Here is a 57,671-nt window from a genome sequence, read left to right on the forward strand (position 1 = left end):
GAAAAAGAATTATTTACTTTTAGGAATTCTGGCTGTAGGTACAGCTACACTCCTATCGGCTACTCTTTCAAAGCCAGGCGATAAAAAACGACAGAAAACAATTGCTGCCAAAGAAAAAGCTGCAACAAAACCCAATGTAATTGTGATTTTGGCAGATGACCTGGGCTACCATGATCTTTCTTCGTTTGGAAATGATGTTTTGAAAACCCCTAATATTGACAGCTTAGGTATTGAAGGTACACGATTTACACAGGCCTATAGTTCTGCTCCAATCTGCTCACCATCGCGTGCCGGTTTGGTTACCGGACGTTACCAGCAACGTTTCGGCTTTGAGTTTTTGGTACCTCAAAACGAAGGGGTTAAGCCTACACCAGAGCAAGTTCAACAATTTGTAGCATCCGCGGCGAAAACAGGTGGTTCAGTTGAGAAACTACCTATTTCTCAGGATGAATTCCTTCAAATTAAAAAAGGTTTGCCTGAATCAGAGATCTCCATTGGACAACTGTTTAAACAAAATGGTTATCAAACGGCTATTATAGGCAAATGGCACCTTGGAGAAACAGATGGTTTTCAGCCGCAGAAAAGAGGTTTTGATTATCACTATGGATTTTACAGCGGCTTAAGCTTGTATGCCTATCCGAATACTCCGGGAATTGTTGACTACCACTTACCTTGGGCTTTAAGCGAACGTGTTGCCTGGACCCGTGACGGTTCGAATCGTATTGTTCGCAATGATAAACCGGTGGTTGATGACAAAGAGTTTTTGACCGATAAAATTGCCGACGAGGCTATTTCTTATATCGAAAGCAATAAAAACAAACCATTCCTTTTGTATTTGCCTTTCAATGCGCCACATGATCCTTTCCAAGCTAAAAAAAGCGACTTCGACAAATATGCTTCTGTTAAAGACTCAACTGTTAGAGTTTACTACGGTATGATCACCGGTTTGGATAATGCTATTGGCCGCATCCACCGTAAACTAAAAGCCTTAGGACTTGACAAAAACACCATCATCGTATTTACAAGTGATAATGGAGGCGCTACTTATACCCGTGCAACCGATAATTATCCTTTACGCGGTGGCAAACTTTCACACTTTGAAGGTGGTGTAAACATTCCATTCTTCATTAAATATCCTGGTAAAGTACCGGCTGGTCAGGTTTATCAATTACCGGTAAGCAACCTCGATATTTTCAGCACCGTTGCTGCTGCGGCTAATATTCCGTTGCCTAAAGATGTTGAATATGATGGAACCAATTTGCTGCCTTACGTTAATGGAAGCAACAAAGCTCGTCCACACGATGTGCTATTCTGGCGCAATGGCTATTCAAAGGCTGTTCGTAAAGGCGATTGGAAACTCTACATCAACACCCGTAACAATAAACAATTATTGTTCGATTTGTCGAAAGACCGTTCAGAAACTACTGACCTTTCGGCGCAACATCCAGAGCTAGTAAAAGAACTTAATGCGGCCTTACAAGTATGGGAAAGCAAAGTAAAAACCCCGACCTGGCCAAATACTTTCAATAGTTCAATTACCATTAATGGCGAAAAATATTTCTTCCCTATTTAATAAGAGCTTCATTTTATAATAAGTTGGTTGATCCTTGCCTGCCGGAGTTCCCCGCTCCGGCAATGGGCAAGGAATTAACTGAAGTGTAAAGTACAAGCATGGTGTCATTAAAATCCTCTTGAATATGAAAACAACTATTCTTTTAGCCAAAAAACTGGGCGTAAGTATTTTATTATTCATTCTGCCTTTACTGGCCATTATTTTAAGTCTTGAGATTGTAAAACAGTTTTCAGACAACAGTGAACAGACCGAACAATCGACATCAACAGAAGTGTTTGTTGATAAATAGAACGATCAAAAACCATCAACTTAATTATACATGGAAACATTAAAACTCATATTTGATCATTTAAATGGTTGGGGACTAACCGTTATATTACTCGCAACCGGAGTTGCTGAGTTTTCGTTAGGGTTATACCGAAACTGGAAGCTGAATGAAAAACTCACCGACTTAAGCAGTTTGCTTTTCGGTCGCTTAGTAATTCCTGTTTTTCTATCTTACTTTGCGCTAAAGTTTTTACCCTCAGTAATTCCTCAATATAAAAATGTATTGGCATGGGTACCGTTTTGGTGGGGCTTTTTCATTTTATGCATTGCCGATGATTTGACGCAGTATTGGTATCACCGTCTGCATCACGAAGTGGAATGGTTATGGAGATTTCACCGTACTCACCATTCTGCACCTTACATGGGAATGGCTATGGCCAGTCGCCAGAATTTTATTTACACCTTACTGTTCCCGCAATTATATGTAACTATTACGCTTACTTTCCTAGGGTTAGGTTTACCCGCTTTATTTGTGCTCGGAATCAAAGGATTAATCACTACCATGGCTCATTCGAGTATTAAATGGGACAAACCTTTGTATTCAATCAAATGGTTACATCCGGTAGCCTGGGTATTGGAACGAACCATTTCATTGCCTGCCACGCATCATGCTCACCATGCAGCGCATGAACGCGATGGCATTGGAAACTATCATGGCAATTATGGTAACATGTTTTTCCTGTGGGATGTAATCTTTAGAACCGCTAAAATTACCCGAAAATACCCTGAAGAATATGGAATAGAGGATTATCCGGAAGACCCATGGTATGCCCAGGTACTGTACCCTATTTTCAAATCGAACAAAGAAGGAAGCGATTTAGCAAAGTAAGCTCTTTCGTTTCCAAGGACATTTTTCGTTCTATTAAATGCTTATCTGATACCAAATAGGGCAAACAATTCCATATATAGATCACAAAAACAGCTCTCTCTAAACCAGATCGAGAGCTGTTTTGCTGTGTAAAGAGCTTATTAAATTCCAGCAGATTTATTCTTACCTTATATTTTATTGTACTTTATGAGCCGACACAAGATCATATTGCTTATCCTGTTTATATTTTTAACAGGTGTTGCGTTTTATTTATTGTTTCCAATAAAAGGCATTCAAGTTCCACCTAGTACAACGGCGAAAGCTGAAAAGTTTAAAAGAGACTTTCTTGCATCTCAAACTCCTGCCGATACTTCTGCTCCAAATATAATTGTGATTCTTGCTGATGATTTAGGTAAATATGACTTAACGTTATACGGCCAGGGACAAGTGAACGCTCCCAATATTAATCAATTGGCATCCGAAGGGGTAAAATTTAATAACGCTTATGTTTCAGCTCCCGTTTGTAGTCCTTCGAGAGCCGGGTTGATGACCGGCAGGTATCAGGAACGCTTTGGTTATGAATTTCAGATTCAGGGGCAGTACGTTAGTAATCGCTTGCAATATTTAGCTTTTGCGCATTTTTTAAACCTTGGTCAAATGAAGGCTAATGATATTCCGGAGGATGAATTACCCGGAAAATCAAGTATGGCAAATATTGGCTTACCTGCTTCTGAAATTATGCTTTCTGAATTATTAAAAGCCAAAGGCTATTCTACTGCACTTATTGGCAAATGGCATTTAGGTTATGAAAAGCCTTTATTACCCTTGCAACGTGGATTCGGTCATCATTATGGATTTTACGAGGCTTACTCTTTGTACGGTCATCCTGATGATTCATCGTTGGTAAATTATCATCATGATGAGTTTTCGGACAAGCACATTTGGAAAACCGGTCGACAAGGACCAGCACAAATCCGGAATGATGAAGTGATTGTAGATGATAAAGAATATTTAACGGATAAATTAACAGCTGAAGCCATCGGCTTTATTGATAAGAACAAGAATAAACCATTCTTCCTTTATCTTGCCTACAACGCTCCACATTCACCATTTCAAGCTAAAAAAAGTGATTATGATTATTATAAGGATGTAAAAGACCCAAATAAGCGTACTTATTATGCGATGATCAAGGCTTTGGATGATGGTATTGGCCGATTAAATCAAGCACTGAAGGACCAAAAACTCGATAAGAACACGATTATTTTCTTTTTAAGTGATAATGGTGGTGCTACCTATACCAATGCTACAGATAATGCCCCTTTAAAGGCTGGCAAATTTGCACATTTTGAAGGTGGTATTAATGTTCCAATGTTGTTAAAATGGCCAAAAAAAATACACTCTAACACTACTTTTGATAATCGCGTTTCATCGCTCGATATTTTCAGTACAGTTAGTGCGGCTACCAAAGCACAATTACCCACCGACAGGGTTTACGACGGAGTTGACCTTATTCCTTATTTGAACAATACTATTAAGACGATTCCTCACAAAAACCTATTTTGGCGGGTGGGCCGAAACTCAGCGGTTATCAGTGAAAACTGGAAACTGATTATCAGTAAAATGGATAACAAAGAATATTTATACAATTTGAAGGACGACCCTTACGAGCAGAAAAACCTTGTTCAGAAAGACCCAAAAAAGGTAACAGAATTAAAAACTGAGCTTTCGAATTGGGAAAAGCAATTATCAGCACCCCGTTGGAAAGGCTTGATTCATTTCCAGTATAATTTCAAAGACGGCTTATACAATGTTGATATTTAACTTTTTATAGGCGGCTGTACAAAGCAGCCTATACTCGATTATTGGCTTTACAAAATTTAACCTCGATGCTTTAGAAACAAAAGGGTCCCTGAATTAAATTCAGAGACCCTTCTTATTATTATTCTAACCTTAAAAAACTTACAATTTTGTTGATGGCCCTGGGTTTACAGTTGCAACACCAATTGAATACGTATTTCCAGTAATGGTATTATTGGTTGCGTATAAGTTCAGTGCAGCCGATTGAGAAGTGTGTACAAACTTGTTGTTTTTAATAGTTGTACCATTCTTAGGAGTACCACGTACAGTGATCGCTTTATAAGCTTTCATATAGAATGTATTATCGTGAACATTTACATAATCACCTGCTCTGTACTTAGCTCCATCGCCACCATCACCGTGCATATCAAATGAGTGCTCAGTAGCATTTGGCATTACCACGTTATAAGCCGCTTCGTAACCAGAACCTGCGATACCTGATCCTGCAATAGCATGACGGTTATAATCAAAATAATTATTGGTTATTACCGCGTAAGCTTGAGCAATACTGATTCCGTAACCTAAACCGCTTTTTTGATTGTGGTGGAAGTAGTTATCATGTATTTTAACTCCAGTGGCTCCGCCTGATAAATAAACACCAGCATGATTCCATCCGAATACTTCACAATTAGCTACTTCAAGATTGCTGAATGTTGAATAGATACCACGGCAATAAGTTGAGCTACCGCTAGTACCTGTTGATGCTCCACGAACACGTAAACCAGTTACTTTAACTCCTGCACCAGCAGCTTGTAACATAATACCATGAGAAATATTGGTAGTATAAACCATACCTCCAAGGATACCATTTTTTCCACGACCACTCGCTAAGGTAACACCTGCAGGGATTTTAATGGTTCCTTGACCCGTCAAATTGATCTCTGAATTATCGTCAACATAAATTACCTCGCCGCTTTTTGCTTTAGATATAGCAGTTTTTAATTCTGCAGCGGTTTTAACCAAGTAATTATAAGCAGTTACAGGTGGAGTAGTTGGCGTTGTTGGTGTTGTAGGGGTAGTAGGTGGCGTTTCTACTGTTTGAGCTGTTTCCTTAACCATTAAGGTATTTAACCAGAAATTAGGTGAGGTGGTATTTTTAGGGCCTTTAGCAACTTCAATTCTAATTTTACCCGAAGCATTAGGTTTTACGGCGTTGATACTTGCAATTTTAGTAGTATTATTTGCTGGCTCAATCAAAACCGTTTGGGTTGTTGCACCAATAATTTTATAACGAGTTTCCAGCGAACCGTTAAAATTCATTCTTGAAGCAAAAAATGAAAGATTATAGGTGCTGGTAGCGCTTAGTCCTGAAAGTTCTATGGCAGCAGTTGTACCTGATCCATAAACTAAATCGGAAGCTGCAGCTTGTGGAATACCCAATGAACCTGGATAAGTTGTTGATGAGTTGGTATAAACTCCTTTAAAAGCTGCAACAGTTGCAAGCTTTACAGCAGTTGCTGTTCCTTTGTTAAAATCTTTTAAGGCAACTGGCGAAGAAACCGCCATTGATCCTAAATTATAATTAGTTGGGGCTGTTTTCCCACCAAAATCTACACGAAGATCAAGACCGGTGGCTGTAGCCTCGGTCGACATATCTGACCCCTCATTTATTGGAGTCTCAGTTGAGAGTCCATCTACCTCGTCTTTATTACACGATGTTAAAATACTTGATCCAGCAATTAATGCGGCTAATGCGAATGATAATGCTTTCTTGCTACGTTTCGGATTTAATCTTTTTATACTTTGCTTACTTTCTAATAGAGATGACATAATCATTTAGTTAAACTTGTTACACATTTGTTAATTTTCTTTACTTTTTGATCAAAAAAGACAATGAGTTTCCTTTCAAGCCTTTTTCAAGACCTGTCATTTTGAAATCATCGATTTCGAAATCATCAATTTTGGAAGTGTACCCCGTTTGGCGAATTTTTGGTTTGGTATCGGGGTACCTGGTGTATAAGAAGAATTATTTATTATTCTCCACTCTCACTCTACTCTCCTAATGAATTTCTAAGTAATTTTTTATCCAAATGGTTGTTTAATTAATATTCCTAATTCACTTTAGTCAGACCTTATTACGAGCTGAGTTTCAGAAGGTTGCAAAAAATTTTACTTTTCCATTTTTTATACTAATAAGCATAAGTTGTATTTTGTAGTTAAGCAAAAATTCGTTTCGCTTAAATAAAAAAGATTCCAATAGCCTTACAAAGCAGTGACAATCATCTGATAATGTAACACGTACACTAACTATTGAGCTATTATTTCACCTAGAAATAGCTTATCCTATCCTAATTTTCCTTTAAATAATCGCACTACTAATCTCAATGTCAATCAAAGGAGGCCAATGACTTAGCCTATCCGAAGCCATTGATATTGAACTAAAAGAAGGAGTGACTCCCGAATAATAATGGCATTTTTGGCAGTTTAGCTGGACCGGATAATATGAAGAGCCTATATTATTTTTGTGTTTATTGGCGTTAATCTGCTCTTCCTATCCTTAAACAGGCTATATATTAGTATTAAAAAAGGGTTCCTGATTTGCATCAGGACCCCCTTTTAATACGATAATCTTAATAAGAACCTACAAAGAAGTTGAAGGTCCTGGGTTTATAGTTGCCATACCAATAGAATAGGTATTGCCTGAAATTGTATTATTGGTTGCATACAAGTTCAATGCAGCCGACTGTGAAGTGTGAATAAACTTGTTGTTTTGAATAGTTGTACCATTTTTAGGAGTACCACGAACTGTGATCGCTTTATAAGCTTTCATATAGAAGGTATTATCGTGTACGTTTACATAATCACCAGCTGTATATTGAGCTCCATCGCCACCATCACCATGCATATCAAATGAGTGCTCAGTAGCATTTGGCATTACCACATTATAAGCTGCCTCGTAACCTGAGCCTGCAATACCTGAACCTGCAATAGCATGACGGTTATAATCAAAATAATTATTGTTGATTACTGCAAAGGCTTGAGCAATGCTGATTCCGTAACCTAAACCACTTTGTTGATTATGGTGGAAATAGCTATCGTGTATTTTAACATTGGTGGCTCCGCCCGACAAGTAAACACCGGCATGATTCCATCCGAATACCTCACAATTAGCCACTTCAAGATTGCTGAATGTTGAGTAAATACCACGGCAATAAGTTGATGAGCTACGGTCAGTACTGGTTGATGCTCCACGAACACGTAAACCAATTACCTTAACACCTGCACCTCCAGCTTGTAACATAATACCATGAGAAACATTGGTGGTATAGATCATACCTCCAAGGATCGCATTGTTACCACGACCACTCATTAAGGTAACACCTGCAGGAATTTTAACGGTGCCTTGACCAGTCAAATCAATCTGAGCATTATCATCAACATAAATAACCTCGCCGCTTTTTGCTTTAGATATAGCAGTTTTTAATTCTGAGGCGGTTTTAACAAGGTAATTATAAGAAATACTAGGCGTGGTTGGTGTAGTAGGAGTTGAAGGTGGCGTTGTAGGCGTAGTAGGTGGCGTCACTATTGTTTCGATTGTTTCCTGAACGATCAAGGTATTTAACCAGAAATTAGGTGAAGTTGTATTTTTTGCGCCTTTTGAAACTTCAATTCTAATTTTACCTGAAGCATTCGGTTTTACTGCATTGATACTTGCAATTTTAGTAGTATTATTTGCTGGCTCAATCAAAACCGTTTGGGTGGTTGCTCCAATAATTTTATACTGAGTTTCCAATGAGCCGCTAAAATTCATTCTTGAAGCAAAGAATGACAGATTATAATTGCTGGTGGCCGTTAATCCTGAAAGTTCAATTGCTGCAGTTGTAACCGATCCATAGAATAAATCGGCTGCTGCAGTTTGTGGAATACCTAATGTACTTGGATAAGTGTTTGAGTTGGTATAAACTCCTTTAAAAGCTGCAACAGTTGCAAGTTTTACAGCTGTTACTGTTCCCTTGTTAAAATCTTTTAAGGCAACAGGCGTAGACACTCCCATTGATCCTAAATTATAATTGGTTGGAGCTGTTGATCCACCAAAGTCTACACGCACATCAACGCCGGTACTTGTAGCATCTATAGCCAAATTACCTGTTGATAACTCTTCGTTTAATGAAGATTCAGGTAAAACGCTCTCTGCTTCTTCTTTACCACAGGATGTTAAAATACTAGATCCGGCAATAATCGCTGCTAATGCCAATGACAATGCTTTTTTACTGCGCTTTAAGTTCAATTTTTCTACGGGTTTAATCTCTGATACCAATGGCATGATCAGCTGGTTTAATTGTTATACATTTGGTTAATTATCTTTACTTTTTGTTCAAAAAAGACAAAGCACTTCCTTTCAAGCCTTTTTCAAGACCTGTCATTTTGAAATCATTAATTTTGGAAGAGTACCCCCTTTTACGAATTGTTTGGTTTGGGTTTGGTATGGGGTACTTAAGTGTACGAGAGATATGATCTAATAATCTCTACTCTCATTTTCATCTCCTAATGGATATATAGAAGTAAATTTTTGTTAAGATTTTTGCATTTACCTATCTCCTCATTTTATGTTTAATCCACCCTTAGTACGAACTGAGTTTCAGAATGTTACAAAAACATTTACTTTTCAATTTATTTTACTATTAATTAAAAAACATCTTTTATAATTAAGATAAATTTCATTTTATTTTATAAAAATACCTTTCATGAATACTTTACAAAAACCCTCGATGCAGTTAAAACACTAACTATGAATGTGTTATCAGATTCACAAACCGATTATATTATTCTACATTTTGTATTTAAATATCCCCAGCTTTTTTATCCACTTTATATACTATTTTGTGGATGTATGTTTATATAAAACCTTGGACCTGCTGGCGAAAGAAGCTGGTGAAAACAATTCTGATTCCTTTCAATGAACCTTAAATGGTTTGAATCACAGAAGTTCCAGAAGCAAAAAAGGGGCACTGATTTAAATCAGTGCCCCTTTTTAATATTATAAGAGATAATCTAATCTTAAAATAAGCTTACAATGCTGTTGCTGGTCCTGGGTTTACAGTAACAAGAGCTGTAGAATAAGTATTTCCGGTAATTGTATTGTTGGTTGCATATAAATTTAATGCAGCTGCTTGTGAAGTATGCACAAATTTATTACTGCTAATAGTTGTACCATTCTTTGGAGTACCACGTACAGTGATTGCTTTATAGGCCCCCATATAGAACGTGTTATCGTGAATATTTACATAATCACCAGCTGTATACTGAGCTCCATCACCTCCGTTTCCATGCATATCAAATGAATGCTCAGTAGCGTTTGGCATTACTGTATTAAATGCCGCCTCGTAACCCGAACCTGCAATACCTGAACCTGCTATACCGTGACGATTATAATCAAAGTAATTATTGGTTATTACTGCATAAGCTTTATCAATACTGATTCCGTAACCTAAACCACTTTGCTGATTGTGATGAATGTAATTATCATGTATTTGAACATTAGAGGCTCCTCCTGTTAAATAAATCCCAGCATGATTCCATCCAAAAATCTCGCAATTAGCCACTTCAAGATCGCTGAATATCGAATAGATACCACGGCAATAAGATGAGCTACTACGAGCTGTGGTAGTTGATGCTCCTCTTACTCGTAGGCCAATTATTTTAACACCTGCACCATTTGCTTGTAGTAAATTACCATGAGAAACATTAGTAGTATAAATCATACCGCCAAGGATGCCTTTTTTTCCACGACCGCTCATTAACGTAACGCCTGCTGGGATTTTAATAAAACCTTGACCAGTCATATCAATCTCAGCATTATCGTCAACATAAATAATCTCTCCACTTTTTGCTTTAGATGCAGCTGTTTTTAATTCTGCAACTGTTTTAACAACATAGCTATAATTAAAAGGAGTTTCCTTGATAATTAATGTATTTAACCAAAAATTACTTGATGCCGTATTCTTGGCTCCTTTAGTAACCTCAATTCTAATTTTACCAGCATCATCAGGTGCGATTGCTTGGAGACTTGCAATTTGGGTGGTATTATTGGTTGGTTCGATCAAAACCGTTTGTGTTGTAGCCCCAATAACTTTATATTGAGTTTCTAATGAACCACTAAAATTCATTCTTGAAGCAAAAAATGAAAGATCATAAGTACTATTGGAAGTTAATCCTGAAATTTCCAATACTGATGCAGTGTTCGATCCATAAAATAGATCTGCAGCCGCGGTTTGTGGAATACCCAATTCAACAGGATAGGTTGTTGAATTTGTATAACTACCTTTAAAAGCTGCAACGGTGGCAAGCTTTACCTCCGTATCTATTCCTGTATTAAAATCTTTTAAAGCAACTGGAGAAGAAACGGCCAGTGATGCTGCATTATAATTGGATGGAGGAGTTCCTCCAAAATCAATTCGCAAGTCAACGCCATCGGTTAATGTTGCTTCTGTGGATAAAACTTTTGATGATAGTTTTTCAGGTGAAATTCCCTCTACTTCCCCTTTACTACACGAAGTTAAAATACCTGTTCCGGCAATTATCGCTGCTAATGCCAATGACAATACTCTCTTACTACGTTTTGCATTCAAATTCTCTACATCTGGGTTAATTTCTGATACCGATGACATGATGATTTGGTTTAATTGTTACACATTTAGTTAATAATATTTACTTTCGGGAACAAAGAAGACAAAGCGTTTCCATTCAAGCCTTTTGAAGACCTGTCATTTTGAAATCATTAATTTTGGAAGAGAACCCGTTTGAGGAATTGTTTGGCTTAGTTAGTGTACCTTTGTGTACATGAGGAATAATCTAAAATCTCTGCACTCACCATCATCTCCTAATGAATTCTGAAGTAACTTTTTCTCTAAAATTTTCTCTCTACCTATCTCCTTAATTCACATCTATTTAAATCTTATTACGAACTGATTTTCAGAAGGTTACAAAAAATTTACTTTTTAATTTAATTTACTATTAACGAAAAAATCTTGCTTTACAGTTAACCAAAGATTCTTATAACTCAAAAAAGAGCGTTAAAATCTCTTCTTTTGAATCGATAAAAGCAATCCCTCCTCTCGATAGAAAGGCTTGGATCGATAGACATCCATTTGCACTTAAGAAAAAGTTCATTTTATTAATCATTAGAAGGCGCAAAACAGCCTATAAGTTGCAGAAGCAAAAAGGGTCGCTGATTTCAATCAGCGACCCTTTTTTGAATACTATAATAATGGATAATCTATTCTTAATTGGTTACATATAAGTTTAATGCTGCTTGCATAGTTGCATAACCTAATTATTTAATACCTTATGGATTATAAGGTGTGTCCGTAGGCGGTATACGACTGAACAAAAAAAGGCTTCTTTTTTACCGGACTTATAAGATTATAGGCTTTCTTATTGACTGTTATTGAAATGGCTTGCTTCTCTTTATAAATGCCAACCAGTACCTCGTGTTCTTCCTTGCTCAACAATTTGCTTGAAAATGCAAGCAATAAAATTAAAAGTAGCTGAACCCATGCAATAAGGGATGACCTTCTTACAAATGACACCTGAAACTTTTTAGACAATTCCTCTGATTTTTCCATTGACGAAACATCTAAATGGGAATTGTCCCATTTAGGATCATCCAACTGGCTGTTACGATTCTCTAAAATAGAAGAATAGGAATAATTTGCACCTCTTTGCATATACTCTCAATTAGAATTGATTCTGAAATAAGATTCTTCTGCAAATGGATATCGAATATCTTTTTTACGGAGTGTAAAATCGATACCAGATTGATTCTGAACAAATTAAAAAATTTTCTTATTTACCCAATTTGCAGAGGTTTTTACCCGACAAAAATAGCCATATAAAAAACTATCTACAATACCTAGTTCTAGTGATTTTTAAGATTCATAATTATTAAGCATTAAGTTTTAATAAATAGTTAAACAACTGTTTGTCAAATAAGTATTATAAAAAATAGATTAAAATTAGAAAAGGTCAATTGACTAGAAAATCCGGAAGTTTTCGAAGATTAAAGAGGTAAAAGATGAGACAATTACGCCTTCTCAATTGATGAAATTTTACTTTTCAAACACCAAGGCATCGGGTTTGGCACCTAGATTTTCAAGCATCTTGCATATATCTTTAATAAACTTATCAGGGCCACATACATAAAAATGCTGATCGAAGTTTTTGATCGTTTCCTTTAAGTAGCGCTCATCAATATAACGTTCTTTAAAGCTCATTACCGCTTCGCGGGTAAATACTTTATGAAAATCATTGCCTAACAATTCAGTGAATTCTTTATCAAGTATTACGTCGGATGTGGTTTTATTTGAAAAGATCAGTGAGTGGCCGGGAAGATCCCCTTTTACTTTTAAATCACGGATTATAGCAATAAAGGGGGTTATGCCTGCTCCTCCGGCAATAAAAGCTCCTGGACCTTTATAGTTTATTGTTCCCCAAACATCATGAATAATCAGTTCTCCTCCAGCATTCAGCTTACCCAGTTCGTAAGTAACACCATCATGATCATTGTAAATTTTAATGGTAAATTCTAAATAATCCCACTGATTTAAACTGGTAAAAGTAAATGGTCGGCGCTCATCTTTCCATTTCTCATTATTGATGGCTACCTCAGTTGCTTGGCCGGGTTCAAAAGCGTAACCAACAGGCTTTTCCACCCTAAATCGTTTTACATCATGTGTTACATACTCGGTGTGCAAGATTTTAACGAAATGCTCTTCCATATCATTTTTACAGGTTATTCATTATAAAAATTACAGTTAATAAAATGAATTTCCTAGTGCTATTTTAAGAACTGAATCGTTAGTGGGTATTTAAAAAACTCGCCATTAGCAGCTTTTACCGCACCTATGACCGGCACAATAACCGTTATCAAACCAATGATCAATAGAAAGCCGAGACCGATGAGTAATATGATTAGAATTCCTGCAACAATAGCGTAAATACTGAAGCTAATTTGAAAATTGATAATTTCTTTGGCATGCGATTCAAGGTTAAGTATCTCATCCTTTTTAATCTGCCATAATACAATCGGCACCAAGAGCCCTCCAAATGGGAAAACAAAATGAGCGAGTTGGCTTAGGTGGGTAAACATTAAAAACTGATTATCTTCTCGTTGCATTTGACTTTCAAGTATTTAAATGAAAATACACATGAATACTGACAATCCCAAAAACAGTATTAATGCACTAAAACTATTGGCATTTCAGTAATAGTAATTTTCAATTACTCTCAACAACTCTTATAGACTATTCAAAACCATTTTTAAGTACAATAGTACCACCTGCATTAAACTGTATTTCGATCAAACCATTATTAAGCTGATGAAGTGTTGCGCCATTCTCACCCTCCTTTATTAGTGTTTTAAACGGAGCTTTAAGAATCAGCTTACCTCCTTTTCGGCTTTTATTTTAACCTGTTGCGTAATCCAATTCTCTTTACTAGCACTAAGGAGAAAGGCTCCTTCAGTTCTTAGAATAAAAATAAACACTGCTTTGGTAAATTATCCCCTATAGTCTTCTGATTCCTTTTCGGTAAAACATAAAAATCATAAAGGTCCTGATCATTTGCCACCTCAAACAAGAAAAGGCCTTTCGGCCTTCTTAATATTCGATCTAACGAAAAGATTATTTTAAAGAGAGATACTCCATGATCAACTTGGCTGTACGTTCCGAAGCTCCCGGCTCTCCCATTTGCTGATCAAGCTCATCATAATTTTGGAGCATCGTATTTCTGTATTGCTCATCATTTAAAATACTGTCCAGCTCAGCCTTAAGGTTTTTCTCATTGCAATCATCCTGAATCAGCTCTTTCACCACAAGCTTATCGACAATCAAATTTACCAATGAAATAAACCTGATTTTCACCAATACTTTTGCTATGCCAATACTCAAAGGATTCCCCTTGTAAACCACCACTTGTGGTACATCTAACAAGGCTGTTTCGAGCGTGGCCGTACCTGATGCAACAATGGCCGCCTCAGCATTTTTTAACAAGTCATAGGTTTTACCAAACACTACTGGAATTTGGGTTCCTTGTTTAAATTGTTCATAATACTCCGCAGTAAAGGTTGGCGCTCCGGCAATCACAAATTGCTTTTCAGGAAAATGAGCCTGCATCTTTACCATTTCAGGTAACAAACGTTCAATTTCTTGTTTACGGCTACCCGGTAAAAATGCCACAATCGGTTTACTGTCGAGCTGATTATCGTTTCTAAAATTCGAATTAAACGGATAAGCAGCTATTGCATCCAATAAAGGATTTCCCACATAGTCGACCTTCATTCCCCATTTATCATAAAAATCTACTTCAAATGGAAGAATACAGAACATATGATCGACCACCTTTTTGATCTTTAGAACCCGTTTTTGGTTCCAGGCCCAAACTTTAGGCGAGATATAATAGAAAACTTTGATGTCGTTTCTTTTAGCAAACTCAGCAATCTTTAAATTAAACCCTGGAAAATCTATTAGGATCAAGGCATCCGGACGATTGGCTAAGAGATCATTTTTACAGTCGGAAAGGTTTTTAAAGATCTTGCGCAGATTTACCACCACCTCAACAAACCCCATAAAAGCCATATCCTTATAATGCTTACGAATATTCTCGCTTTCCGCAAGCATGAGATCACCACCCCAGAAACGAAACTCGGCCGCTGAATCCACTTTTTTTAAAGCACGCATCAGGTTAGAACCATGTAAATCTCCGGACGCCTCTCCGGTAATTATGTAGTATTTCATAAATAGCAAAAATCCATGGTCCATAGTCCATGGTCCATTGCCGATACTATCGACTATAGACCATGGACTATGGACTGTATATTTATTAACTTTTAAAGAAAAAGACTGCTAAAACCACCAAAAAAGAAATCAGAAAAACTCCTTTTCCGGCATTACTTATTCCGTTCTTAAAATAATAGCGAACCAAAAACAGGTTAATGATCAGTCCAAGCAGGTAAATCGAGGAATCTCTGACACCAATTCTGTCGCCTAAATGGATAAATTCTACCAGAATAAAAGAAATTACCGGCACTATAATTCCTAATACAAATCCTAACAGAAAACTATCTTTTTTAAACAATCCGTTTGATTGGTCCTGACCTGATGGTAGTTGAATATTCTCACTCATAAATTCAATCTAAGGGTTAAACGCTAAAATTCCAATTCTTTAACGTTGGAATTGCATTGTATGATGTAAAATCAAAATGAACTGGCACTATTGAAGCATAACCTTCATTTAAAGCATATTCATCTGTATCTTCTCCTTTATCATTCAAAACGAATTTACCGGTAAGCCAAAAGTAACGGCGTCCATTCGGATCCAATCGTTCATCAAACTCTTCTTCCCATTTGGCAATGGCCTGACGGCATACCTTCAGCCCCTTTATTTCCTGCCCGGGAGGGAAATTAACATTTAACAACGTTCCGCTTGGCAATCCGTTATCCAAAATTTGCTTTGCTACTTCGGTAACAAAAGGACGTGTAGCTTCAAAATTGGCATCTTGTTTAAAATCACCCAATGAAAAACCTACCGAAGGAATCCCTTCAATAGCACCTTCCATAGCCGCCGACATAGTTCCAGAGTAAATAACATTGATCGAAGAATTAAAGCCATGGTTTATACCTGAAACCAATAGATCAGGTTTCTTGTGTAAAACTTTATTAACAGCCAGCTTCACACAATCCACAGGAGTACCCGAGCATTGATACATTTCAACCCCTTCGTAAATATCCACTTTATCTAACCGCAAAGGTTTCGCTATGGTAACAGCATGACCCATCCCCGACTGTGGACTATCAGGAGCGACAACTACTATATTTCCCAACTCTTGCATCAATTCAATTAAAACTTTAATTCCCGGCGCAGTTATACCGTCATCGTTCGTAATTAATATAGTAGGGCGTTGTTTAGTCATAATTTATGGTTTTTTATGATGCGAAAATAAGGAATACAAAAAACTTGATTGCTAAATAAAATGTTTGATGCAGGTAAAAATAATCTGCGCAATAAAAAAGGGCCCTGGGGGCCCAATATAAAACCAAGAGTAAATTTAATTTAGATAAATGATACAGAAAGCTGCGACATCTTAAATGCTCCTGCCTCTGATAAAGTTTACCAAAACAGCAATAATGGCCAGTACAAGCAAAATATGAATAAGACCACCTGCAGAGTAAACAAAAAAGCCTAAAATCCAGCCTATCACTAAAATTACGGCGATTAAATACAATAAACTGTTCATAGTATTATGTTTTTAGTTAAAACCACTTTTACTATGTATGTCTTGAAATAATAATGCCAAGAGGATTGAACAATTCGCTATAGTTGAATTAAGGCCTAATTTCTAATCTTCAGTCATTATATTATTGATTTAACACCCCTTTTAGGTTAGATTTACCGTAGAAAAAATTCCACAACTCTTGAAAAAATAAAAAGGAGCCAAGTGGCTCCTTCATTTTAAGCGATAACGCCCGCCTTAATCTCATCTACTATTGCCGGGTCTAATAATGTTGAGGTATCTCCAACGTTTGCCAGGTCACCTTCAGCTACCTTGCGTAAGATACGACGCATAATTTTACCTGAACGGGTTTTAGGCAATCCGCTTACAAACTGAATTTTATCTGGTTTTGCAATCGGTCCTATAATCCTTGAAACGGTCATCAAAATATCTTGCTTCATTAAATTAGCGTCCGACGGTGTTTTTTCGGTGATTACATACGCATAGATACCCTGACCTTTAATATCATGAGGATACCCCACAACTGCCGACTCTACTACACCTGTATGCATATTAATAGCATTCTCCACTTCGGCGGTACCAATACGATGCCCCGAAACATTTATTACATCATCTACCCTTCCGGTAATTCTGTAATATCCGTCCTCATCGCGTAAGCAACCATCACCTGTAAAATACATATTCTCATAGGTAGAGAAATAAGTTTTACGGCAACGTTCGTGATCGCCATAAGTGGTACGAATCATTCCTGGCCAAGGGAACTTTATACAAAGGTTTCCTGATACGCCATTTCCTTCAATCTCCTGCCCTTTGTCGTCAATTAAACATGGTTGAATGCCTGGCAATGGCAAAGTTGCATAACCTGGTTTTGTTGGTGTAATACCTGCAATTGGTGAAATCATAATACCTCCCGTTTCGGTTTGCCACCAGGTATCAACAATCGGACAATTACCTTTACCGATATGATCATGGAACCAGTGCCATGCTTCTTCATTAATGGGCTCTCCAACCGAACCTAATTTGGTCAATGAAGAAAGGTCTTTTTTCTCAACATGTTTTAATCCTGATGCCATTAATGAACGAATTGCTGTTGGTGCAGTATATAAGGTGGTTACCCTATGCTTTTGCACGATATCCCAGAAACGCCCCGGATCAGGCCAAGTTGGAATACCCTCGAACATTACTGAGGTTGCTCCTGATAATAATGGACCATAGACGATATATGAGTGACCGGTGATCCAGCCGATGTCAGCTGTACAGAAGAATATTTCAGGTTGTGAATATTGAAACACATTTTCAAAAGTGTATTGGGCAAAAACCATGTATCCGCCACATGTATGCAATACACCTTTAGGCTTGCCGGTTGAACCAGAAGTATATAATACGAATAAAGTATCTTCGGAGTCCATTGGTTCAGCCGGACAATCGGCCCCAACAGTTGCTAATTCTTCATCCCACCAGTAATCACGACCACGCTGCATGTAGGCAGGTGTTTTAATTTTAGTATAAACTATTACCTTTTTTACTGAAGGACATAGTTCAAGAGCATCATCCATCACCGATTTAAGTGGAATTTCTTTATTTCCACGAACTCCTCCATCGGCTGTAATTACTAAGGAAGCTTGCGCATCCTGAATACGATCAGCAATAGAATGAGCAGAAAATCCACCAAAAACAACCGAATGAATAGCACCGATACGGGCACAAGCTAATACAGCGATGGCCAGTTCAGGTATCATTGGCATATAAATACAAATGCGATCACCTTTTTTAGCGCCATGCTTTTTCAACACATTGGCGAAACGACAAACTTTCTCATAAAGTTCGCGGTAAGTATATTTTACGGTCTGATCATTCGGATTATTAGGTTCCCAAATATAGGCTACGGTATTGCCGTTTTTCTCTAAATGTCTGTCGAGACAGTTTTCAGTAATATTAAGTTTACCACCTGTAAACCATTTAACATTAGGCTCGGTGAAGTTCCAATCTAACACCTGATCCCATTTTTTTTGCCAACGAAAAGTGTCGGCAATGTCCGCCCAGAATCCTTCAGGATCTTCTACACTTTTTTTGTAAACCTGTTGATACTCCTCGAACGAACTAATTTTAAAGCTACTCATATTCCGTAAATCTGGTTGAAAATTTATCAATAATCGCAATGAGGTATTGCAATTACAAAAAACTATACAATATTATGTTATCAAATTATAAAAATGAAACCTATCTTAATTTTTACGCCTATAGCTTAGTTATCTATATGATTTCATATTTACTAAGTACATTTAAAAATATTTTAAAAACAAATCTATTTTTTAACCTCTTACATTACCCAACTATTATTATCCTGAAAACTCTTATTTCTGTGAAGTTCATCAATCATAATATTCATCAATTATTGAAATTTCAAACCTAAATTTACTCAAACCCGAATATTAATACCTGATTTTTAAAACGAATAAATTAGTCAAATAATGGTGCTCTTTGCGAAAACTCACTCGCTTGTCACTCATTAGGCATTCCCAATTATTGACTATTAAGCAGAAGATCACTATCTTTGCGCCTTTAATTCAAGGGACTCAGATTTTTATGAATCAACGAATGAATAATTGAAATTCATTTTGTTGTTCTCGTAAATTATTCTGATATTTGCGTCCCATTTAATAAAAGACTAATAATTAGCATATTAATACTTTAGAGCAATGTCGAGAGTTTGTGATTTAACCGGAAAAGGCGCCATGAAAGGTCACAACGTTTCTAATTCGAACGTTAAAACCAAGCGCAAATTCTTCCCTAACCTACAATTAAAGAAGTTTTATATTCCTGAAGAAGATCGTTGGATCACTTTAAAGGTATCAACTTCAGCATTGAAAACCATCAACAAAAATGGTATTTCATCATGCATTCAGAAATTTCTGAAAAAAGGTTACATATAAGATTTAAAATAATTTAGGCGATGGCTAAAAAAGGAAACAGAGTACAGGTAATTCTTGAGTGCACTGAGCACAAAGAAAGTGGTATGCCTGGTACATCAAGATATATTACCACCAAGAACAAGAAAAATACAACTGAGCGTTTAGAGTTGAAAAAATTCAACAATGTATTACGCCGTGTAACTGTTCACAAAGAGATTAAGTAATTTCAGTTTAATGTTTTAAGGTTTTTGTTGAGACAACAATCCACCTGACAACAAATTACTACTAAAAATTTAAGAAAATGGCTAAGAAAGTAGTTGCAACACTTAAAACCGGTACCGGTAAAGAATACTCTAAAGTAATTACAACCGTACGTTCACCAAAAACTGGTGCATACAGTTTTAAAGAAGTGGTTGTTCACAACGATCACGTTAAAGACATAATCGCTAACGCTAAATAATATAGCTTAAAGTATTATATGGAGCTTCTTTCTGTAGAAAGAAGCTTTTTTAGTTTCTATACAAGAATATCGTCTCATTAGTTGAAATATAATCTGGAGGCTTTATTCTATCTTTGCGATAATTTTGAGGTCAGCATCAAATTTTGACCTCAGACCTCAAAAACATATAAAAAATGGGATTATTCGATTTTTTTAAACGCTCAAAACCTGAAGAAATCAAAGCCGAGCAAGAGGCCTTAGATAAAGGACTTGAAAAAACAAAACAAAATGTTTTTTCAAGGCTTACCAAAATGGTTGCCGGTAAATCAACTGTAGATGACGATGTGCTTGACGAGCTTGAAGAGATCTTAGTTACCTCTGACGTTGGTGTTTCTACCACTCTCAAAATCATTGAGCGTATTGAAGAACGTGTTTCAAGAGATAAATACCTTGGCACATCGGAACTTAATTCAATCTTAAGAGAAGAAATCACCGAACTACTCGAGGAGAATAACTCTTCTGATTTCGACAAATTAAATGTCGACGAGAAAGTTCGTCCTTATGTTATTATGGTTGTAGGTGTTAATGGCGTAGGTAAAACTACCACCATCGGAAAGCTTGCTCATAAGTTTAAACAGGCGGGCAAAAAAGTGGTATTAGGTGCTGGTGATACATTCCGCGCAGCGGCAGTTGACCAGCTTCATATTTGGGGAGAGCGTGTTGGGGTGCGCGTTGTATCGCAACAAATGGGTTCAGATCCAGCTTCAGTAGCATATGACACCCTTCAATCGGCCATTGCTCATGGAGAAGAAGTGGCTATTATTGACACAGCAGGTCGTTTACACAACAAAGTGGGCCTGATGAATGAGCTCACCAAGATTAAGAACGTGATGAAGAAGGTTGTGCCTGATGCTCCTCATGAAATTTTATTGGTACTAGATGCTTCAACCGGACAAAACGCCATTGAACAATGCAAGCAATTTACCCAGGCAACTGATGTAAATGCATTGGCATTAACTAAACTCGATGGAACTGCAAAAGGCGGAGTTGTAATTGGTATTTCAGATCAGTTTAAAATTCCGGTAAAATATATTGGTGTAGGCGAAGGAATCAACGACTTACAACTATTTAATAAAGTAGAGTTTGTGAACTCGCTATTTAAAAATTAATAATTACGAGTTACGAGTTACGAGTTGGTCAGATGTAGATTGGTTAACCCGTAACCCGCAACTCGGGACCCGTAATTATTCTAATGAGAACTAAAGGATTAAAACCAGCAGAGGCAAAAGTTCAACCTAAAGTAAATGTAATTACCCTGGGTTGTTCAAAGAATATTGTAGACTCAGAAGTATTGATGGGCCAGCTAAAAGGCAATAGCTTTAACGTGGTTCATGAATCAGAGAAAGTAGGAAAAGATGATATTGTGATCATTAACACCTGTGGGTTTATAGATAACGCCAAACAGGAGTCTATTGACACCATTCTTCAATACAGCGAACTGAAGGATAAAGGAAAAGTGGGAAAAGTAATTGTTACAGGTTGCCTTTCTGAACGTTATAAACCTGAATTGGAAGCGGAGATTACAAACGTTGATGCATTTTATGGAACCAACGATTTGAAACAAATGCTTACTAATTTGGGAGCTGATTACAAGCATGAACTCATTGGTGAACGTTTGCTAACTACACCTAAACATTTTGCATTTTTCAAAATTGCCGAAGGTTGTAACCGTCCTTGTTCATTTTGCGCCATTCCGTTAATGCGTGGAATGCACGTATCAAAACCTATTGACGAGCTGGTGAAAGAAGCTAAAGTGCTAGCTAAAAATGGCACTAAAGAACTTGTGTTAATTGCTCAGGACCTTACTTATTATGGTTTAGACCTATATAACGAACGTAAACTGGCCGATTTACTTCGTAACCTTTCTGATGTAAATGGCATTGAATGGATTCGTTTGCAATATGCATATCCTTCGCAGTTTCCAATGGATATATTAGATGTGATGAACGAGCGCGAGAATATTTGTAATTACCTCGACATGCCACTTCAACATATTACCGACAATATGCTAAAATCAATGCGTCGTGGAATTTCAAAACGTCGTACTGTTGAGCTAGTTGACCAGATCCGTCAACGTGTACCTGATATTGCTTTACGTACCACGCTTATTTCCGGATACCCTGGAGAAACCCAAGAAGACCATGATGAATTGCTAGCTTTTGTTGAACAAACCCGTTTTGATCGTTTAGGTGTTTTCACTTACTCTCATGAGGAAAAAACACATGCCTATTCATTAGAAGATGATGTTGCGGATGAAGTAAAGCAAGAACGCCTTGAGGAGATCATGGACCTTCAACAAGGAATTTCTTTTGAGAAAAATCAAGAAAAATTAGGCAAAACCTATAAAGTTTTAATCGATAAGAAAGATGGGGATTACTTTGTTGGACGAACTGAATACGATTCGCCTGAAGTTGACAATGAAGTATTAATTGATGCCCGTGAACACTACGTCACAGTAGGCGATTTTTGCAAAGTAAAAATTGATCGCGCTGAAGATTTCGACCTTTACGGAACCCCTGTAAAATAAAACATTAATTATGCGATGTGAGAAATTCAACAAATAACGCTCACATCGCATATCTAATATCACGCTTCTTTTTACAAAACATTATTGCCTGTATCTTGTTCCACCATTAAATTTGACATACCAACTTACAATTTAATGCAAGCATCCTGTATCAACTACCATCACACCGGTTTCTTCTCTAAAAACCTTACCGATTACCTTTGTAACGACAGCCAACTCTCCAACTTTTACAACTATCAACCCGAAATCAATTCATTTAAACAAATAATTGCCGATAAATCTAATGCAAGCATTAATCGGAGTGTTTTGGTTGAAGTGTTAAAAAGCCAATATGCCTCATTAGGGAGCGGCCCCTGGAATGAAAATATAGAAGCATTAGCCAAGCCCAATGCATTTACGGTTACCACTGGCCATCAACTATGCTTGGGAACCGGTCCCTTATACTTCATCTATAAAATCATAACAACCATCAATCTGGCTAAAAAGGTTGAGCAGGCCAATCCGGAGAATAAAATTGTTCCTGTTTATTGGATGGCTACCGAAGACCATGATTTTGAAGAGATCAACCATTTTAACTTATTCGGAAAAAAAGTAACCTGGGATCTGGAAGCAAAAGGTGCTACAGGACGTTTGGCTACACAAACTTTACATCCTCTAATCACTGAACTTAAAAGCATATTAGGAACATCCAGAGAGGCTGATGAGTTGCTAAATCTTTTTGAGACGGCCTATATTAAGGAGCAGAATTTGGCAAACGCCACCCGCGTTTTTGTAAACGAGCTGTTCGGCAAATATGGACTGATTATTATTGATGCCGATGACCCTAAACTAAAAAAACTGTTTGCTCCGATTATTAAGGAAGATATCCTTGATCAGAAAAGCTATCAACTCGTTTCAAAAACAGTAGCCGAACTGGAGAAAATAGATAATCACATTCAGGTAAAACCTCGGGAGATCAATTTCTTCTATTTAGATGATCAATTGCGTGAACGGATTGTATTTGAAAACAATTGCTACAAAGTTCTGAATACAAACATTGGCTTCTCAAAAGAAGAACTTGAAAAAGAAATCGACAAACATCCGGAAAAATTTAGTCCGAATGTAATTATGCGGCCATTGTACCAGGAATGCATCTTACCTAACCTTGCTTATATTGGTGGAGGGGCGGAGATAAGTTATTGGATGGAGCTCAAGTCAACCTTCGATCATTACAAACTCAACTTTCCAATGTTGGTGCTTCGTAATTCTGCATTGATTGTTGATGAAGGATCGAAAAAGAAACTAAAGCAATTAAACCTGGAAACAAAAAACCTGTTTACCGAAACAAATAAGCTAATAGATATTTTCGTAAAACAGCAAAGTGCTAATGAACTGAATTTAGATGCCGAATTGCAAAAAATTGAAAAAGCATTTATTCAGATTTCATTAAAAGCACAAAATATCGATCCAACGTTAGCCGGAAGTGTGGAAGCCGAGAAAGCCAAGTTTTTCAACTCATTAAAAGGTTTGGAAAGCAAATTGGCAAAAGCCGAAAAGAAAAAATTCGAACAACAAACCTCACAGATTGTTAAAGTAAAGGAAAAGCTTTTCCCGAACGGATCACTGCAAGAACGCGTTGAAAACTTTATGCCTCATTACCTGAAATACGGTAACGGATTCATTGAAATGTTAGCCAATAACTTTGACCCGCTTGATTTCAGATTCACCATTATTGAATAGTAGACTAAATACTGATATGGAAGGTTTTGAATGACGATAAGTCGGTATAACCTGATACTAACAACTAATTTCTAATAACTAAAAGCTAATAAATAACATGGCCAACGAAGTAAGTTACAGCACTTTTGACGTTGAGAGATTACGACAATTTACGATTGATATATTTTTGAAGATGGGAGTGCCTGCAAACGAGGCAGCACTAGCAGCAGATGTATTGATTAAAGCCGACCTTCGCGGAATTGATTCGCATGGTGTGGCGCGCTTAAGCGGCTATGTACGTTTATGGCAAAAAGGGCGAATTAACCCTACTCCTAATGTGCGGGTAGTTTACGAAACCCCAAGTACTGCTTCTGTAGATGGTGATGCCGGATTAGGATTAGTGGTAGCACCAAAAGCAATGGAAATTGCCTTGGAAAAGGCTGAAAAAGTAGGCTCTGGATGGATCTCGGTAAAAAACTCTAATCACTTTGGTATTGCCGCTTATCATGCCTTAATGGCCATTGAAAAAGATATGATCGGCATGTCGATGACCAACGCATCACCCCTGGTTGCTCCAACCTTTTCAACAGAAAGAATGCTGGGAACAAACCCAATTTGCTATGCTTTTCCTGCCGGTAAATATCCACCGGTAATTATGGATATGGCCACTTCTGCAGCGGCTAATGGCAAGCTTGAGATTGCTCAACGTAAAGATGTTGAAGTTCCTTCGGGATGGATACAAGATGCACAGGGCATTTCAACCTCTGATCCGAACGGGCTAAAAAAAGGCGGCTCATTATTGCCTTTAGGCAGCGACCGCGATCATGGAAGCCATAAAGGCTTTTGCTTAAGCTCTATTGTCGATATCCTTTCGGCTGTGCTTTCAGGTGCAAGTTACGGGCCCTGGGTCCCTCCTTTTGTGGCCTTTTTAGATCCATTGGAAAACCAACCCGGACAAGGAATTGGCCATTTCCTCGGAGCTATGCGTGTAGATGGTTTCCGCCCTGCTTCTGAATTTAAAAGCAACATGGATAATTGGATAGAGCGCTTTAAATCAGCCAAAACTTCTGCTGAGTACGACTCTGTTATCATCCCTGGTGAACCTGAAACCCAAGCTGAAGTAGAACGAAATCAATCAGGTATTCCTTTAATTTCGGTTGTTGTTGAAGACTTAAAGTGCCTATCGACAAAACTAAGTGTAGAGTTTCCAAAAGAACTTTAAATACTGCCATAACAGATCAGTGGGTAATACCTTAACGCCTCCTGATCTGTTAATTCTCAATTTCTTTTAGGCTTTGGGCATCCCACATTCCCTTTTTTTAGTTATCCTCTTTTGATAAAAACCCTTAGTTTTACAATTCATCTAAAAACAAATGAATTTAACCGTTGTTGGACTGGGCCTTATCGGAGGCTCTTTAGCTAAAGATTTACGTTCGAAATGTATAGCCAAACATATAATTGGCACCGATAAAAATATTGACCACTGCAAGAAAGCCCAGGAATTAGGAATAATCGATAGTTATCTTCCATTGGAGGAAGCAGTGAAGGACGCTGATTTAGTAATTGTTTCGGTACCTGTAAATGCAACACTAAAAGTTTTACCACAAGTACTAGATGCTATTTCAGACAAAACTGTGGTAATGGATGTTGGATCCACTAAATCCGAAATCTGCAAAGCAGTGGAAAATCATAGCAAAAGAAGTAATTACGTTGCCAACCACCCCATTGCAGGTACAGAAAATTCAGGTCCAACAGCTGCCATTGATGGACTATTTGATAAAAAAACAACTATCATTTGCGAAGAGGAAAAATCAGACCCCAAGGCTGTCCTATTAATCAAGGTTATTCACGAGGCTATAGGCATGCATGTTATCCATATGGGCGCTGAAGAACATGACCGACATATTGCATACGTTTCGCATCTTTCGCACGTGATTTCCTATGTATTGGGAAAAACAGTATTAGAGATTGAAAAAGATGAAACCAATATTTTTGAGTTGGCAGGTTCGGGATTTGCCTCTACCGCTCGTTTAGCCAAAAGTTCGCCTGAAATGTGGACGCCGATCTTCCTTCAGAATAAAAAATCACTGTTAAAATCGGTTGATGAATACCTAAAAAACTTGCAAGACTTTAGAGAGTTAATAGCCAATAACGATGCTGATTCCCTATTCACTGAAATTGGCAAGATAAACGATATACGACGGGTACTGGAAGGACTGGAATTAAAGCGAGCCAAAGGACATTAGAAACATCTAAAGAGGCTATCACTAGTAGATAGCGTCTTTAATTTAATATTCTTTACCCTGACTTTATCCGTTCATCAAAAATAAACTTCTGAACGGCTTGAATCTTCACCTTAGCAAATTCGGGATGGTTGGGATTGATCAAATAATTGTATTCATACTGTACAATAGAAGAAGGAACCTTTAACAGCAACGTTTCTCTGTCGGCAATCCATTGATCTCCCATTTGCTGTGTTCGTTGGTAAGCTTCGTTATCTACCTTATACCAATCTTTATGAATAGCAATTAATTCGTTTATGGTAATTTCTTTATCCTGTCCATCTGGAACCTCAATGACCATTAATGAATAATCTCCCAGCGACAGATCTGACCCATTTCTATGGACGGCATTTTCTAAACAAGCCAATGCAACGCTTCCTGTTGCATAGATCACAAAAACGCCATTTGAATTCCATCGCGCAGCAGAACCGGAACCTACTAGTTTTTGAGCGTATTTAGCGGAGGTAATTCTGTAAATCAGCATAGCTTTATGCTAAGGCCCCAAACTCAATTCTAATCAATTCTTCTTTTATCAACTCAATGCCTGTAATTGTATTTAGAAGTTCAATGGGCTTAGCAGCTAAACCAATACTTTTTGATTGCAACCACTTTTTAAAATTATCCAAACTCCCGATAGCTTCAATGCCTTTATCAAAAAGTTCAAACAGCTGTATTAAATGCTCACTAACGCCAATATCTAATTGTTTACTCTCTTTAATGTATGAGCGCAGGGTTTTTTCTGACATGCGCAACATGTTGGCAACATCAATTTGCGAGGCGCCTGAAAGGGTAATAATATCAGATAAAGCTTTTGCTGGCAACCCTTCTCGTATTACCCTTAATTGAGCCTGAGGATTACCCATTAAGGTTTGATAAGGAGCCAATGCTTCTGCAACCATAGAAACAGAAGGTTCATCATCTGTTATTTGATAAGTTGTTTTTTTAATAGCCGACATATATCCAAGTATTAACACCCCAATATACTTATTTCCTAAATAAATAGGAAATATTACCTATCAATTTAACTATTATTATCTGATTTATATTTTAACAAGTTTCCATCTGCCTCTTCTAAACATTAAAATAGCCGCCGTAGCCAATATCGATTCTGCCAGGGCTATTGCAATAAAAACGCCTTTGGGACCCATTTGTAAATGAACAGCCATAAAATACGCCACAGGAATTTGAATAGCCCAAAACCCAAACAGATTTAAAATAGTTGGAGTTCGAGTATCTCCCGCACCATTAAATGATGAACTCACCACCATCCCATAGGCATAAAACACATAGCCTAAACAAACATAGTGCAAACATTGAGTTCCGTACAATACCACTTGCTCGTCGGCAGAGAAAAAGCGAATGACTACTCGTGCAAAAATCCAAAAGATCAGACCCACAGACCCCAAGAACAACATATTAAAATAAGCAGTTCTCCATACCGACTTTTCAGCCCTTTCAGGGAACCCAGCTCCTAAATTTTGGCCTACCAATGTTGCGGCTGCATTTGCCATTCCCCAGGCAGGCATAATGGCGAATATCACTACCCGAATAGCAATAGTATACCCAGCCAATGCATCACTACCAAACATGGAAATAATTCTGATTAAAAAGATCCAACTGGCAGAAGCAATCAGAAACTGACCCGCTCCTCCTGCTGCAACATTCAGTAATCGGCCAATTATTGCAAGTTGCACCCTAATATTTTCCAGATGAATTTTAATAATACCCATCCCTTTAAATAAGTGATAAAGTTGATAAGCAACACCTATACTTCTACCAATGGTTGTTGCTATAGCCGCACCGGTAACACCGTATGCCGGTACTGGACCTAAACCGAAAATAAAAACAGGTCCCAATAAAATATTACAACTGTTAGAAATAATTAGTGACCGCATAGCCAAAGAGGCATCTCCAGCACCTCTAAATATTCCATTGATAAGAAATAGCAGAACGATAGAGAAATTTCCACCCAACATAATTCGGGTATATAAGTGCCCTTCTTCAATAACCTCTGCAGATGCCCCCATTAACTGCAAAATATCAGTAGCAAAATAAGCCCCCAATCCCCCAACAAGTGCTGCGAAAACAAGCCCAATATAAATAGCCTGAACCGCGGCTTCTGATGCAGCTTTTTCATTCTTCTCACCTATTCTACGAGCTATCATTGCTGTAGCTGCCATGCTCAAACCCATGGCTATTGAATAAATAATTGATAATGTTGATTCTGTTAAACCTACTGCCGCTACGGCATTTTTGCCTAATCGGCTCACATAAAATACGTCAACTATTGCGAACAGCGACTCCATCGCCATCTCGAGAACCATAGGTACAGAAAGCAATAAAATAGCTTTATCAATACTGCCGCTGGTAAAATCGGTTTCAGTGCCTTTAACAGCCTTTTTAAAAAGTGAATAAAATGCCCTTATTCTGGTAGAAATCTTCATAAACTTTAAAGGGTGAATAAATGGATAGCGCTGTCGATAACTAACAGATAAATGTATTCGGAAGAGATTTATAACATCATAAAGAATTAAAGGTAAGTAGAAATATTTAACAAAAACACGTTATACTTGAGTTTACTATTCAACTATGAAGGGCATAAAACGAACATCAGCTGCAACACTAATATTATTTCTAACACTCTCCATTCTTACAAGTAAATATGAAAGCGCCTCTGATGGCATAGATGAATATGGATTTCCATTGACTTTTTATAATCATTCTTCTGGCAAAAGAGATAGTTATGTTGAATTTGGTTTCAAACCCTATGCTTTACTTATCGACTTCGGTCTAATTGTAAGTTGCTTTTCCATTCCAATTCTGATCATCGCCAATATCAAGAAATCAAAATAAAATAACCTAAAAGCAAAGCGCCCGAAGGTTAATTTCGGGCGCTTTGCTTTATAACTCAACTAAATTATTAATGAATTCCACGGAACAAACGGCTCCAACGAATCTTATTAAAGAAACCTCCTTCTGATTCCCAGCTCATCCAAATAAACAAGGCTTTACCTACCACATGGTCTTCAGGAACAAATCCCCAGAAACGAGAATCTAATGAATTATGACGGTTATCACCCATCATAAAATAGTAATTCATTTTAAAGGTATAACTGTCAGTTTTTTGCCCGTTGATATAAAACCCATCAGGTTGTTCTTTCAACTCATTTTTTTCATAGAAATTAATACAACGACGATACAGTGCAATATTTTCTTTAGTAAGTTTTAAGGTTGCTCCTTTTTTAGGAACCCAAACCGGACCAAAATTATCTACGTTCCATTTAAAGGCTGGTTCTTGAGGATAAATAGAAGGATCGGCGATAGAATCAGGATAAATGAATTTTTGAACACTTTTTACACTCGAAAACTGCTTAATTTTCTCAGCGTTATCAGGAGTCATTGTTAAATCATAAACATTGTTACTGATCTTATCACCCGAAATATGCATTTCCTGCAAGGTTTTACGGTTTAAATCAGTGCCATCTGTTTGAACAGTATAATCCGTTTGCCCTTGATCTTGAATCGGTGCAGCTTTACCATTTACGTACGCTTCACCTTTAATTACGCTAATTGTATCTCCGCCAATGGCAATACAGCGTTTAATATAATTCTCCCGCTTATCCACCGGTCGGGGTTGTCCCGTTGCCGGGTCCACATCAACCGGATAGTTAAACACTACCACATCTCCATTTTTGATATCCTGAAAACCAGGAATACGATGATAACCCCACTGTACAGCATCTGAATAAGCTTTCATGCCTAAAATAGTATGATGAGCAAAAGGGAACGCTACCGGAGTCATTGGTGTGCGCGGACCATAATTAAGTTTACTAACAAACAAAAAGTCTCCTACCAACAATGATTTTTCCATCGAAGGAGTAGGAATGGTATACGCTTCAATAAAAAATGTACGAATTAAAGTCGCGGCTATAACCGCAAAAACGATAGCATCGGTCCATTCACGAGCTGCGGATTTCTTTTTAGTATCGGCGGCAGCAGTAGTGCCGTTCTTTTTCCAAAATTTCAAATTCATTGTTCTTGGCTTAGCAACCAAATATAATCGAAAAATTTATCTGCAAAACATTTTTTAAAAAGACAACATGTCTTTCATGGTGAAAACACCTTTTTTGTCTTTTAACCACTCAGCGGCTACTACAGCACCAGTGGCAAAACCTTTACGGTTAAAGGCCTCATGACGCAGATCGATACGATCGATCGATGACACATAACTAACCGTATGTGTTCCCGGAACTGCTTCCTGACGTAATGCTTCAATTAATACACTATCAGAAGCCACCTCCGGTTTTTCATTGCTTCCATCATTTAACCAATCAGCATAGTTTTGTTTACGATCAAGATTTTCAATAACACCTTCGGCTAAAGTTATTGCCGTTCCGCTAGGATGATCGAGCTTTTGTGTATGATGAATTTCTTCCATTTGCACTTCATACTCCGGAAAAGCATTCATTATTTTAGCCAGTACCTTATTGATATGAAAGGTAATATTCACACCGATACTAAAGTTGGTGGCATGAAAAAGGGCTTTTCCTTCAGTCAAGCTACGCTCCTTGATTTTATCAAATTCGGCATACCAACCGGTGGTTCCAACAACAATTGGAGTAGACGCTTTGAAACAAAGATCGATATTGCTCAATACCGTGGAAGGCGTACTAAACTCAATTGCCACATCGGCTTTAGAAAGATTTTCGATCGTTAAATCTTCCAGGTTAGTATCGTTAATTGTTAAAACTATTTCATGACCACGTTGCAAAGCAATCTGTTCGATTTCCTTACCCATTTTTCCGTAGCCCAATAATGCTATTTTCATGTTAACTGAAGATTTTATCTATTGAAGAGAATTATTTACCTATCTCTTTAAGGTAAACTTTAAGCTTAATCCTACTGAATAAGTGGACATTCCACGGTATGCAAAACTATGATTTAATGATGGCCCGATTTTTAGCGACAGATCATCACTCACATCAAAATTGGAAAGCTCGGCATCTACGTAGGCATCAATAACCTGAGCGGCATACAATGCCACTGAACCAATTATACAAAGGTCACGGTTACGTTTGTAAAAATCTTTTGCAGCGATAATTTGCGCCTCGGACACATTTGCATAATCAGGGTTACCTGTATTAGGATCATCATCAGTTTTATAAATGTATTCATTCAAAAACTCTGTATAATATTTTTGATTGAAACTAATGCCATAACCCAATGCAACAAAGCCTCCATAAACGAGTGGAAGCTTCCAATAACGTTTGTTATAGATTTGACCCAAACCCGGCACTACTGCTGAACGAAATACTGCGGTATTAGGGTCTTTAGGAGTTCTTACCTTTTTCTTTTTTACAACAGATTCAACCTCTCCTTTTTTTACTGTGTCCGCTTTAATTATTGGATTGGCCTGCTTTAAACTGTCGGTTGTATTTTGAGCCCAAACCGAACCTGCACTTATGAGTACAAACAACGCCACCAAAAGGTAGCGTGCTTGAATAATATATTTAGTTGGCCTCAATATCACTTAACCTAATAATTCCAGAATTCTGTTCAAATCATTAGTAGACAGAACAGGGATTTCAATTTTGCCTTTTCCGTTATCATCAATACGCAAGGCGATCTTAGTTCCGAAGCGTGAAGAAAGCTCATCTTGTACTTTTTTAAGTTGATACGACATAGTAGTGGGCTCTTTGCGTTCAACAGGCTCCGCTTTTTTGCCAAGCTCTCTTACAAGCTCTTCTACTTTACGAACTGAAAGATCCTTTTCAATGATCTGGCGATAGATCCATAATTGCTTATCAATATCAGCCACGTTGATAATTGCACGAGCATGTCCCATTGAAATACGCCCATCACGAATACCTGCCTGAACTACTGGAGGTAATTTTAATAAACGAAGATAATTGGTAACAGTAGAACGGTTTTTACTTACACGTTCACCCAGCTCTTCTTGCTTTAAACCTACTTCATCAATCATTCGCTGGAAACTGATGGCAATCTCGATAGCATTCAGGTCTTCACGCTGAATGTTTTCGATAAGGCCCATTTCCAACATTTCCTGATCGTTGGCGGTACGGATATAAGCTGGAACTTCTGTTAAGCCGGCAATTTTTGAAGCCCGTAAACGACGTTCACCCGAAATCAACTGATATTGATTATCGTTAAGCTTACGTAGGGTAAGCGGCTGAATAATCCCCTGAACTTTGATCGAATCTGCTAGCTCACCTAATGCCAGTTCATCAAAATCAGTTCGAGGCTGAAACGGGTTGGTATCAATTTTATTGATATCGATAAACGAAATCGAACCAGCCACAGCCGCTGCCGGTGAAGCAGGCGACGGTTTATGTAAATTTTCGTGAATTTCTGTAGTGTCATTTTCTGCCAGCAAGGCACCCAAACCCTTTCCTAAAGCACTTTTTTTAATGGCACTCATTTCTATTGCGTTTTAAGTTAATAAATTGGCTTTCGCCTAACCATTCTATATTGCATAACCCCAGCCGAACCGACCGGGGTTAGTTAAATTAAAAATATTTTATTGATCTGATGAACCATCAGATCAAAATATTAGTCTCCTACTTCTGCCGCTTCTGCGCCTGCTTCAGTAGCAATGCCGTTCTTACGCAGTAATTCACGAGCTAGGTTAAGATAGTTCACAGCTCCTTTGCTTGATGCATCGTGCATAATTGCTGATACTCCAAAACTTGGGGCCTCACTTAACTTAGTATTACGTGCAATAATGGTATCAAATACTAAATCCTGGAAGTGGGTTTTCACCTCTTCAACCACCTGATTTGACAAACGCAAGCGAACGTCGTACATGGTTAACAGAATACCTTCAATTTGAAGATTAGTATTTAAACGAGATTGAACAATCTTAATTGTATTCAATAATTTTCCTAAACCTTCCAATGCGAAGTACTCACATTGTACCGGTACAATTACTGAATCGGCTGCTACTAACGAGTTGATTGTAATTAAACCCAATGAAGGAGAACAATCGATAATGATAAAATCATATTGATCCCTAATCGAATCCAATACTTTTTTCATTTTAAACTCACGCTCCGGCAAATTGATCATCTCAATTTCAGCACCTACAAGGTCGATGTGCGCTGGAAGAAGATCCAAATTTGGAGTGGTAGTTTTAATAATAGCATCTTTTGGATCCAGGTCATTAATGATACACTCATAAACACTGGATTTAATACTACGAGGGTCATAACCCGTACCCGATGTGCTGTTTGCCTGCGGATCGGCGTCGATCAACAAAGTTTTAAAATCAAGCACTCCAAGGCTCGCAGCAAGGTTGATGGCTGACGTGGTTTTACCTACTCCACCTTTTTGATTGGCAAGCGCAATAATTTTACTCATTAGCTGTGGTATGATTAACTGTTAAAATGTGCTTATTATGGCTTATTTAGTGGCTTAGTCTATATTTTTGTTAGTTTTGCCCCCGGCTTTTCAAAGCGCCTAAAGATACAACTTTAAACAAAAAATTACAGGCCTTATTAACATTGGCAATAACCAAAATATTCAACAGAATAACAAAGTATATTTTCAACATATGATTTCTATTATAGCCGGAACCAATCGTCATGATAGCAAAACACTGCTGGTTGCTAAATTTTACCAGCAGATATTGGCGCAAAAAAACGTTGACGCTCACTTAATCTCCTTGTGCGATTTACCGGATAACATGCTCAAATCTGATTTATATGGCCGCCGCAGCGAGCAATTTCAATTAATTCAGGATAAGGTTAGCGCCACAACTAAATTTATTTTTGTGATCCCCGAATACAATGGAAGCTTTCCGGGTGTATTAAAATTATTTATCGATGGATGTAAGTTTCCGGAAAGTTTCTCGGGTAAAAAGGCAGCTTTAGTCGGCATTGCCGATGGCACTTATGGCAATATCAGGGGAGTTGAACACTTCACCGGCATTTGCAATTATATTGGAATAACGGTTTTACCTACTCGTATTCATATCCCAAAAATAAACTCGGTTTTAGATACCCAAGGAGCCATTATTGATCCTACCACGTTAAAATTTGTAAACGATCAGATCGATAAGCTTCTAGTTTTTTAGATTACTGATTTTAATTTGCTTACACCGATCCTAATTCAATCGGTGTAAGCAAATTAAAATAGAAATAATCCTAAAGAGATATCTTAACCCAACCCTCGCCTTCAAATCCAAAATAAAACTGTTTCGGGTTAATTAATTCGGCCATTAATTCTAAATGATCGACCAACTGAGCATCGCTAGCTCCATAAAATTCAGCTGAATTTACAATAAACAAGCGATTGCTTTTCGCTGCAAATAATTCTCCTAAACTGCTCATGGGCACTTGCTCGAATACAGCCGACAGCGTTTGAGGTATATCCAATTCTTTTATAGCAAACACCATTATTTCTGGATCGATTGATTTAAGATCATCCCATGACTGAACACCTGATAATTCAATCAAACTTCCACCCACCAAACTCACCAACTCTTTATTAACACTGGCTAATTTTAATGGGTTCAAACCCTCGATAATAGCAATAGAAGGTTTATCGGTAACATATTTAAGCTTGTGTTCGATAATATCAATACGGGTTTCCAAATCTTCACGAAGTTCGGCAGAAACATTCCTCAATAGTTGTTCGTGGCTATGCATATTATTTACGAATTAGCTTATTTTCGCTGCAAAGGTAATAATTGATTACAATTTGAAAATGAAAATCATCCCCCATGCCTCTTTCAAAGGTGGATTGTGTATCGGACTCTTTTTACTGATTGCTTTTTTCTGTTTCTCTTGCTCTTCAGATAAAGAAAACTCTGAAAAAAAAGTTTTCAATCTCAATCTCGACCAAGGCGTAACCTCACTCGATCCGGCATTTGCCCGCAACAACAATAATATCTGGTGCGACCACATGCTTTTTAACGGCTTATTGCAGCTAAGTGACAGCTTAAAGGCAGTTCCTTCCATTGCTAAAAGTTTTGAATTGAGTAATGACGGTTTATCCTACACCTTCCATTTGCGCCACGATGTTTTCTTTCACGATGATGAGCATTTTGCTGGTGGAAATGGAAGAAAGGTGGTAGCGGCTGATTTCGTTTATAGTTTCAATCGAATTATTGATCCGAAGGTAGCTTCTTCAGGTTCATGGATCTTCAACGATAGGATAAGTGATAAAACACCATTTGAAGCACTGAATGATTCTACTTTCCGCATCAACCTAAAAAAGCCTTTCCCTGCTTTTCCAAGCTTGTTAACGGGGCAATACTGCGTTGTAGTGCCTCATGAAGTGGCCGAGTTCTATGGCAAGGATTTTAGAAATCATCCGGTGGGTACGGGCCCTTTCAAATTCAAACATTGGAAAGAAGGGGAAATCATGGTATTCCTTAAAAACGAAAAATATTTTGAAAAGGAAGGAAATGACCGGCTTCCCTATCTTGATGCTGTGAAGATCACTTTCATTGCCGATAAGCAAACGGCCTTTATGGAGTTCATTAAGCATAATCTCGATTTCTTTAACAATATTGATGGTAGTTACCGCGATGATATTTTAACCAAATCCGGAAAGTTGCAGGAGAAGTACCGGGGGAAATTCGTGCTGTTAAAAGGGCCTTATTTGAACACCGAATACATTGGTATGCTGGTTGACAGCAATATGGCCATAGTAAAAAACAGTCCGTTTAAAGATAAGCGTTTTCGCCAGGCAATTAACTATGCAATTGACCGAAACCAACTAGTTAAGTATTTACGTAACAGTGTTGGCACACCAGCCTACCAGGGTTTTATTCCTAAAGGCATGCCCGGCTTTGATGAAAAGAAAGTTGTGGGATATACCTTTAAACCTGAAAAATCGAAGCAGCTGTTAGCCCAAATGGGTTACCCCAATGGAAAAGGTCTGCCAGAAATTACCTTGCATACCACCACCACCTATCGCGATTTGATAGAGTTTGTTCAGGGCCAATTAAGTGATGTAGGAATTAAAACCAAGGTTGAAGTCCAGCCGGGTGCCAGCTTGCGCGAAATGATCTCGAAAAACGGGGTTAACTTTTTCCGTGGCTCATGGTCAGCCGATTTTCCCGACGCAGAGAACTACTTATCAGTTTTCTATTCGAAAAACTACGTTCCTATTGGACCAAATTACACCAGCTTTAAAAGTAAACGATTTGACGAGCTTTTTGAAAAGTCTTATTATGAAACCAATGATTCGGCACGTTATCAGCTATACCATCAAATGGATAACCTGGTAATGGAAGAAGCGCCGGTGTTAGTATTGTTTTATGACCAACTGGTAAACATGTATCAGAATAATATTACCGGCTATCACACCAATGCATTAAACCTGTTGAATTTAAAGAGGGTAAAGAAGAATTAATTATTAGAAGCTCGGCCTAAGCAATTGAAGTTTCCTTACGCTTTACCGTTTTTAATAACAAATAGGTAATTGTTGCTGCTACCAAACCGGCAACAATGGCAAGAGAAATACTTCCATATAGATATTGCCAGAAGTTATTCTTAATAACCTCCATTGAGATTTCGGAGCTAAAGCTTAGAGTCATTGCGTTGGATCCCAGCCATAATCCACCCATTTTATAGCTTAAAAAGATGATCAAGGGAATCATTGGTGGAAAACTGATATGCGAAAAAACGGCCACAAGCACCTTGTTAAGTCTTAAAACAAATGCAAAAAAAATACCTGCAACCATTTGAAATCCCCAAATGGGTAGAATTCCCATAAAAACACCCAACCCAACCGAAAGCGCCTTCATTTCATCTTTCTGATCTTTATTCAGTAAATGATTGTTCACAAATGCTTTTACCCGCTCACGGCTAAAAAAAACCAGAATAGCGTTGCAGATTTTTCGAACGAAAAATCTCAATCGGTTTAAAGCAATTTTAACCCGGCCGCCTTTTATATCGGGCGAATGTGAATCCTTTTGTAAGACTACTTTTTCTTCAGCAACCGGCTTCATGCTACTTTCATTTTTTACGAGCGGCAAAAATAGCAGAAAAAACAAGACTGGTATTTAACACCAATGTCAAGTTTACACTCATTTTACAAAGAAGCATCTGTAATAATAAAGCAAATAGTCCCAACCTACAGGTCGGGACTACATAAGAAAGTTCGATCAAGGTACTTTTTAAGGTATTTTAAATCGATTTATTTTAAGATCTTCAATTCAAACACCTCCATACCTTTTAAAGTGAAACTATCCTGAACAGAAAGGGATCTACCAGTTTTGATATCAATCATAGTGGTTGGTTTAAGGTTTTGCCACTCAATTGAGATTTGTCTTTCTACTTCTTCAGGGTTATAAAGTCGGATTATAAAACCTCCATCTGCTTGAGGTGTAATGGATGTAACTACGACCCGATCATTGCTCAAATGAAACAAACTGCCTTTACTCATTAGCTTTTCATTTACCGGCAAGGCTATCAGTGCTTGGGTAAATTCCGTACCTATTTTTTCATTTTCAGCAAAGCTGAGCTTGTCATGCGGACGCAACGCGTATCTAAAGTGAATCGCACCACTCTGGTCAGCTTTGTAATTGGTATGCCAGTAGTTATTCATCACATAGCTAAACCAGGTTGAAGTTGGCTTCCCTTCTTTCTTCCATTCCTTATGACTTGGAGCCACCGTTAGACGCTCGTCAATCATATTTACGGGCTCAACCAATGGAGCTTCTAATAACATCCACTGAACACCTTTATCCGAGGCAGTAACATCCAACCAGCGACGGCCATATAAGTAATCCATGTTTGAACCGGGGAGTTGGTCAGTAATAAATTGCATTGAACCATAACCAGCATCTAACCAGGTTTTATCCAATAATTGATTAAAAGGAAACCCAAAGTGTACAGATTCTTTACTACGAATCGCCTTCTTGTCTACTATATTTTCAATCTCTACTTCTTGCCCATCTGATAACAATGTAATTTTCCGTTCCAGTTTATTGGCACCGGGAGCATCAGACCTGATGTTTATAGATGTTATCACCGGGCCGCTTTCCAACACATTTACCTGCACCTGACTATTGGTTTGGGCATCCGCAGGATTTAAGCCTGGTACATACCAATAGCTGTTTAAACCCTGATCATTAAATGAACCGGCAAAATTAAAGTCATTTGTCGTTTCCAATTTGGTAATGCTGCCATTGGCTTTATCCCATTGAACAGACACTTTTTCATTCGAAAGGGAGTTATCAATCAGTTTGATTTTAGAGGTTGATTTTACTTCCGTATTTGAAAGTTCATAGATTGTCGTTCCTAATGCCGGAACATCAGTGGCCATAAATACCAAAGTTCCATTACTCAATTTTTGCACCGGCAACAATTTACCTGAAGCAGCTTTCACTGATTTTGCATTACTACCTTCAGGCAACATTACCACTCCGCTACGCTTCCACGATAAAGTGTTGAATACCGCAATTTTCTTTGAAGACTGGTCCGTCACGGGTAGCAAGAGTTCCTTTTCCAGGGCATTGATCTGCTGATCGGCATCAAGCATAAACTGCTTTTTTATGCCCCATTGTTGGGTTACGAAAGGAACATCTGGCTCGGAAATGCTATTGAATGCACCCCAGGTATGTTCATGGAACATGATCACATTTTTCCAGGCTTCATAAAATTTATCGGTATTATACTTTTGAGGATTAACCATTGAATAGAGCGTGGTCAATTGTTGTAATCGCAAGCTGTTTACACGGTTCTTCCCTTCTTCCTCTGCAGTTGAAGCTGCCCCATCTTCCCAATAAGGGCTAATATCCCCGCTAACAGTTTTTAACTCTGTACCATGTTTCTTTTCAAATTCCTCAAATAATTTATCAGTTGTGTTCAACACAATTTTGGGAGAAGAATAGGTCTTGTTCCATTGATCAACAAAACGTGAAATGGCCGTATCAATTGGTCCATTGTCGGAAACGACGTTATAACGCCATTGCACCATTTCATAAGGGTAATTATTTTGATCGAGCTGATTGAGGTAGGCAGCAATTTTTCCAGGGCCACGTTCAAAAATGCCCCCCGGAGCCATGCCATGCCATGAAGAGTAACCTTTAGCCCCCGCCCAGAATAACACCTTTTCTTCGCCCGATGGAGAAGCCCACCAAACCGGTTTATCACCCCAGGTTTTTACAAAATATCCTGCACGATCGCCCCAATAAGGGTGAGTATCACCCAGAAAATTAGGGCCGCTTGAAAAATAACGAACCCCTCCTTTTGCCAAAGCAGTGACCGTTGTCCAGGCAAAGCCAGGCACATCCGAAATCATAGCGCTATTCATGTTAAAGCCAAACTCTTTCTTCAGCTTTTCGGCATAGTCGGTGTAATGAAACATTTCTTCAGGCTCACTTAAGCCCGTTAAAATATTGGCATACAAGGCCGACAAGCAAATACTGCCCTCTTTAACCGCTTTAACAAATTTTTCTTTTTGGTCAGGCGAAGCTTGATTGAGGTAATTTTCCACCGCCCATAACGATTCAATATTCCATTTGAACCGAGCCTCTATCGGCAGATCTTTGGTTTTCTCGATCATCAGCAAAGCATCATCAATATTTTTATTGTGGATTTTCACTACCTCCGGCTGCAGATGTGAATAACCGATATCAGTATGCGAATGATGAATGAAATGTAATTCGCGATATTTCACAGGATTTAAGGGCACATATTTATTGACCAACACATTTTTACCCGACACTACCTTTACTTTAGCACTGTCTTTAGTTGAAACCGCATCCACAGGAATATCAAACTTATTTACGCCATTATGTACTGTATAAGTAAACGAATTCTTGTCATTAATTTTCACCTGAAGTGGCCCATCATTGCCAAAGTGTAATGCGGTTAATGCAATGATCTGTTTCCCATTTTTTAAGAGAAAAGGTCTTGGATCGAGATCGGCCTTTTCTTGAAAAGAAAACTTAAAGGCCATGTACCAGTCGTTGCTGTTTTCGGCTTGCCCTACTATTTTTAACTTAAGGGACTGACCGGGTTTCACTTTACTTACCGGCAGACGTAGAAATGCCAGGCCATGGGCATCATTGGCTCCATCTCTTTTAGTTTGATGAAAAACTAATGCAGAACTATCAGCGGCAACAAATTTCCAATCAGGCTGTTTGTGCGCTGGGTAAGTGGTAAAAGTGAGGAGTTTTTCATCATTCAAATAGAGGTCAAAATTGCGATCGCCTTTGCTGGTTCCCGATGAATGGGCCGCCACCCAACTAAAGTAAACATATTTTCCACTGAGCTTTTGTGGCACCGGTGCCGTTTCCCAGGCAATTTCTTTTTTCCCATCTGTGCAGCGGGTTAGCAAGGCTGTAGTTGCATAATCAGGATAGGCCGAATCATAATTGATATTTTCACCCTTTATCTCTTTTGCATAGCCGTTAATCCATTGGATCTTTCCAAAATAAGGGACATTTAACTGGGCTTGAAGTTTAACTGCAATACCCAGTAACATTATTGAAAGGATCACTTTCTTCATATATCTTCTTCCTATTTTAAACTAATTTTTTTGCTAAAAATGTTCTTTTAAATTAACACTAAACAATAACTTTTTCTTAACCAGAACCGCTTTGTCGTTTTAAAAAATAGCAGTGGTTACAGACAGGTTTATAAACATGTAGTCCCGATCAGAAGATCGGGACTACATACAGTAATTTGGTAAATAAACTTTAAAGTATAAAAATCCTTTTGAGCTATTCGCTTAGTGTCGGCAAAGACTATTGTCTTCCTCCTCCGCCACCCCCTTGTGAATCCTCTTCTTGTTTGATATCGTCGTTATTAATGCCTTCTTTTTTCGGTCCTTTACCTTTTTTACCACCTCCTTGTGAGCTAAAGTCCATTTTACCGAAACGGTAGCTAAATGAAATTCCTACTGAACGGAATGGAACCGAATTTTGCTGATATTGATCAAATCCATCTCCGCTTAATTTTGTGGTGAATTCACGGTTCTTATTAAACGGATTCGACATGTTTAAACCTAAGCTGGCACGTTTCTCCAAAAAGTCCTTCTTAAATCCAAGATTGAACATCGAAAACGAAGGATTCTCTCCCTGAATGGTTCTGCGCGGCGAGTTGAACATTCCGAATGCTTCAATAGCAAAATCCTTAGGCAATGACCATGAAGCATTTGCATTTACATTGTACAACACGCTTTTATTGCTGTAAGTGGTTTGAATATTCGGATCGTTAACATTATACGAATACACATTCGCATTTCCACGCAAAGTGATACGCTGGCCAAGCTGCACAGATCCTGAAAGATTTACCCCTACTGATGAGCTATTGGAGATATTGGCATATGTAGAACCTGATATTTTACCATCAGCAGATAAGCCAACAATACTTTCGATAACATCATAAGTATTACGATAATATACTGAGGCATTCACTGATGAACGTCCCATAAACCTTGAATATCCTAATTCAAAATTATCGGTCTTCTCCGGAGCAAGGTTTGGATTACCAAAAGAGATATTCTGTGGATCGGTTGAATCTATAAAAGGATTTAAAAAGCGCAAACCCGGGCGCTGGATACGGCGACTATAGCTTATCTTAACCGATGACATATCTTTAAACGTACGAGCAACAGTTAAACTCGGAACAAAATTGTTGTAATTATTAGTGATACTGTTCGACTGTGAATTTCTGAAATCACCAGTAATTTCTGTACGTTCTAAACGCCCACCGGCTTTAATTGCATACCCTTTACTTAATGTAAGATTAAACGAAAGGTACCCTGCGTAAACATTTTGAGTGTAGTTAAAGTCATTTGATTTCGTCAGATCAGATACATAATCGCCGTTTGTGTCCTTAAAATCATAATTATAAGCGCTGGTGATATCCCTTAAAATTGTTTTCGCACCAACTTCCATCAAAACAGCTTTTATCCATGGATGGGCATAATCAGCCTGAAAGGTAAGCTCATTATTAGTTCCTTCATTTAAGCTTCTGCCTGCGGTATTTGGCATATTTACAATTCCATTAATCGAATTCTGGAAATCTGTATTATTTCTGTCGTTGCTTAACTGAAACCCAAGACTTAATTCTTGTTGTGGATTAGCAAACTTTCTATTATAATCTGTTGACCAATCAATTCCTTTTCGCTGGTTATCATTTTGCGAAATACGATTATATTGACTTAGCAATCCATCAATATTATCAGAGTTGGAAACAAGCATTGACCCGTCGTTGTTATTATTCCAACGGCTAAACTTAATATTACTGCTTATTGAGTTGGTTTTATTCAAATCATAGGTAATACCAAAATTGGCGTTACCTCCATTTCGGCCACCTTTGTTGGTTCCATTCTGATTGGTTAAACGGGCGGTATCAACTCCTGTATTTTGCATGTCAGGAAAAAAGCTATTGCGCAGAAAAACACTTGATCCATCTTGTGGAATAAAATACATACCACCAAAGCCGGCACTGAAACCAACTTTACCCTGACGAATGTTTAGGCTTCCGTTTCCTCTGTTAAAGCGATTACTCAAATTCATACTGATGTTTCCGGTAACACCCGCAACATCCGTTTTCTTGGTTACAATGTTAATGATGCCGGCAGAACCCTCTGCATCATATTTTGCCGAAGGACTTGTAATTACCTCAACATTTTTGATCTGGTCAGCAGGAATCATTTTCATGGCATCGGCCACACTGTTGCTGACAATAGTTGAGGGTTTACCGTTAATTAAAATTTTCACGTTTGAATTACCGCGCAACTCAACATTTCCATCCATATCAACACTTACCATTGGCACCTTACGCAAAATATCGCCAGCGTCACCGCCCTTAGAGGTAACATCCTTCTCAGCGTTGTAAACCATTTTATCAATCTTATTCTCCACCAATTCGCGTTGGCCAACAACGGTAACTTCTTTCAGTTGTTTTCCGGTTTGCTGAAGCAGAATCTTTCCAATTTTAATATCTTGATTTTCGGCAGTTATGGTGACCTTTTTGGTTACAGTGCTGTAATCGATGAAAGATACGATCAACTTATAATCTCCATTTGGAATACCTTCGAGGGCAAATACCCCTTTTTCATTGGCAAGGCCGCCGTTTACAGATTTTGAATCGGCTAAGCGCATTAACGCTAACGTAGCAAACTCAACCGGTTTTTTTGAGGTTGAGTCGATAACTACACCGCTTATAGTGCCGGTTCCTTTTGATGGGCCTCCTTTTTGAGCATAGGAACTCAAAGTTAATAGACCTGCTAATACTAATAATAAAACTTTCTTCATAATTTCTATAGACCCCAAAGTTAATCCCGTGGTTTAATTACCAGTGTAAAATCCTTGTTATAACATCTACGCTAACAAATACATATGATCAGGAAGCCCATCGGGATTCTGGGGCATTATTTATTTAATTAGAGAAACCTTCAATTCCAATTTCACCTCTTTTGTCATCGATTCAAAAGAAGGCCTGCCGCCTGGCCAGGGCTATGCACCACTCCCACCGCCGCCATGCATACCACCGCCTACACCATGAGGTGCTCCACCATGATCGGTGGTATTTATTCAGTAAAACTTCCTTGAGTTTTACTTGCGCTTTTAACGCCTGTGTGGAAAGAAGTGTAAAAATGAGGTATAATACTATTTTTCAATTCATGTAAGGCTTGTTTAAGCTCAAAAATGAATTGAAAAAACAGGTTAGGGAAACGAAGTAGACAGCCGTAAGGCATTTGCATACTAATTACCGAATTGTGTCGATTACGCCTTCTTTGTGAGGAAAGAAGCATTACCTAACTTGGGGAGAGGTTGGTAAAAAGTAAATTTTAAAGGACCACGCAATTTCACCCTACTTACCCACCGCTAAATCCCTCCAAGGAGGGGGCTTGTGCGATTCCCCTCTTGGGAGGGGAATTGGGGTGGGTGTAGTAATGATCTTTTTAGTACAAAACACTTTGCATTCTTCTCTTCATAAATTTGAAGGATGAACGTATTTCATCAGTTCATCTTTAAAATTATCACTCAACGGAACTTCTACCTCCCCTATTTTTATTCGGTTTTTACGAATAGAGGTAATTTTGCCCGTGGCGATAATAAAAGATTTATGAACCCTTAGAAAGCCGGTAGAAGGTAGTTTCTCTTCAATAGCTTTAATATTCATTCGTGAAAGAATTGGACGGGACTGCCCTTCTATGTAAATTTTTACATAATCTTTCAAACCCTCGACGTACAAAATATCAAATAGGTTGACTTTTATAAGATTGTATTCGGAGTTAATAAAGATATAATCAGGAGCTGTTTCTGTTTGTGTACTTTTATTCTTTAGGCTGAAAAGATCATAAGCTTTTGTAGCGGCTTTCATAAACCGATCGAATGCAACTGGTTTTAAAAGATAATCAACCACATCAAGGTTATAACCATCCAACGCATATTTCTCATAGGCCGTAATGAAAATCACCATTTGATTAGGGCGTGTTGCTTCTAAAAACTGTACTCCACTAATCCCCGGCATCTGAATGTCCAAAAAAATCAGATCGACCGGCTTTTCTTTCAAAACTTCAATTGCTTCAAAAGGATTGGGGCAAGTGGCCACCAAATTCAAAAAAGGAATTTTAGATATATTATCGACCAACAGCTCTAGTGCCAGCGGCTCATCATCAACAGCAATGCAGTTCATCATTCGAGTTCAATACTTAGTTCAACCATAAACCATTCCTCACTTTTCATTAAACGCAGCTGATGGCGGTTATGATACAAAATGTTCAATCGACGCTCCACATTATTCAGCCCTATCCCCGAACTTTCATCCTTCTGATCGTCGTCATTGAACTTATTACTTACGCTAAACTGCAATTTATGGGCATTTGCCTGCAAATAAATTTCGATAACCGGATCGGTAATTAAACCAACGCCGTGCTTAAATGCATTTTCAATAAAAGGGATCAACAACATGGGCTCAATGCTTTTGTCCGAGGCCCTATTGTCGACCGTAAAAACCACCTTAACCGAATCACCAAAACGCAGGCGCTGCAGATCAATATAATTCTGTAGGTAGTCGATCTCCTTCTCAATGCTCACCTTCTGCTCGTCGTTTTCATAAAGCATATACCGCATCATTTGCGAAAGCTGAATGATAACCGGTTCCACTTGTTCAGGGCGTTTTCTGGTAAGCGCTACCAGACTGTTTAAAATATTAAATATGAAATGAGGACTGATTTGCGACCTCAAAAAAGATAGTTCCGTTTTAAGGTGAATATTTTCACGCTCTTTATTTTGCCGGTCGGTTTTAAGTTGATCAACAATAAATCGGTAACTGGTACTTGTGGCCCATATAAACAGTAATGGAAACAGTAAGAAAAGTCGCATTCCGCCTCCCATTGCTCCCGGTCGCCCCCTACCATGCATCATTCGCTGAGGTGGAGGCATCTCCAATCGTAGTAAATGATTAACAAGTAATATGACTGCCATTATGCCGATTGCCGCTGAAATATATACATAAAGCTGTTTTTTGCGTAATATTTGCGGAATCAGGTAGTAGGCATTAATGTAAAAGAATGCAATTAATGGAAGATTAAACGTTAAAAAACGATGCAATGAAAAAATATGGGCAGGCATTGCCGGCGAATCCGGACGAAATAATTCAGGAATGGTAAAAACTCCAACCCATGCCAGAATATGAAAAATAACGATGCGAATATTCTTAAACTCTCTCACTTACAATTTATTGTTTCACCAATTTCAAAAATAGATTTTAGACTGATAAAATTATCCTATTAACGACTAATGCCCTGTTTTTGTAGACATAAGATATAAAAGCACCACCTTACTATTTTAGAGGGTTATAAATTAAAATACACAGCCCCTGTTTTGGATTAAAAACAGGGGCTGCGCATTTAATGATGTCTTTGCTTATTCCTCTACTAACGCAGCAACAGGTTTGTCAACAGTTTCACCTGTTTGTTTCTTACCGAATATTAATTTTAAAACAAACCAACATAAAGTAAGACAGCCTAAACCAAAAATAGTATCGCCAATAGCTCTTAACCATTTTAGCGTAACCATTTCGGGTTGCTGCATGAACTCTGCTGAGCGGGCATACCACATGCCATGCTCAATACTTGCAATGGCTTGCCAAACTCCAACCGGCAATAAACTTAAAACAGCCATCAGCAATAAACCGATATTCAGCGACCAAAATGTAAAACTCAACAATTTTTCGTTCCAAGCCTGGTTTCGGTAGATGCTTCGTAAAACAAATAATAACAAACCAATACCTAACATACCGTAAACACCAAATAAAGCAGTATGACCATGTAATGGAGTGGTGTTTAGCCCTTGAACATAATACAAGGCAATTGGAGGATTAATGATAAAGCCAAATATACCGGCTCCTAAAAAGTTCCAGAAGGCAACGGCAATCATAAAATAAATAGGCCATTTATAATCGATCATCCAGGTTGAAGATTTTGACAACTGGTAATTATGAAACGCTTCATATCCAATTAACACCAGTGGAACCACTTCTAAAGCACTAAAGCTCGCACCCAAAGCCATTACTGCAGTTGGGGTACCTGTAAAATACAAATGGTGGAAAGTTCCGATAATACCACCCGACATAAATACGATGGTTGATAGCAGTACATTTAGGGTTGCTGTTTTGGTTTTTAAAAGACCCAATCGTACAAATAAGAAGGCAATTACCACGGTGGCAAAAACTTCAAAGAATCCTTCTACCCATAAATGCACAACCCACCAGCGCCAGTACTCGGCAATTGCCAGATTGGTTTGGCGACCCCACATTAAACCAGCTCCATAAAACATTGCAATTGCCGCGCATGAAACCAGAAACATGATAATCAAATTCTTCTCTTCGGCTTTTTTCTTAAAAATCGGAAGCAGAGGTCTAACCATTAATGCTAACCAAATGAATAGCCCCGTTAAAAGAAATATTTGCCAGAATCGGCCTAAATCAACGTATTCATAACCTTGGTGACCAAACCAAAAATTATCAATCAGGTTAAGCTTTTGCATAACGCCCATCCACTGACCAATCATCGATCCTACAACAATGATCAGCAAGGCAAAAAATAAGAAGTTCACTCCCAAAACCTGGAATTTTGGATCTTTACCGGTAACAGCTGGTGCGATATATAGCCCGGTAGCCAACCATGCTGTGGCAATCCAGAAAATGGCCAATTGCGTATGCCAGGTTCGGGTTACTGCATAAGGAATAATATTACCTAGTTTTAGTCCATAAAAACCATCACCCTCTACACCATAATGTGCGGTGATAACACCCATTACAACCTGCAGTACAATAAGCAAAGCAACTACCCATAAATATTTTTTAACTGCCAGCATTGATGGAGTTATTCCCTGTTTTAACAAAGGATCTTTAGCCGGTGCTTCTGTATGCTCATCCTCCCCTGATCTAACATGATAAAACACCATCACTCCAATAAAAAACAATAGCAAAATAATACTTACTCCCGACCAGGCCAGAAGCTCTTTAGTGGCAACATTCCCAACCAGGTCATCAGCAGGCCAGTTATGTGTGTATGAAACTGCTGAGCCCGGACGTTCAGTTACCGTTGCCCAGGTAGCCCAAAAGAAAAAAGCATTTAATTTCCTCATCCGTTCTGGATCCTTAATGGAGTTTTGAGGTATTGCATAGTGCCCCCTCAATTCAGAAAACTGAGGATCATTCATAAATAGTTTCGAGTAATAATTGCTTAACTCAGCAATAGCAGCCACTCGTTCATTTGATATAGTAATGGTTTTATCATTGGTGCTATACGTATTTTTTCGAATCTCTTTTTTAAACCTGATTTGCAAAGATGCTTTTTGCTCATCGTTCAGGTTTTCAAAACCAGTTTTATACGTAGCCCTTGCTGATTGATCGAGCATAAAAACGGCTTCTCGATGAAGCCAATCGGCCGTCCAATCGGGAGCGGTGTAAGCGCCATGCCCCCATACAGATCCTACTTCCTGTCCACCGATGCTTTGCCAAACATTCTGTCCGTCTTTAATTTCTTCAGCGGTAAAAATAACTGTACCATTGGTGGCAACAATTTTATCCGGCATTGGAGGTGCCTCCTGATAAATTTTAAAGCCAAAATAGCCTAATACTGCAAATGAACTTGCTAATACCAGGGAGAACAAAAGCCATAAACGTCTTTCCTTGTTCATATTATTATTTGTTAGTTTATTATTAAATATATCTGTTAGTTAATTTTAAATAACAATAAGAAAATAATTTGTCAACATATTGCCAAATATATCTGCAAGTTAATTTTCAAGAAGAGTAATAAGCAGTGCTTTTACCTTTAGAATTTCAATTTATCTAACAGCCACCCTGAAACGAATTGATACCAGCTGTAATGCTGGCGGATGAAGCATATAACTGTTGATTGCTTGGTTTCTGCGACAATATTAAGGTTTTAAATAATAAAAGACAAAAATGTCTTTTATTATTTAAAAAAAAAAAGCGATTACAAACAACCTCAAAAACAACTCATTTAAACCACATTACAATAAACCATCATAAAAAACCATCAATAAAGTGACAATAATTTTTCATAAATAAATGAACATTCACTTATATTTGCTTCATAAATGAGAACCAGAGACGAAAACAAGGAACAAGCCATTAGGCAACAGGCCATAGAAATGATCGTAAAATATGGCTTGGAAGGCTTTAGTATGCAGAAACTTGCCAAAGCGGCCAATGTATCCCCTGCCACTATGTATATTTATTATCAGGATAAAGAAGATCTGGTGTTGAGTTTAGGTACGGAAGTTTTCAATAAGATGCAGTTGTATAGTCTGAAGAATTTCAGTTCTGATTTAAGCTTTGACGAAGGCCTGAAACTACAATGGAAAAATCGTGCGGCCTTTTTCCTGGAAAACCCTTTAGATGTTCAATTTATTGAGCATTTGAGGTACTCCCCTGCTTTCAGAACTATTTCCCATACCATTAAAAACAGCTTCAAAGCAGAGATGGGAAAATTTGTTCATAACGCAGTCCTCAGAGGTGAACTGGTGCAATTGCCATTTGAAGTTTATTGGTCGGTGGCCTTTTCTCCACTGTATCAATTGATGAAATTTCATACGCAAGGAGAAAGTTATGCATCCTCGAGCTTTGAACTTACCGACGAAGTGATGGACCAAACACTTCAAGTAGTGCTAAAAGCGTTAAAACCTTAATATTTCAATAGACCATCAAATGAATATTTAACTATAAAAAACAATATCCTATGTCGACTCTCTTACAAAACCGAACCATTCACATTTTTAAAACAAACATTCATGACCAACCTGATGTTAATGCCATTGCATCAGCACTCAATAATTTACCGGGAATTCTAAAGTGGAATGTCGCTATCGACGATTGTGATAAAATTCTACGTATAGAATCTACCCAAACTGAACCTGACGAGTATATCGATCTGGTTAAAACATTAGGCTACTCATGTGAAGAACTTACCTTTTAATTAACTTTTATGAACACACCCAAACATACTTTTTCAAGATATCAGATTTTCGTTATCGCCATTTTGGCCATACTCCAGTTTACCATTATCCTCGACTTCATGGTGCTATCGCCATTGGGTCCATTTTTAATGAAAGAGCTCAACATGCATGCCTCACAGTTTGGCCTGGTGGTTTCGGCCTATGCTTTTAGTGCCGGAATTTCAGGGTTGCTGGCCGCCGGTTTTGCCGACAAGTTCGATCGCAAGCGCTTATTAATGTTCTTTTATATGGGTTTTATCCTGGGAACAGCATTATGTGCTATGGCACCTAACTTTGGCTTTTTACTTTTTGCACGTATTGTAACCGGTATTTTCGGTGGGGTAATTGGCTCTATTTCTTTTGCCATCATTACCGACTTGTTTAAAATGGAAGTGCGTGGACGCGTAATGGGTTTTGTACAAATGGCCTTCGCTGCAAGCCAGGTACTCGGTTTACCAATAGGATTGGTTTTAGCTAACCATTTCGGATGGCACGCCCCATTTTGGATGATCGCCGGTTTTGGTGTTGTATTAGGAATGGTGATGCTAGTTTACCTGCAACCTGTTAACGAGCACTTAAAGCTTAAAAGATCAGAGCACAATGCCTTTAAGCACCTTTCCCAAACCATTTCACAACCAAATTACCTGAAGGCATTTTTGGGAACCACCTTATTAGCGACTGGAGGTTTTATGCTGATGCCGTTCGGTAGTGCATTTTCAACTCATAATATGGGAGTTCCAATTGAAAAACTATCATTGTTATATTTTGTAACAGGAATTTTCTCTATGATCCTGGGACCCCTAAGTGGTAAAATCAGCGACAAAATTGGCAAGTATAAAATGTTTGTAATCGGTTCCATCATCAGTATAATTATGGTGGCCATTTATACCAATCTGGGTGTTACTCCACTTTGGACGGTCATTGGTCTTAACATCTTGTTATTCGCCGGTATTTCATCGAGAATGATCTCTGCTTCTGCACTGATGACCGCCGTTCCCAAAGCGCAGGATCGTGGTGCTTTTATGAGTATCAACTCTGCCATTCAGCAAATATCAGGGGGTATTGCGGCAACTGTTGCCGGTTTAATTGTAGTGGAAGCCAAGGATGGTAAACTCGAAAATTATAATGTTTTAGGTTACGTGGTTATCATTGCCATGGTGATTGCCATTGGCATGATGTATTTCATCAATAAACTAGTAATGGATCAGCTGCATGCAAAACCTGCAGAAAAACCAACAGAAGAACCAGTGGAAATTATTGCAGAAGTTTAAATGCACATACAAAAACAACGGGGCCGGTTGAGAAAGCGGCCCCGTTGTTTTTATCTGGTTGCCAGCTGCAACTTTAGATCATATTTAATGGGTTCAGTATAAATTTCGTAGGCGTTTTCGGCTGGGTTAGGTAAATTATTCGGGCTAGCTGTATTAGAACGTCCTCCATTTCTTCTACCCATTCCATTCATCATTGCATAAAAATTTTGCTCCGGTAAAATATTTTTATCTATTCCCTGAACACGGACACCTATACTTAGCTCTTGTTTTCCCTTTTTAAAAGCTGAAGAATAAAATGCTTTAAATGGAATTACCGCTTCATAGATCAATGCATCATCTTCGTCCCAATCAAAACCTACCGACACATTACTAACATTATTGTTCAATGCTTGCTTTCCATTGGCAAATGCATAAAAGCCACTCAAGATCATCTCTTTGTGATTTTCCTTTGCCCTTAAATGTAAATCTTTAACCCCTAAACGCTCTCCGGGTTTAAAATCCCATTTAGGTTTTTCTCCTGGTTTCAGCTTTACAAATAATGGAAACTCGATTACCGTTGACGGTTTTTTCTCGGCTGCAGTATCAAGCACCAATTTCATCCCACCTAAAAAAATCTTAGCCTGCGTGGTTTTATCAAATACACGAAATGTTACATACAAATTTTCCTTGTCGTTGGCTATGGCATACTTAACCCTTCCACTTCTATCTACATTCTCATCTTCAATTGCATATCCCCAATCATCAAGTTTACCATCGGCTACTACAGGCTTGGTTCTGAAAGTACTTTTAAATGTTTTTGTTGAACATGAATCTAATGTTACCAACATAAAAACGGGAGCGAACAAAAAAACTAACTTCTTCATGAATTTGTTTACAAAACTGTTTCGAACGGTTCTAATATCTTAAAAAATGCTGTTTAAAATCCTTTTAACCTAAGACAAAAAATAAAGTCTTTAGTTTAATCTCAAAGTATCTTCTTCCTTTTTAAGATACGAATAAGAGAACTAAAAAGTACATTTTAGTGCAAAAACTTATCCCTAACTTCGCCCCTTCAAAATTATTGATTGAATGAATCTTCTTTCTGCAGAAAATATATCAAAATCATTAGGGTTGCGCGTTTTGTTCAGCAATTTAACCTTTGGAATTAACCAGGGACAAAAAGTCGCGTTGATTGCCAAGAACGGAACCGGAAAAACTACCCTGCTTAAAATATTGGCTGGTAAAGACAGCTGCGATACAGGAACTGTTTCTGTTCGGAAAGATATTAAAATTGCTTTCCTCGACCAAGAGCCTGATTTACCTTTAGACCGATCGATTTTTGATGCGGTTTATGATGCGGAAAACCCGTTGCTTAAAACCATTATGGCTTATGAGCTGGCATTGGAAAACCATGATAACATGAAAGCCATGCAAAAAGCCATTGACCAAATGGACTCAATGCTGGCATGGGATTATGAGCAGCGAATAAAACAGATTTTGGGAGAGTTAAAGATCTTCGATCTGCACCAGCAAATTGGCTCGCTTTCGGGTGGGCAAAAGAAACGAGTGGCTATGGCCATGGCACTGGTACAAAACCCTGATCTTTTAATTTTAGATGAGCCCACCAACCACCTGGATTTCGATATGGTGGAATGGTTGGAAGAATATCTTGAAACTGAAAAGGTTTCCTTACTAATGGTTACTCACGACCGTTATTTCCTTGATCGTGTTTGTAATCAAATTTTAGAAATGGAAAACGGCCAGTTATATTCCTATTCAGGTAATTACAGTTATTTCCTGGAGAAGAAAGCGGAGCGCGAAGCCACTTCAGCTGCCACTATTGATAAGGCCAAAAACCTATACAATACAGAATTAGAATGGATGCGACGCATGCCAAAAGCACGTGGTACCAAGTCAAAGGCTCGTATCGATTCGTTTTACGAAACAGAGAAAATTGCTAAACAACGTTTAGAAAATAAAAAGGTTCAGCTCGATATTCAGATGAATCGCTTGGGCGGTAAAATCCTGGAACTGCATCATTTGAAAAAAAGCTTTAGCGACCGAAAGATGGTCGACAATTTCAGTTATGTGTTTAAGCGTAATGACCGTATTGGCATTGTAGGTGTTAATGGTGCCGGTAAATCCACTTTTTTAAAGTTACTTACCGGAGAACTGGAACCTGATGGTGGTAAAATTGTAACCGGAGAAACCGTTGTTTTTGGCTATTACAACCAGGATGGAATGAAATTACCTGAAGACAAGCGGGTAATTGAAGTGGTGAAAGATATTGCCGAGTTTATTCCAATGGCAAAAGGCAAAAGCCTTACGGCTGCACAGTTGTTAGAACGATTCCTTTTCTCTGGCGATCAGCAATATACTTATGTTTCAAAACTTTCAGGTGGTGAACGTCGCCGTTTGTACTTGTGTACATTGCTGATGAAGAACCCGAATTTTTTGATTCTCGATGAGCCTACCAACGACCTCGACATTATGACCTTACAGGTTTTGGAGGATTTTCTGGAAGATTTCCCGGGCTGTTTATTGATCGTTTCGCACGACCGTTATTTCATGGACCGATTAACCACACACCTGTTCATTTTTGAGGGTGATGGTATTATTACTGATTTTAACGGGGATTACGGCGATTACCGCGATTACATGCTGATTAAAAAATCGGAAAAGAAATCGGATGCTGAGAACCTAAAATTGGAAGCAAAGAGTCAAAAAATAGAAACAGAAACTGTTGCCCCTACTTCTAAGCCGGTTGAGAAAACCCGCAAAATGACGTTCAAAGAAAAGCACGAATTTGAGCAGATTGAAAAAGACATGGCGGCTTTGGAAAATAGAAAAGCTGAGATCACGACAATTTTCGAAAACCCATCTGTAAATGCCGATGAATTGCAAAAACTTTCAGCCGAAATGGAGCAAATAATAAATGCTTTAGAGGAAAAAGAACTGAGATGGCTAGAGCTTAGTGAGTTACAAAGCTAACCTCCATATAAAATCAGAAAAAGAGCGTCCCGAAAATATGGACGCTCTTTTTGTTTATAGCTTCTCTTTGGGAGATTATTTTTTCCTATATTGAAATTAAAATAACCAGCATTGACTCCGTAGCTCAGCTGGTAGAGCAGCTGACTCTTAATCAGCGGGTCGAGAGTTCGAGCCTCTCCGGGGTCACAAGATTTCTCATAATACGCTGTAAATCTATTATTTACAGCGTATTTTATTTTAGCGAGCAAGCCTACGATTTCTCTCTCCATAATCCGATGTCTTTCTTTTATCTTTGCCGCCAATTCAATTTTTCCATACAGTGATTAATGTAAATAACATATCCGTTTCATTTGGCGGAACCACTCTTTTTAGCGACGTAACCTTTTCGATAAACGAGAATGATAAGATTGCCCTTATGGGTAAAAATGGTGCAGGCAAGTCGACCATCCTAAAGATTATTGCCGATGTAGCGAAACCCACTTCAGGAAACGTATCCGGTCCCAAAGACGCGGTAATAGCGTATTTGCCACAGCATTTGCTTACTCAGGATAAAGTCACTGTTTTTGAAGAAACGATGAAGGCTTTCGAAGAGGTGAACCAAATGAAAAAAGAGCTGGATGAGTTGAATGAGCAGCTTACTATTCGTACCGATTACGATAGCGATGATTATATGAAATTGATCGAACGCATGTCGGAGGTGAGCGAGAAATTTTATTCGATTGAAGAGACTAATTACGATGCAGAGGTAGAAAAGGTACTAAAAGGCTTAGGTTTCGAACGTAAGGACTTTACCCGTCAAACCTCTGAATTTTCAGGTGGATGGCGTATGCGCATTGAGTTAGCAAAAATTCTGTTAAAGAAACCTGATCTCATCTTACTTGATGAGCCTACTAACCATATGGATATAGAAAGTATACAATGGTTGGAAGATTTCCTGATCAACTCGGCAAAGGCGGTTATGGTGATCTCGCACGATCGTGCTTTTGTAGATAACATTACCAATCGTACCATTGAGGTTACCATGGGCCGAATTTATGATTACAAAGCCAAATACAGTCATTATCTCCAGCTGCGTGCTGATCGTCGAGTACACCAATTGAAAGCTTATGAGGAGCAGCAACGTTTTATTGCAGATAACCAGGAATTTATAGATCGATTCAGGGGGACTTATTCCAAAACTTTGCAGGTGCAATCGCGTGTGAAGATGCTCGAAAAGCTCGAAATTATTGAGATCGATGAAGTAGATACTTCGGCATTGCGATTGAAATTCCCTCCTTCGCCTCGTTCCGGGCAGTATCCGGTAATGGTGGAAGAACTGACCAAAACATATGGAGATCATGTCGTGTTTGAAAAAGCATCAATGGTGATTGAACGGGGTGAAAAAATAGCTTTTGTCGGTAAAAATGGTGAAGGTAAGTCGACAATGATCAAAGCCATTATGGGCGAGATTGATTTTGCAGGCGGATTAAAAGTAGGGCACAATGCCAAGATTGGGTACTTTGCCCAAAATCAAGCGGCCTTGCTGGATGAGAACTTAACCGTATTCGAAACTATTGATCAGATTCCGTTAAGCGATGGAACGATAAAGATCAAAGACCTTTTGGGTGCCTTTATGTTTAGTGGCGATGACACCACCAAAAAAGTTAAGGTGCTTTCAGGTGGCGAGAAAACGCGTTTGGCCATGATCAAATTGCTGTTGGAACCGGTAAATGTGTTGATTCTGGATGAGCCGACGAACCATTTGGACATGAAGACGAAGGACATTATCAAGGACGCTTTGAAGGATTTTGATGGAACGCTGATTTTGGTATCCCATGATCGGGATTTCCTGGATGGGCTGGTAAACAAAGTATTCGAGTTTGGTAATAAACGTGTCCGCGAACACTTTGAAGATATCAAAGGATTCTTAGCCTACAAGAAAATGGATAGTTTAAAGGAAATTGAACAAAACTAAAAAAGGTATTTATTCTGAGGTTTGAAGAAATGCTAATCATAAAACAAAAAAGGTGAAACTACAATTTCACCTTTTTTGTCTTTAAACATTTTGTATCTACTCCTCCACAATCGTAGCGTCGGGGGCGTTTTTCTTTACTGATTCAATACCGTTATCACGACTTGACGAGCTTTCATATAATTCGCTTTTACCAATTATTTGACCATTGACAGCTTTTAGATTAAAATAGTATTTGCCATTGCTTGAGGTTTTACGATCATAATGGTCGCCGTTTGGGGCATTAGTCTTTACCGATTCAATTCCATTTTCTCTTGCCGAGGAAGAACTGTACCCTTCACTGCTCAAAATAATTTGACCATTGTCGGCTTTAAGGTTGAAATAATATTGGCCGTCATTTCCCTTTTTAGTTACAAACTTTCCCATAAAATTATGAATTGATATGGATTCAATTTACTGCTTTTTCAGTAGATAATTGTGATAGTGCTGGGCTAAGGCTGGTAAAGCAACCTTGCGAGTCGATAATGATTAATTTAGCTTATTGGCAACATTGTATATCTTCTAGTGACCAAACGTCTAGCCAATGGGTACGTTGAAAAAGAGATTTAGTGGATAAGGCTCGTGGATTACCGTAGCATTCAGTATAGCCAGGTGAGCTGAATGTTCGGAGGAAAGTGTAAAGTATAATTCGGCCAAATTTGCCCGTATTTGATTTACTGAGGGCATTTCAGCTACAAGTGCCTCCAATTTTGAAACTGATATGATCTTAATTTCTGAACGTTCAAGTGCTCGAATATTCATCTCCGAAGGACTGTTGTTTCGTAAACTCTTAAAATGAGTGATCCAATCATTTTAAAAAGCAAAATCACATACCTTTTCTTCCCCATCTTTTACAGTATAATAAAGAAAAATGCCCGACTCAACAAATGCAATGCTTTTACAATACTGACCTTCTTTTAGAAAAAAGCCGTTTTTGTCTAAGGTTTTGCGCTCAAAACAATTAATAATTTTCTCTATTTCCAGGGTATTGAAAATGTAATTATTCCCGATATAATTTTCAAGGGTTATCATTAAATCGTGACTTTAGATAAATCTAATCGAATTTAAAAATACTACTTATCCGCAATAAAGTTTTGATAGGGTGACTGGTGGAAAAATAGTAAAAGAGTTTAGGATTATGTCCGAACAACTTCTCAATACGAAAGTCCAGCGGTGAACGACAGGTTGCCATTGTCAATCCGTCCATTATTTCACACTCATTATCAGTTCTTCTGTTTGAACAGCTGTCTTATTGATGCCA

50 protein-coding genes and 1 tRNA gene (1 of these 51 running past the window's edge) are annotated in these 57,671 nt (G+C 38.2%); 21 read left to right on the plus strand and 30 right to left on the minus strand.

Translation table 11 applies throughout. The annotated features are described in order from the left end of the window. The 4 genes from NF867_RS06725 to NF867_RS06740 all read left to right on the plus strand — a co-directional run. Positions 1–1,573: the 3' portion of a sulfatase gene (locus NF867_RS06725; RefSeq protein ID WP_252587034.1), read on the plus strand. It extends 2 nt beyond the left edge of the window; only the last 1,573 of its 1,575 coding nucleotides appear in the window; the start codon is cut by the window's left edge — 1 of its three bases falls inside, at position 1; its stop codon occupies positions 1,571–1,573. 124 nt (positions 1,574–1,697) lie between these two features. Next, positions 1,698–1,862 carry a hypothetical protein gene (locus NF867_RS06730; protein ID WP_252587035.1) on the plus strand — a complete coding sequence of 55 codons (165 nt, stop codon included), beginning with the start codon at positions 1,698–1,700 and terminating at the stop codon, positions 1,860–1,862. 30 nt (positions 1,863–1,892) lie between these two features. After that, entirely contained in the window at positions 1,893–2,729 is an 837-nt protein-coding gene (locus NF867_RS06735) for a sterol desaturase family protein (protein WP_252587036.1), read from the plus strand. Between the two features lie 186 nt (positions 2,730–2,915). Next, positions 2,916–4,529, plus strand: a complete 1,614-nt coding sequence (locus NF867_RS06740) for a sulfatase-like hydrolase/transferase (RefSeq protein ID WP_252587037.1) — start codon at positions 2,916–2,918, stop codon at positions 4,527–4,529. Between the two features lie 138 nt (positions 4,530–4,667). Here the strand turns inward: NF867_RS06740 and NF867_RS06745 are convergent, their stop codons facing one another. From NF867_RS06745 to acs, 11 genes are all read right to left on the minus strand, one after another. Next, positions 4,668–6,335, minus strand: coding sequence for a right-handed parallel beta-helix repeat-containing protein (locus NF867_RS06745; protein ID WP_252587038.1), 1,668 nt, complete (start codon positions 6,333–6,335; stop codon positions 4,668–4,670). Between the two features lie 811 nt (positions 6,336–7,146). Beyond that, positions 7,147–8,829 carry a right-handed parallel beta-helix repeat-containing protein gene (locus NF867_RS06750; protein ID WP_252587039.1) on the minus strand — a complete coding sequence of 561 codons (1,683 nt, stop codon included), beginning with the start codon at positions 8,827–8,829 and terminating at the stop codon, positions 7,147–7,149. Between the two features lie 745 nt (positions 8,830–9,574). Then, positions 9,575–11,173, minus strand: a complete 1,599-nt coding sequence (locus NF867_RS06755; protein WP_252587040.1) for a right-handed parallel beta-helix repeat-containing protein — start codon at positions 11,171–11,173, stop codon at positions 9,575–9,577. Positions 11,174–11,857: 684 nt separating this feature from the next. After that, a complete protein-coding gene (locus tag NF867_RS06760) occupies positions 11,858–12,232 on the minus strand; it encodes a hypothetical protein (RefSeq protein WP_252587041.1) in 375 nt (124 codons plus the stop codon). Positions 12,233–12,613: 381 nt separating this feature from the next. Then, a complete protein-coding gene (locus NF867_RS06765) occupies positions 12,614–13,282 on the minus strand; it encodes a ferredoxin reductase domain-containing protein (protein WP_252587042.1) in 669 nt (222 codons plus the stop codon). A gap of 59 nt (positions 13,283–13,341) precedes the next feature. Next, a complete protein-coding gene (locus NF867_RS06770) occupies positions 13,342–13,680 on the minus strand; it encodes a DUF4870 domain-containing protein (RefSeq protein WP_252587043.1) in 339 nt (112 codons plus the stop codon). Between the two features lie 505 nt (positions 13,681–14,185). Beyond that, positions 14,186–15,298, minus strand: coding sequence for a lipid-A-disaccharide synthase (gene lpxB / locus NF867_RS06775; protein ID WP_252587044.1), 1,113 nt, complete (start codon positions 15,296–15,298; stop codon positions 14,186–14,188). Between the two features lie 85 nt (positions 15,299–15,383). Continuing rightward, positions 15,384–15,686, minus strand: a complete 303-nt coding sequence (locus tag NF867_RS06780) for a hypothetical protein (protein ID WP_252587045.1) — start codon at positions 15,684–15,686, stop codon at positions 15,384–15,386. A gap of 16 nt (positions 15,687–15,702) precedes the next feature. Further along, positions 15,703–16,473 (minus strand): 5'/3'-nucleotidase SurE, encoded by a 771-nt coding sequence (gene surE / locus NF867_RS06785; RefSeq protein WP_252587046.1) that lies wholly within the window; start codon positions 16,471–16,473, stop codon positions 15,703–15,705. 171 nt (positions 16,474–16,644) lie between these two features. Then, on the minus strand, positions 16,645–16,797 hold the full coding sequence (locus tag NF867_RS06790; RefSeq protein ID WP_252587047.1) for a lmo0937 family membrane protein: 153 nt from the start codon (positions 16,795–16,797) through the stop codon (positions 16,645–16,647). A gap of 215 nt (positions 16,798–17,012) precedes the next feature. Continuing rightward, positions 17,013–18,914 carry an acetate--CoA ligase gene (gene acs / locus NF867_RS06795; protein WP_252587048.1) on the minus strand — a complete coding sequence of 634 codons (1,902 nt, stop codon included), beginning with the start codon at positions 18,912–18,914 and terminating at the stop codon, positions 17,013–17,015. Positions 18,915–19,493: 579 nt separating this feature from the next. Here acs and rpmB point away from each other — a divergent pair. The 8 genes from rpmB (at position 19,494) to NF867_RS06835 (ending at position 26,676) form a co-directional block, all read left to right on the plus strand. Next, complete coding sequence (gene rpmB / locus NF867_RS06800) at positions 19,494–19,727, plus strand: 50S ribosomal protein L28 (RefSeq protein WP_252587049.1); 234 nt, start codon at positions 19,494–19,496, stop codon at positions 19,725–19,727. 20 nt (positions 19,728–19,747) lie between these two features. Next, complete coding sequence (rpmG, locus tag NF867_RS06805) at positions 19,748–19,930, plus strand: 50S ribosomal protein L33 (protein ID WP_103788879.1); 183 nt, start codon at positions 19,748–19,750, stop codon at positions 19,928–19,930. 77 nt (positions 19,931–20,007) lie between these two features. Continuing rightward, entirely contained in the window at positions 20,008–20,166 is a 159-nt protein-coding gene (locus tag NF867_RS06810; protein ID WP_252587050.1) for a DUF4295 domain-containing protein, read from the plus strand. 173 nt (positions 20,167–20,339) lie between these two features. After that, a complete protein-coding gene (ftsY, locus tag NF867_RS06815; RefSeq protein WP_252587051.1) occupies positions 20,340–21,314 on the plus strand; it encodes a signal recognition particle-docking protein FtsY in 975 nt (324 codons plus the stop codon). 83 nt (positions 21,315–21,397) lie between these two features. Next, the gene (gene rimO / locus NF867_RS06820; RefSeq protein WP_252587052.1) at positions 21,398–22,732 is read left to right on the plus strand and encodes a 30S ribosomal protein S12 methylthiotransferase RimO; all 1,335 of its coding nucleotides are present in this window, start codon (positions 21,398–21,400) and stop codon (positions 22,730–22,732) included. Between the two features lie 135 nt (positions 22,733–22,867). Continuing rightward, a complete protein-coding gene (gene bshC / locus NF867_RS06825) occupies positions 22,868–24,451 on the plus strand; it encodes a bacillithiol biosynthesis cysteine-adding enzyme BshC (protein ID WP_252587053.1) in 1,584 nt (527 codons plus the stop codon). Between the two features lie 97 nt (positions 24,452–24,548). Beyond that, entirely contained in the window at positions 24,549–25,652 is a 1,104-nt protein-coding gene (locus tag NF867_RS06830) for an Ldh family oxidoreductase (RefSeq protein WP_252587054.1), read from the plus strand. A 151-nt stretch (positions 25,653–25,803) separates the two neighbouring features. After that, a complete protein-coding gene (locus NF867_RS06835) occupies positions 25,804–26,676 on the plus strand; it encodes a prephenate dehydrogenase (RefSeq protein ID WP_252587055.1) in 873 nt (290 codons plus the stop codon). A gap of 52 nt (positions 26,677–26,728) precedes the next feature. Here the strand turns inward: NF867_RS06835 and NF867_RS06840 are convergent, their stop codons facing one another. From NF867_RS06840 to NF867_RS06850, 3 genes are all read right to left on the minus strand, one after another. Beyond that, positions 26,729–27,196, minus strand: coding sequence for an RES family NAD+ phosphorylase (locus tag NF867_RS06840; RefSeq protein WP_252587056.1), 468 nt, complete (start codon positions 27,194–27,196; stop codon positions 26,729–26,731). A 4-nt stretch (positions 27,197–27,200) separates the two neighbouring features. Next, positions 27,201–27,668, minus strand: a complete 468-nt coding sequence (gene parS / locus NF867_RS06845) for a type II RES/Xre toxin-antitoxin system antitoxin (RefSeq protein ID WP_252587057.1) — start codon at positions 27,666–27,668, stop codon at positions 27,201–27,203. Positions 27,669–27,752: 84 nt separating this feature from the next. Beyond that, complete coding sequence (locus NF867_RS06850) at positions 27,753–29,156, minus strand: MATE family efflux transporter (RefSeq protein WP_252587058.1); 1,404 nt, start codon at positions 29,154–29,156, stop codon at positions 27,753–27,755. 145 nt (positions 29,157–29,301) lie between these two features. Here NF867_RS06850 and NF867_RS06855 point away from each other — a divergent pair, with 145 nt between their 5' ends. After that, positions 29,302–29,565 carry a hypothetical protein gene (locus NF867_RS06855; protein WP_252587059.1) on the plus strand — a complete coding sequence of 88 codons (264 nt, stop codon included), beginning with the start codon at positions 29,302–29,304 and terminating at the stop codon, positions 29,563–29,565. 67 nt (positions 29,566–29,632) lie between these two features. Here NF867_RS06855 and lepB read toward each other — a convergent pair whose 3' ends face one another. The 5 genes from lepB to NF867_RS06880 all read right to left on the minus strand — a co-directional run bounded on the left by lepB (position 29,633) and on the right by NF867_RS06880 (position 34,089). After that, on the minus strand, positions 29,633–30,745 hold the full coding sequence (lepB, locus tag NF867_RS06860; protein ID WP_252587060.1) for a signal peptidase I: 1,113 nt from the start codon (positions 30,743–30,745) through the stop codon (positions 29,633–29,635). Between the two features lie 54 nt (positions 30,746–30,799). After that, positions 30,800–31,540, minus strand: coding sequence for a 4-hydroxy-tetrahydrodipicolinate reductase (gene dapB, locus NF867_RS06865; RefSeq protein ID WP_252587061.1), 741 nt, complete (start codon positions 31,538–31,540; stop codon positions 30,800–30,802). A gap of 39 nt (positions 31,541–31,579) precedes the next feature. Beyond that, positions 31,580–32,194: a DUF5683 domain-containing protein gene (locus NF867_RS06870; protein WP_252587062.1), complete on the minus strand. Its 615-nt coding sequence runs from the start codon at positions 32,192–32,194 to the stop codon at positions 31,580–31,582. A gap of 48 nt (positions 32,195–32,242) precedes the next feature. Continuing rightward, a complete protein-coding gene (locus NF867_RS06875) occupies positions 32,243–33,151 on the minus strand; it encodes a ParB/RepB/Spo0J family partition protein (protein WP_252587063.1) in 909 nt (302 codons plus the stop codon). 131 nt (positions 33,152–33,282) lie between these two features. Beyond that, entirely contained in the window at positions 33,283–34,089 is an 807-nt protein-coding gene (locus tag NF867_RS06880) for a ParA family protein (protein WP_252587064.1), read from the minus strand. Positions 34,090–34,282: 193 nt separating this feature from the next. Between NF867_RS06880 and NF867_RS06885 the strand changes: the two genes are divergently transcribed. Beyond that, the gene (locus NF867_RS06885) at positions 34,283–34,804 is read left to right on the plus strand and encodes an NADPH-dependent FMN reductase (RefSeq protein ID WP_252587065.1); all 522 of its coding nucleotides are present in this window, start codon (positions 34,283–34,285) and stop codon (positions 34,802–34,804) included. A 70-nt stretch (positions 34,805–34,874) separates the two neighbouring features. On the opposite strand, the gene NF867_RS06890 is transcribed toward NF867_RS06885, so the two are convergent. After that, on the minus strand, positions 34,875–35,378 hold the full coding sequence (locus tag NF867_RS06890; RefSeq protein WP_252587066.1) for a substrate-binding domain-containing protein: 504 nt from the start codon (positions 35,376–35,378) through the stop codon (positions 34,875–34,877). Positions 35,379–35,436: 58 nt separating this feature from the next. Between NF867_RS06890 and NF867_RS06895 the strand changes: the two genes are divergently transcribed. After that, positions 35,437–37,092, plus strand: coding sequence for an ABC transporter substrate-binding protein (locus tag NF867_RS06895; protein ID WP_252587067.1), 1,656 nt, complete (start codon positions 35,437–35,439; stop codon positions 37,090–37,092). 16 nt (positions 37,093–37,108) lie between these two features. Here NF867_RS06895 and NF867_RS06900 read toward each other — a convergent pair whose 3' ends face one another. The 6 genes from NF867_RS06900 to NF867_RS06925 all read right to left on the minus strand — a co-directional run bounded on the left by NF867_RS06900 (position 37,109) and on the right by NF867_RS06925 (position 48,856). Beyond that, positions 37,109–37,690, minus strand: coding sequence for a DUF2062 domain-containing protein (locus NF867_RS06900; protein WP_252587068.1), 582 nt, complete (start codon positions 37,688–37,690; stop codon positions 37,109–37,111). Between the two features lie 188 nt (positions 37,691–37,878). Next, positions 37,879–41,199, minus strand: coding sequence for a glycoside hydrolase family 38 N-terminal domain-containing protein (locus tag NF867_RS06905; RefSeq protein ID WP_252587069.1), 3,321 nt, complete (start codon positions 41,197–41,199; stop codon positions 37,879–37,881). A gap of 238 nt (positions 41,200–41,437) precedes the next feature. Next, on the minus strand, positions 41,438–43,957 hold the full coding sequence (locus tag NF867_RS06910; protein WP_252587070.1) for a TonB-dependent receptor: 2,520 nt from the start codon (positions 43,955–43,957) through the stop codon (positions 41,438–41,440). 679 nt (positions 43,958–44,636) lie between these two features. Continuing rightward, complete coding sequence (locus NF867_RS06915) at positions 44,637–45,347, minus strand: LytR/AlgR family response regulator transcription factor (protein WP_341870030.1); 711 nt, start codon at positions 45,345–45,347, stop codon at positions 44,637–44,639. Then, on the minus strand, positions 45,344–46,381 hold the full coding sequence (locus NF867_RS06920; RefSeq protein ID WP_252587071.1) for a sensor histidine kinase: 1,038 nt from the start codon (positions 46,379–46,381) through the stop codon (positions 45,344–45,346). Before NF867_RS06920 ends, NF867_RS06915 begins: the two co-directional genes overlap by 4 nt. Before the next feature lie 195 nt (positions 46,382–46,576). Then, a complete protein-coding gene (locus tag NF867_RS06925) occupies positions 46,577–48,856 on the minus strand; it encodes a nitric-oxide reductase large subunit (protein WP_252587072.1) in 2,280 nt (759 codons plus the stop codon). 426 nt (positions 48,857–49,282) lie between these two features. Here NF867_RS06925 and NF867_RS06930 point away from each other — a divergent pair, with 426 nt between their 5' ends. Genes NF867_RS06930 through NF867_RS06940 form a run of 3 tightly spaced genes read left to right on the plus strand, consistent with a single transcriptional unit; the run spans position 49,283 to position 51,450 of the window. Continuing rightward, positions 49,283–49,873 carry a TetR/AcrR family transcriptional regulator gene (locus NF867_RS06930; protein ID WP_252587073.1) on the plus strand — a complete coding sequence of 197 codons (591 nt, stop codon included), beginning with the start codon at positions 49,283–49,285 and terminating at the stop codon, positions 49,871–49,873. Between the two features lie 50 nt (positions 49,874–49,923). Beyond that, positions 49,924–50,160 (plus strand): hypothetical protein, encoded by a 237-nt coding sequence (locus NF867_RS06935; RefSeq protein ID WP_252587074.1) that lies wholly within the window; start codon positions 49,924–49,926, stop codon positions 50,158–50,160. A 9-nt stretch (positions 50,161–50,169) separates the two neighbouring features. After that, complete coding sequence (locus NF867_RS06940) at positions 50,170–51,450, plus strand: MFS transporter (protein ID WP_252587075.1); 1,281 nt, start codon at positions 50,170–50,172, stop codon at positions 51,448–51,450. Positions 51,451–51,500: 50 nt separating this feature from the next. Here the strand turns inward: NF867_RS06940 and NF867_RS06945 are convergent, their stop codons facing one another. After that, a complete protein-coding gene (locus NF867_RS06945) occupies positions 51,501–52,313 on the minus strand; it encodes a hypothetical protein (RefSeq protein WP_252587076.1) in 813 nt (270 codons plus the stop codon). Between the two features lie 205 nt (positions 52,314–52,518). Between NF867_RS06945 and NF867_RS06950 the strand changes: the two genes are divergently transcribed. The 3 genes from NF867_RS06950 to NF867_RS06960 all read left to right on the plus strand — a co-directional run bounded on the left by NF867_RS06950 (position 52,519) and on the right by NF867_RS06960 (position 56,374). After that, positions 52,519–54,420, plus strand: a complete 1,902-nt coding sequence (locus NF867_RS06950) for an ABC-F family ATP-binding cassette domain-containing protein (protein ID WP_252587077.1) — start codon at positions 52,519–52,521, stop codon at positions 54,418–54,420. Between the two features lie 113 nt (positions 54,421–54,533). Continuing rightward, positions 54,534–54,606, plus strand: a tRNA-Lys gene (locus tag NF867_RS06955). A 133-nt stretch (positions 54,607–54,739) separates the two neighbouring features. Beyond that, the gene (locus tag NF867_RS06960) at positions 54,740–56,374 is read left to right on the plus strand and encodes an ABC-F family ATP-binding cassette domain-containing protein (protein WP_252587078.1); all 1,635 of its coding nucleotides are present in this window, start codon (positions 54,740–54,742) and stop codon (positions 56,372–56,374) included. A gap of 96 nt (positions 56,375–56,470) precedes the next feature. Here NF867_RS06960 and NF867_RS06965 read toward each other — a convergent pair whose 3' ends face one another. From NF867_RS06965 to NF867_RS06975, 3 genes are all read right to left on the minus strand, one after another. Then, complete coding sequence (locus NF867_RS06965) at positions 56,471–56,797, minus strand: YegP family protein (RefSeq protein WP_252587079.1); 327 nt, start codon at positions 56,795–56,797, stop codon at positions 56,471–56,473. A gap of 150 nt (positions 56,798–56,947) precedes the next feature. Continuing rightward, positions 56,948–57,172 (minus strand): hypothetical protein, encoded by a 225-nt coding sequence (locus NF867_RS06970; RefSeq protein WP_252587080.1) that lies wholly within the window; start codon positions 57,170–57,172, stop codon positions 56,948–56,950. Positions 57,173–57,223: 51 nt separating this feature from the next. Further along, on the minus strand, positions 57,224–57,442 hold the full coding sequence (locus NF867_RS06975; protein ID WP_252587081.1) for a cyclic nucleotide-binding domain-containing protein: 219 nt from the start codon (positions 57,440–57,442) through the stop codon (positions 57,224–57,226). Positions 57,443–57,671: the final 229 nt, after the last annotated feature.

The sequence above is a fragment of the Solitalea agri genome (genome assembly GCF_023914155.1).
Taxonomy (GTDB): Bacteria; Bacteroidota; Bacteroidia; order Sphingobacteriales; family Sphingobacteriaceae; genus Solitalea; species Solitalea agri.

Excerpts from the sequence above, each read along its gene's own strand:
- NF867_RS06730 (WP_252587035.1), top strand. The coding sequence starts at position 1,698 with ATGAAAACAACTATTCTTTTAGCCAAAAAACTGGGCGTAAGTATTTTA.
- NF867_RS06735 (WP_252587036.1), top strand. The coding sequence starts at position 1,893 with ATGGAAACATTAAAACTCATATTTGATCATTTAAATGGTTGGGGACTA.
- NF867_RS06740 (WP_252587037.1), top strand. The coding sequence starts at position 2,916 with ATGAGCCGACACAAGATCATATTGCTTATCCTGTTTATATTTTTAACA.
- NF867_RS06745 (WP_252587038.1), bottom strand. The coding sequence starts at position 6,335 with ATGTCATCTCTATTAGAAAGTAAGCAAAGTATAAAAAGATTAAATCCG.
- NF867_RS06750 (WP_252587039.1), bottom strand. The coding sequence starts at position 8,829 with ATGCCATTGGTATCAGAGATTAAACCCGTAGAAAAATTGAACTTAAAG.
- NF867_RS06755 (WP_252587040.1), bottom strand. The coding sequence starts at position 11,173 with ATGTCATCGGTATCAGAAATTAACCCAGATGTAGAGAATTTGAATGCA.
- NF867_RS06760 (WP_252587041.1), bottom strand. The coding sequence starts at position 12,232 with ATGCAAAGAGGTGCAAATTATTCCTATTCTTCTATTTTAGAGAATCGT.
- NF867_RS06765 (WP_252587042.1), bottom strand. The coding sequence starts at position 13,282 with ATGGAAGAGCATTTCGTTAAAATCTTGCACACCGAGTATGTAACACAT.
- NF867_RS06770 (WP_252587043.1), bottom strand. The coding sequence starts at position 13,680 with ATGCAACGAGAAGATAATCAGTTTTTAATGTTTACCCACCTAAGCCAA.
- lpxB (WP_252587044.1), bottom strand. The coding sequence starts at position 15,298 with ATGAAATACTACATAATTACCGGAGAGGCGTCCGGAGATTTACATGGT.
- NF867_RS06780 (WP_252587045.1), bottom strand. The coding sequence starts at position 15,686 with ATGAGTGAGAATATTCAACTACCATCAGGTCAGGACCAATCAAACGGA.
- surE (WP_252587046.1), bottom strand. The coding sequence starts at position 16,473 with ATGACTAAACAACGCCCTACTATATTAATTACGAACGATGACGGTATA.
- NF867_RS06790 (WP_252587047.1), bottom strand. The coding sequence starts at position 16,797 with ATGAACAGTTTATTGTATTTAATCGCCGTAATTTTAGTGATAGGCTGG.
- acs (WP_252587048.1), bottom strand. The coding sequence starts at position 18,914 with ATGAGTAGCTTTAAAATTAGTTCGTTCGAGGAGTATCAACAGGTTTAC.
- rpmB (WP_252587049.1), top strand. The coding sequence starts at position 19,494 with ATGTCGAGAGTTTGTGATTTAACCGGAAAAGGCGCCATGAAAGGTCAC.
- rpmG (WP_103788879.1), top strand. The coding sequence starts at position 19,748 with ATGGCTAAAAAAGGAAACAGAGTACAGGTAATTCTTGAGTGCACTGAG.
- NF867_RS06810 (WP_252587050.1), top strand. The coding sequence starts at position 20,008 with ATGGCTAAGAAAGTAGTTGCAACACTTAAAACCGGTACCGGTAAAGAA.
- ftsY (WP_252587051.1), top strand. The coding sequence starts at position 20,340 with ATGGGATTATTCGATTTTTTTAAACGCTCAAAACCTGAAGAAATCAAA.
- rimO (WP_252587052.1), top strand. The coding sequence starts at position 21,398 with ATGAGAACTAAAGGATTAAAACCAGCAGAGGCAAAAGTTCAACCTAAA.
- bshC (WP_252587053.1), top strand. The coding sequence starts at position 22,868 with ATGCAAGCATCCTGTATCAACTACCATCACACCGGTTTCTTCTCTAAA.
- NF867_RS06830 (WP_252587054.1), top strand. The coding sequence starts at position 24,549 with ATGGCCAACGAAGTAAGTTACAGCACTTTTGACGTTGAGAGATTACGA.
- NF867_RS06835 (WP_252587055.1), top strand. The coding sequence starts at position 25,804 with ATGAATTTAACCGTTGTTGGACTGGGCCTTATCGGAGGCTCTTTAGCT.
- NF867_RS06840 (WP_252587056.1), bottom strand. The coding sequence starts at position 27,196 with ATGCTGATTTACAGAATTACCTCCGCTAAATACGCTCAAAAACTAGTA.
- parS (WP_252587057.1), bottom strand. The coding sequence starts at position 27,668 with ATGTCGGCTATTAAAAAAACAACTTATCAAATAACAGATGATGAACCT.
- NF867_RS06850 (WP_252587058.1), bottom strand. The coding sequence starts at position 29,156 with ATGAAGATTTCTACCAGAATAAGGGCATTTTATTCACTTTTTAAAAAG.
- NF867_RS06855 (WP_252587059.1), top strand. The coding sequence starts at position 29,302 with ATGAAGGGCATAAAACGAACATCAGCTGCAACACTAATATTATTTCTA.
- lepB (WP_252587060.1), bottom strand. The coding sequence starts at position 30,745 with ATGAATTTGAAATTTTGGAAAAAGAACGGCACTACTGCTGCCGCCGAT.
- dapB (WP_252587061.1), bottom strand. The coding sequence starts at position 31,540 with ATGAAAATAGCATTATTGGGCTACGGAAAAATGGGTAAGGAAATCGAA.
- NF867_RS06875 (WP_252587063.1), bottom strand. The coding sequence starts at position 33,151 with ATGAGTGCCATTAAAAAAAGTGCTTTAGGAAAGGGTTTGGGTGCCTTG.
- NF867_RS06880 (WP_252587064.1), bottom strand. The coding sequence starts at position 34,089 with ATGAGTAAAATTATTGCGCTTGCCAATCAAAAAGGTGGAGTAGGTAAA.
- NF867_RS06885 (WP_252587065.1), top strand. The coding sequence starts at position 34,283 with ATGATTTCTATTATAGCCGGAACCAATCGTCATGATAGCAAAACACTG.
- NF867_RS06890 (WP_252587066.1), bottom strand. The coding sequence starts at position 35,378 with ATGCATAGCCACGAACAACTATTGAGGAATGTTTCTGCCGAACTTCGT.
- NF867_RS06895 (WP_252587067.1), top strand. The coding sequence starts at position 35,437 with ATGAAAATCATCCCCCATGCCTCTTTCAAAGGTGGATTGTGTATCGGA.
- NF867_RS06900 (WP_252587068.1), bottom strand. The coding sequence starts at position 37,690 with ATGAAGCCGGTTGCTGAAGAAAAAGTAGTCTTACAAAAGGATTCACAT.
- NF867_RS06905 (WP_252587069.1), bottom strand. The coding sequence starts at position 41,199 with ATGAAGAAAGTGATCCTTTCAATAATGTTACTGGGTATTGCAGTTAAA.
- NF867_RS06910 (WP_252587070.1), bottom strand. The coding sequence starts at position 43,957 with ATGAAGAAAGTTTTATTATTAGTATTAGCAGGTCTATTAACTTTGAGT.
- NF867_RS06915 (WP_341870030.1), bottom strand. The coding sequence starts at position 45,347 with ATGATGAACTGCATTGCTGTTGATGATGAGCCGCTGGCACTAGAGCTG.
- NF867_RS06925 (WP_252587072.1), bottom strand. The coding sequence starts at position 48,856 with ATGAACAAGGAAAGACGTTTATGGCTTTTGTTCTCCCTGGTATTAGCA.
- NF867_RS06930 (WP_252587073.1), top strand. The coding sequence starts at position 49,283 with ATGAGAACCAGAGACGAAAACAAGGAACAAGCCATTAGGCAACAGGCC.
- NF867_RS06935 (WP_252587074.1), top strand. The coding sequence starts at position 49,924 with ATGTCGACTCTCTTACAAAACCGAACCATTCACATTTTTAAAACAAAC.
- NF867_RS06940 (WP_252587075.1), top strand. The coding sequence starts at position 50,170 with ATGAACACACCCAAACATACTTTTTCAAGATATCAGATTTTCGTTATC.
- NF867_RS06945 (WP_252587076.1), bottom strand. The coding sequence starts at position 52,313 with ATGAAGAAGTTAGTTTTTTTGTTCGCTCCCGTTTTTATGTTGGTAACA.
- NF867_RS06950 (WP_252587077.1), top strand. The coding sequence starts at position 52,519 with ATGAATCTTCTTTCTGCAGAAAATATATCAAAATCATTAGGGTTGCGC.
- NF867_RS06965 (WP_252587079.1), bottom strand. The coding sequence starts at position 56,797 with ATGGGAAAGTTTGTAACTAAAAAGGGAAATGACGGCCAATATTATTTC.
- NF867_RS06970 (WP_252587080.1), bottom strand. The coding sequence starts at position 57,172 with ATGAATATTCGAGCACTTGAACGTTCAGAAATTAAGATCATATCAGTT.
- NF867_RS06975 (WP_252587081.1), bottom strand. The coding sequence starts at position 57,442 with ATGATAACCCTTGAAAATTATATCGGGAATAATTACATTTTCAATACC.